Genomic DNA, 56,403 nt, shown 5'->3' with positions numbered 1-56,403 from the left:
TTGCTGCTCATAAAACCCCGCGTCCAGATCATGGTATACAGCCGCGGGAGGCGCAGCATCGGCAGCCACGAGCGCCGCCTGCCAGCCGGCAATCGGCGGGGGGCCCTCAGCCGGGCACCAGACCTGCTCGGCGACTGGCGCGATATCCAGGGTGATGAAACGCGCCATTCCACCACGCAACCAGAGCGCCCCACCCTGCCACTCCAGGGTCTTGCCGCTCTCATCCCCAATCAGGCGCAGGCGCAGGGTTTCCAACGTTTCGCGCCCCGGAAGATCCAAGCCCTGGGCACGGATACCGTGCCGCAGGGCATAGCGCTGACGCGCAGGGCTCAGGGTGCGCAAGCGTGTACGATCGATCTCGCCACGGATGCTTGCACAAGTCTCCCAGTCCGCCGCAGCCACTTCCTCCACCACAGCCTTGGCGTCCGCCAGATTGGCGGCACTGCGCGCCGTGGTCCGCGCGACCTCGGGCCAGCCAAGATCCTGAACAAAGGGAATGAGCTGATGGCGGATGCGATTGCGCCGGAATGCCGCCGAGGCATTGGAGGGATCCTCGATCCAGGGAATCCGGCGCTTTTCAAGAAAGCCCTGCATGCTGGCACGATCGCATTCGAGCAGCGGACGCGCCAGATAGCCCGCGGCAAAGGGCCGCTTTTCGGCCATTCCCGCCAGCCCTTCGATGCCCGCGCCCCGGAGCAACTGCAATAGGAAGGTTTCAGCCTGATCCTGACGATGGTGAGCGGTCAGGAGCCATTCACCAGGACGCATTTGATCAGCGAGGGCCTGGTAGCGGGCATCACGGGCACAGGCTTCCTGACTTTCACCTGGCAGCGCTTGGCAGGATACGTGGAGGATGTCGCAATCGACCTGCCAACCCTGGCAGATTTGCCGGCAATGCCCGGCCCAGGTGTCTGCTTCGGCTTGCAGGCCGTGATGAACGTGCGTGACCCGCAAGGGCGCTACAGGAAACAACTCAAGGAGTCCAGCCAGCAGCGCGGTGGAATCGAGCCCACTGCTGAAGGCCAGCAGCATCGGAGTGGCTGCATCAATGCCCAGCCGCTCACAAGATGCGGCCAGGCAGCGCAGAAAGGGATCGGAAAGGTCAGCCTTTCCCCTTGCCATAAACGCCGTAATCCATGATCTTCATGTAACGCTGATTGAGCAGATCCTCGGTGGACAGGCCCTTGAGCGCCTGGACCTGCTTGAGCAGGGTCGCCTTTATACTGATCATCATGGCGTTCCAGTCCCGGTGCGCCCCGCCCAGGGGCTCGGGGATGATTTCGTCGATGAGCCCCTGGGATTTCAGCCGGTCGGCTGTGATGCCCATGGCCTCGGCTGCATCGGCCGCCTTGTCGCTGGATTTCCAGAGGATGGAGGCGCAGCCCTCCGGGGAAATCACCGAATAGGTACTGTACTGCAGCATCAGCACGCGGTCGCCGACGCCAATGGCCAGAGCGCCGCCCGAACCACCCTCGCCAATGACGGTGCAGATGATGGGTGTGGCGAGATCCGACATGACCGCCAGATTACGGGCAATGGCTTCGCTCTGGCCCCTCTCCTCGGCACCGATGCCAGGATAGGCGCCGGGGGTATCGATGAAGGTCAGTACCGGCAACTTGAAGCGCTCGGCGAGCTTCATCAGGCGCAGGGCCTTGCGATAGCCTTCCGGGCGCGGCATGCCGAAATTGCGACGAATCTTTTCCTTGGTATCCCGGCCTTTCTGATGGCCGATCCAGACCACGGGAATACCCTCCAGACGGCCAATGCCACCGACGATGGCAGGGTCATCCGCAAAGGCCCGGTCGCCGCAGAGCTCATGCCAGTCGGTCAGCAAGTGCTCGACATAATCGAGGGTATAGGGCCGCTGGGGATGGCGCGCCAGTTGGGAGATCTGCCAGGAGCCCAGATCGCCATAGATTTTCTTGGTCAGCCTGCTGGCCTTGAGCTCAAGCTGGCGGATCTCATCATCCAGACTGACCTGCCCATCCTCCCCAAGCTGCCGCAGATCCTCGATCTTTTTTTCGAGTTCGGCTATTGGCTGCTCGAACTCCAGATAACTTCTTTTCATCTCATGAACCTTCGGTTTCGTGAATCCTGCTTCAATACCTGGCTTCGCCACGCGCGAATCCAGCCTTGCGACCAGTTCTTTTTTGCGCTTCGGCATCCACCAGCACGGAAACCGGTGCATAGGCGAGCTCGTAGCCATCGTCACCAAGCAGTTTCCGTAATCCATCCAGCAGCCCGGGATGCGGACTCACCCGCCAGGCATCCCCTAGGCGCAATTCGCCGCGCGCCCCGGCATTTTCATATAGCACATACACGCTGCAATTGCCCGGATGCCCGCCCAGAAGGCTTGAGAGCGTCGCGAACTGGCCATCATCGAACCCCACCGGCAACCGCAGGGTCAGTTTCTGGGCCAGGCTATCGCGCACCACATCAAGCCCGAGCAGGCGCATGGCAGTCATCTTGATGCCGCCGGAATAGGTGTCTTCGCTGACTTCACCCAGAACGAACAAAATATCATCATTTTCCAGGGAAATACCGCTTTTTTGCAAAGTTTCGGCAAACACCACGATTTCCAGGCGCGCGGTCTTGTCGTCCAGGGTCAGGAAGGCCATGCGGTCGCCGCGCTTGGTCCGCACGCTGCGCCGCGCCACCACAAGGCCTGCCACGAGCACGGTGCTCTGGGGTTTGAGCGAGGCCAGGCTCGCGATGCCCATGGCCGCCAGATCCTGACGGATGCTGTCCAGGGGGTGCCCACTGAGATAGAGCCCCAGGGTCTCGCGCTCCAGGGCCAGGCGCTCCTGCTCCGGCCAAGGCTCGATCTCGAGCAGCGCATAGGTGGGCAGGGGCGATTCGACGGCCTCACCAAACAGGCTGTCCTGCCCGGTGTCCTGACTGGCCTGCCACTGGCTGGCGGCATCGATCGCAAGTCCCAGCGAGCCCATCAGCGCCGCACGATGGCCACCCAGGCAGTCCAGCGCGCCGGCCTTGATCAGGGCCTCCAGGGCACGGCGATTGACGCGCCTGGCATCGATACGCCGCAAGAGATCAAAGAGATCGGTAAAGGGCCCCTGGCGGCGGGCCTCGAGAATGGACTCGATCGCCCCCTCCCCCAGGCCCTTGATGGCCCCGAGTCCGAAGCGGATGGTGTCCGCGGTCGGCGTGAAGACGAGATCGCTGGCATTGATGTCCGGTGGCAATATCTCGATGCCCATGCGCTCGCATTCGGCCAGGAAGATGACCACCTTGTCGGTGTTGTCCATATCCGCCGACAGCACCGCTGCCATGAAAGCCGCCGGATGATGGGCCTTCAGGTAGGCGGTGTGATAGGAAACCAGGGCATAGGCGGCGGAATGCGACTTGTTGAAGCCATATTCCGCGAATTTCTCCATCAGATCGAAGATGGCGTTGGCCTGCTCGGGGGGAATCGCGAGTTTCGCCGAACCTTCCAGGAAGATCGCGCGCTGGGCGGCCATTTCCTCGGCCTTCTTCTTGCCCATGGCGCGGCGCAGCAGGTCGGCGCCGCCGAGCGTATAGCCGGCCAGCACCTGCGCGGCTTGCATCACCTGCTCCTGATAGACGATGACGCCGTAGGTTTCCTTGAGGATGGGTTCGAGATTGGGGTGCGGATACTCGACCCTGGCGCGCCCGTGCTTTCTATTGATGAAGTCTTCCACCATGCCCGACTGCAGGGGACCTGGCCGGAACAGGGCCACCAGCGCCACGATGTCCTCGAAGGTGTCGGGTTGCAGGCGGCGGATCAGGTCCTTCATGCCCGAGGATTCGAGCTGGAACACGGCCGTGGTCTCGCAGGCCTTGAGCAGCGTGAAGCTTTTTTTATCATCCGTCGGGATGCGGCTCAGATCCAGTGGCACTTCACCGTTGCGGGCGCGCTCGGCATTGATGAGCTTCAGAGCATTGTCGATGATCGTCAGCGTGCGCAGGCCGAGAAAGTCGAACTTGACCAGACCCACCTTTTCGACGTCGTCCTTGTCAAACTGGGTGACGTTGCCGGAATCACTGCCATCGGAAAAGAGCGGCACATAATCCGTCAGCGGTCCCGGCGCGATCACCACGCCACCGGCATGGGTGGAAGCATGGCGGGCGACGCCTTCCAGGCGCATGGCGATGTCCAGCAACTCGCGCACGTCCTCTTCCTGCTCGTAGCGGTTGCGCAGTTCCTCGGATTCCTCCAGGGCCTTTTTAAGGGTCATGCCCAGGTCCGGCGGCACCAGCTTGGCCAAGCGATCCACCTCGCCATAGGACTTGTCCATGGCGCGCCCGACGTCGCGCACCACCGCGCGCGCCTTCATGGTGCCGTAGGTGATGATCTGCGATACCTGATCGGCGCCATACTTCTGAGCCACATAGTCGATCACCCGATCGCGGCCGACCATGCAGAAATCCACGTCGAAGTCGGGCATGGATACGCGCTCGGGGTTGAGAAAGCGCTCGAACAGCAGCCCGTAGCGGATGGGGTCGATATCAGTGATCAGCAGCGCGAACGCCACCAGCGAGCCGGCACCGGAACCACGCCCCGGCCCCACCGGCACGCCGTTGTTCTTGGCCCACTGGATGAAGTCCGCCACGATCAAAAAATAACCCGGAAAGCCCATCTGCCGGATCACGCCGATCTCGATCTCCAGGCGCTCGCGATAGGCGGGAATCTCCTGCTCTGTCAGGCCAAGCGCTTCGATGCGCCGCTCCAGCCCCTCGCGCGCGGCCCGGGCGAAGTACTCGTCCAACGGCGCGCCATCCGGGGTGGGAAATTCCGGCAGATAATAGGTGCCGAGCTTCAGCGTGACATTGCAGCGCGCCGCGATATGCACGCTGTTTTCGAGGGCCTCGGGAATGTCGGCGAAACGCTCGGCCATGACTTCTGAAGAGCAGAAGTGATGCTCGGGCGTGAAACGCCTGGGGCGGCGGGAATCGCTCAGGGTCTGACTGGCGGAGATGCAGGCGCGGGCATCGAAGGCATTGAAATCACCGGCTTCGAGGAAATGCACGTTGTTGCTGGCCACCACCGGTAGTTCCAGCGCTTCGGCAAGTCGCAGCTGTTCAGCCAGCACGAGTTCCTGATCGGGCTCGCCATTGCGCTGCAATTCCAGATAAAAGCGATCCGGAAAGATCTCCGCGTACCAGCGCGCCGCCGCCTCGGCCTGGGCAAGCTGTCCCCTGATGATGGCATGGCCGATCTCGCCACGCCCGGCCGCCGAGAGTGCGATCAGGCCCTCACTATGGCTGGCCAGCGCAGATTTTGAAATTTCCGGGCGGCCATCGCGCAGGCCCTGCAGATATCCCAGCGACAGAAGCTGCATCAGATGACGATAACCATCGTTGTTCTGACAGAGCAGGATCAGTTGAAAAGGCGGCTGGCCCTCCTCGGGGTTGGCCAGCCAGATCTCGGACCCGGCAATGGGCTTGATGCCAGCGGCGCGGGCGGCGCGATAAAATTTCACGAAGCCAAACAGATTGCCGTGATCGGTCAGCGCCACGGCCGGCATGTTCTCGGCGCGACAGCGCTTGATCAGCTCCGGAATGCGGGTGATCCCGTCTTCCAGGGAATATTCGGAATGCACGTGCAGGTGCACAAAACTTGGATTCATGCGAGTTTTCCCGAGCCGTCGGGCTGGTGATGGTTTGCTGCCTGGCAGGCACGTACCGGTGCAAAACTTTGGCGATGCGCCGGGCAAGGGCCCAGATACTGCAGCGCCGCCTTGTGCGCCGGCGTGGGATAGCCCATGTGCCGCTCGAAGCCGTAACCGGGATAACAGGCCGCCAGTGCCAGCATCTGCCAGTCGCGTGCGGTTTTTGCCAGAATGCTGGCGGCGGCAATGGCGTCCACCCGGTCATCGCCACCTATCACGGTTTCGCAGGCATAGGGCCAGACCGGTGCGCGGTTGCCATCCACCAGCACTCTCATTGGTTGTATCGGCAGGCGCTGCACTGCCCGATGCATGGCCAGCAGCGAGGCCTGCAGGATATTGAGCCGGTCGATCTCCCAGGCGCTGGCATAGCTGATGCACCAGGCACGCGCCTGGCGACGGATCTGCAGGGCCAGCGCCTCGCGACGCGCGGGTTTGAGACATTTTGAATCGCGCAGCCCGGAAATACCATGGTCCGGACCGAGGATGACAGCAGCCGCCACGACCGGGCCCGCGAGCGGCCCACGGCCAACCTCATCCACACCCGCGGTATCCGGGCCAGCCAGTTCAAGCATTTTCACGCGATTTCTCCAGCAGATCGCGCAGGATGGCGATGACCCGCTCGCCACCCTCGCCGGCGAGCAGGCCAGGTAGAGCCGTCAGCGCCCGCTCTTGGGCCTGTCCCGCCCCATCCAGAATCTGCAGCACCGCATCAGCCACCCGCGCCGGAGTAAAGTCCCCCTGCAACAGCTCGGGATACACCTTTTGCTTCAGGATGATATTGGGCAGGGCCACATGGGGCAACTTGACCAGACGTCTGGCAATGGCGAAGGTCAGGGGATGCATGGCGTAAACCACCACTGCCGGGCGCCCCAGCAGGGCCGTCTCAAGCGTCGCCGTGCCGGAGGCCACCACCACGACATCGGCCGCCCGGATGGCCAGGGCCGCCTGTCCTTCCAGCATCATCGGCAGATCCGCATTGCCAGCCTCGCGCCAGAGCCTTTCAAAACCCGCCCGCTGCTCGGGGCGTGCCAGAGGCACCACAAAGCGCAAATCTCGCCGGCGTTTGGCAAGCAGTTTTGCGCTCTGCGCAAGACGCGGGCCGATCCGCTGGACTTCGCTGTTGCGACTACCAGGCAGCATGGCTATCCAGGTGCCGGGCGTCAGATCCAGCAGGCGTCTTGCCTCTTCCCGGCCCGGCGCCTGGGCGGTCTTTTCCAGTAGAGGATGGCTGACGACCGTGGCAGGCAGGCCCGCTTCCTCATAGATAGGCGCTTCGAACGGGAAAAGCACCATCATGTGATCCACCAGCGAGGCGATGCGCTGGACGCGCCGGGCTCGCCAGGCCCAGACCTGGGGACTGACATAGTAGAGCACCGGTATGCCCTGGGCCTTGGCCAGTGCGGCAACCCGCAGGTTGAAGTCCGGGTGGTCGATCAGAACGGCCAGGACCGGCCGCTGCTCGCGAAAGTGGTGCTCGATATCCCGCAGCAGTTGCCGGATTTTCCCGATCCGGCCCAGCACTTCGACCAGGCCCATGACTGCCAGGACCTCGCCATCGAAGCGGCTCCTGACGCCCATGGCCTGTAGATGCGGTCCTACCACGCCCGCGAAGTCGAGATCCAGTCCGGCCGCGCGGCTGGCCGCCACCAATGAGGCCCCCAGCTGCTCGCCGGAGGCCTCGCTGGCCACCATGAATACCTCTCTGGTCACGCCGGGATGCTGGCCCGCAAGACGGCAGCGATACGCGCGACCTGCTCCTCCTGCAGCTCCGGAAAGATCGGCAGGGACAGCACATTTTCCGCCAGTGCATCCGAGACCGGACAATGCCCCTGGGGCTTGTCGCCAAACATGCGCTGGCGATGGCAGGGCACCGGATAATACACCGCACTAGCGATACCCGCCCCGGCCAGTGCCGTGCGTACCTGATCCCGGCCCTTCACCTGGATGGTGAACTGATGATAGACATGCCCATGGCCAGGTGTTTCAAAGGGCAGCACCAGATCCAGCTCGGCAAGATGCTTTTTATAGAGCGCCGCCGCGGCCCGGCGGCCTGCGTTGTAGACATCGATATGCCGGATTCTCGCGTTCAGGATCACGGCCTGAATCTCATCGAGACGGCTGTTGTAGCCTAGTTCGTCATGATAGTACTGGCGGCTGGAACCATGGTTGCGCAACAGGCGCAGCCTCGCGGCAAGATTCTCATCCTGGCTCAGGACCATGCCGCCGTCCCCGGCCCCACCGAGATTCTTGCTCGGGAAGAAGGAAACCGCTGACAGCCGACCGAAAGAGCCGGTCATGCGTCCATTGATATCAGCGCCAAAGGACTGGGCGCAGTCCTCGATAATTTCCAGACCATGCTGCTCCGCCAGGGCCATGATGGCCGGCATGTTGGCCGGCTGGCCGTAGAGATGCACGGGGATGATCACCCGGGTTTTTGGGGTGATCAGGGCCTCGACCGAGGCGGGATCCATGTTGTAGGTCAGAGGATCGACATCGGCAAACACAGGGGTCGCGCCGGTGTAGAGCACGGCCTCGGCGGTTGCGATGAAGGTGAAGCTTGGCACGATCACCTCATCGCCCGGCCCGACCTGCAGGGCGCGCAGGGCCAGCAACAGGGCATCGGTGCCCGAAGCGCAGCTCACTGCGTGCGGCACGCCAAGCCGGCTGGTCACATCACTTTCCAGTTGCCGGCCGCGTGGGCCGAGAATGAACTGGGCGCTGTCCAGCACCTCGGCAATACCAGCGAGTATTTCATCCCGCAAAGGCGAAAAGCCGGCCACGATATCAACCATTGGGATGGGTTTATTGGAATCCATGGTACACCTTGAGAAAGGAATCGTTTAATTATCGGCCACGCATGCCGGCGTGAAAGCGGTCGAGCGTGGTCTTTTGCACCTGAAGCGCCAGCGCAAGGGCAGCGCGGCCGTCCTCGGCATCACAGAAAACCCTGTCACCAGTTTCCACCGCGACGAGAAAGTTGTCCACCTCGCGGGCCAGGACATCCACCCTGGGCAGATCCACCTGTGTCGTGTCCACCCCAGGAATCATGCCACCCGTGGCAGCCGGATGACGTCTGGAAACACTCAGGCTGTTGGCGGCGAAATCGATGCTGGCATAGGCATCCTGCCAGAACAGTCTGAGCTTGCGGGAAGTCTCGCGCACGACGCGTGAGGAGGCAAAGGTGCCAACCGCGCCATTGTCGAAATCCAGCCAGGCATTGGCCATGTCGAGCTTGTCCGTGATCACCGGCACACCAACCGCGCGCAGGTCGGTACAAGCCGATCCGCTGAGATGCAGAGCCAGATCAAGATCATGAATCATCAGGTCCATGATCACATCCACGTCCAGGGAGCGCGGCTTGAAAGGCGCCAGGCGCTCGGCCTCGATGTAGCGGGGAGAGCCCAGATTCAGCGAACGCAGGTGTTCGATGGCAGGATGCAGGCGCTTGAGATGCCCCACGGCCAACACCAGTTGACGCGCCTTCTGCAGTGCAATCAGTTCATCGGCCTGATCCAGGGTGGCCGTAAACGGCTTTTCCACCAGCACATGCACGTTGGCCTCCAGGCATTGCCGGACCACATCATGGTGCGTGAGCGTCGGTGTGACCACCGAGACGGCCTTGACCCGGGCGAGCAGGGCGGCAAGATCGGTACTGGGTGTTGCTCCGACCTCCTCGGCCACCACGCGGGCGCGTTCGGCGTCCAGGTCATAGACTCCCACCAGATCGGCCCGGGGGTGATCCCGGTATTTTTGCGCATGAAAGCGGCCCAGATGGCCAACGCCAATGACTGCAACGGGCAACCTGTCCATCAGCGCGTCACCCCGCGTTGCGAATCCCGGATGAAGTCCATCAGATACCGCACATGCGGCGAATCCAGACCCTGTTCGCGGATCAGCTCGAAGCCGGTCTCGAACTTGCGTCCGCCCCGGAAGAGCAGCTTGTAGGCACGCTTGAGCTGCAGGATGTCTTCATTCGAAAACCCGCGCCTTTCCAGGCCACGCACATTGATGCCGTGCAGTGTGGCATGATTACCTGCCGCCATGACGAAGGGGGGGATGTCCTGAGGCGCCATGGTGCCGCCGCCCAGGATGGCATGCGCCCCGACACGGGCGAACTGATGCACCGCGCTCAGGCCACCGAGGATGGCGTAGTCTTCCACGGTGACGTGCCCGGCGAGGGTCGCGGCATTGGCCATCACCACATGATCGCCGATGCTGCAGTCATGCGCGACATGGGCATAGGCCATCAGCAGGCAGTGACTGCCCAGTCGCGTCACCCCTTCCTGCTTGGTCGTGCCACGATTGATGGTGACGAACTCGCGGATGGTGTTGCCCTCGCCGATCTCCAACCGGGTCGGCTCGCCCGCGTATTTGAGATCCTGGGGCGCCGTGCCCACAGAGGCGAAGGGGAAGATCCGGTTGCCGCGCCCCATCCGGGTCGGGCCCTCGATCACGGCATGCGCGCCGATTTCGCAGTCCGGGCCAATATCGACATCCGGCCCGATCACCGTGAAGGCGCCAACCTTCACGCCTTCGGCGAGCCTGGCGGCGGGATCGATCAGGGCGCTGGGATGAATCAGGAGAGCACTCTTCATTTATCGACCGCTTTCAAGGTGGCCATGAGGGTGGCACTGGCGACAACGTTATCCTCCACCCGCGCTTCGGCACCCATCTGCCAGATGCCGGAACGCCGCCGTTCCACGGTCACGTGCAGATGCAACTGGTCGCCCGGCGTCACCGGCTTGCGAAAACGGGCCTTCTCGATCCCGGCAAAATAGACCAGGGCGTCGTCCTTGTACTTGTCTTCCGACAAAAAGGCCAGGATACCCGCCGCCTGCGCCAGGGACTCGATGATCAGGACCCCCGGCATGACCGGCGTGCCGGGGAAATGCCCCGGGAAAAACGGCTCATTGATGGTGACGTTTTTCAGGGCATGCAGGGACTGGCCCATTTCAAAGCCCAGAACCCGATCGACCAGCAAGAAGGGATAACGGTGGGGCAGGCGTTTCAGGATTTCCGCAATATCCAGTACCATCAGTTTTCTGTTCCTTTATTCTCCAGTTTATCCGCCTCGTCAGCGGTCTTCGGGCCCAGCCCGGCTTCTAGCGCCTCCAGACGCCGGAAGAGATCATCGAGTCGGTGCAGGCGCGCCACCTGGCGGCGCCACTCGGCATTGGGTCGCGCCGCATCCCCCGATGAATAGATTCCCGATTGCCGAATGCCGCGCGTCACCTGGCTCTTGCCCGAGATGATCACGCCATCCGTGATTTCGATGTGCCCCGCGACACCCACCTGCCCGCCCAGCACGCAATGCTGCCCAATGCGCGTGCTGCCGGCAATGCCGGTCTGGCCGGCAATGACGGTATGCGCGCCGATACGCACGTTATGACCGATCTGCACCAGGTTGTCGATCTTGACCCCATCCCCGATTACGGTGTCGTCCAGCGCTCCGCGATCGATGGTGGTATTGGCACCGACTTCGACATCATCCCCCAGCACCAGTTTGCCCAGTTGCGGGATCTTGAGATAGCGGCCGGCATCGGGCGCGAAGCCAAAACCATCCGCCCCGAGCACAGCACCCGCGTGAATGATGCAGCGCGCCCCCACCCGTGTTCCCGGATAGAGCACGACATTGGGATGAATCCGCGTATCCTCGCCGATGCGGCAGCCCTCGCCGATGGACACGCCGCTGCCTATCCAGACCCGCTCCCCAAGGATCACATCGCGCCCGATCACCGCATGGGCATCCACCCGCACCGAGACCGGAATCTGTAGATCCCGATCCAGGATCACTGTGTGGTGAATGCCCGGTGCGGGTGCATGCTGGGGATATAAAAGCTGCGCGGCGCGGGCATAGGCGGCATAGGGATTGCGTGTCAGCAGCGCATTGCCCCTGAAGTCCTCCGGCAGGTCTTCGCGGGAGAGAATGACAGCGCCCGCCTGACTCTCTGCCAGCAAGGAGAGATATTTCCTGTTCGACAGAAAGGCGAGTTCGCGCGGGCCGGCACGCTCCAGCGGGGCGACACCTGACACTGCGTGCTGGCCGTCTCCCTGCAACTCGGCCCCGATCGCGTTCGCCAGTGTTTCGAGCTTCATGCCCGCTACCTTTTATTCCCTTTCAGGGCTTCAGCCCGCAAGGCATCGAGTACCTGCTCGGTAATGTCGATACTTTGGCTGGCATACAGCACTGATTTGTCATGCAGGATCACGGTGTATCCCCCACGTTTGCCAATGGCGCCGACCACTCGCGTGAGCCTGTCCTGCAAATCCTTCAGGACCTGGTTGCGCTTGAGATTCAGGGCCTCCTGGGCGCGACGCTGCATATCCTGCAGCGCGACGACACCCGCCTGGATCTGGCGCTCCCGCTCGAGTCGCTGGGCCTCGCTGAGCTTCGCGGCGTTCTTATCATAGTCGAGCTGCTGCTGTCGCAGCTTCTCGCGACGCAGATCGATTTCCCGCTGCCGCACCATCAGCTCCCGGTTCAGGGTATCCGCGGCCTTTTTCGCCTGCGGCATCTGCTGCAGGGCCCGATCCAGGTCCACGTAAGCGATGCGCAGGTTGTCAGCCCGCAGCGGGCCGCACATGCCCAGCAATGCCGCAGCCCCGAGCAGATAGACAAATCGCATGTGCATCGAGCGCATGTGCATCGTTCAGAAACTGGTTCCGATGGTGAACTGGAAGGGTTCCTTTTCGTCATCGGGTTTCACGCCAATGGGATAGGCCAGGTTGAAACGCAAGGGGCCCAGCGGACTGATCCACTGGAAGCCGACACCGACGGCCTTGCGCAGTTCGCCGAAGCTCGGCAGATACTTGTCGTCATAGACCCAGCCGGCATCGAAGAAAGTCGAGGCCCTGAAGTTCTTGCTGTCGGCCATGCCCGGTATCGGGAACAGCACTTCGGCGTTGAACTGCACCTTGCGGGTAGCACCAATGGGTACGAGATCTTTATCTTTCGGGCCCAGCGAGAAAGTCCTGTAACCACGCACCGAATTCGGGCCGCCGAGATAGAAGTTCTGGAAAAAGGGTACTGGCCTGCCCGAGTAACCATTCACAAAGCCGTATTCGGCATTCAGCATGCCGGTGAAGGTGCTGGTCAGCGGATGGAAATACTGGGTTTTTCCTTCCACCCGATAATAGCGCAGGTCGCCACCCGGCAGGCTGCCGTCGGTGATCAGGCGACTGTTCCAGCCCCTGGTCGGAAAGATGATCGAATCCCGCGTATCAAAGACGAGCGTATTGCCCGCCTTGATGCTTGACACCTGATTGCCGAACTGATCGACGAAGTCCTGGTAACGCTGGGGACTTTCCGCACTCAGTTCGAGTTCGGTCGTTTCATAGCCCAGGCGCATGATGTCATTGATGTCTTCGGTGATCGGCACCCCCAGGCGCACACCGCCCCCGGTGGTCACCTGGCGATACTGGGCGATCACCAGACGCTGGGTATTGGTATCGGTGCGGTACAGATCGCCGCCCAGGCTGATGCCGTCCGGCGTGAAATAGGGTTCGGTGAAGGAGAGATTGAAGCTCTTGGTCAGGTCACTGATGTCGACACCGAGACTGAGCACCTGACCCTTGCCCATGAAGTTGTTCTGGGTCACCGAGCCATTGAAGAGAATGCCCTGGGCATTGGAGTAACCCACGCCCAGCATGAACTGGCCGGTGGAGCGCTCCGTGACCTTGACGTTGATATCGACCTGATCCGGAGCATCCGGTACGGCCGGGGTTTCGAGACTCACATCATCGAAGAAACCCAGCCGGTTCAGGCGTTCACGCGATCGGCGGATCTTGCTGGCATCGTACCAGCCACCCTCCATCTGCCGGAACTCGCGCCGCACCACATTGTCGCGGGTGCGATTGTTGCCGGTGACATTGATGCGGCGCACATAGACGCGCCTTCCCTGATTGATCTGGAAATCGAAACCGATTTCATGCTTGTCAGGATCCACCTTCGGCACCGGATTCACATTGGCGAAGGCATAACCCACTTCGCCCAGACGCTCGGAGATGGCGTTGGCCGACTCCGTCACCTCACGCCGCGAAAAAAGCGCCCCGGGCTTGACCGTGATCAGCTTGCGCAAGGTCTCCTTTGGCAGCTCGCTTTCGCCGCTGAGCGATACGTCACGGACCCGGTAAATTGGCCCCTCCTTGATATTGACGGTCACAAAGACATTGCGCCGGTCAGGAGATATCGTGACCTGGGTGGATTCGATATCAAAATCGAGATAGCCGCGGTCCATATAATAGGAACGCAACTTTTCGAGATCGCCCGCCAGCTTCTGCCGGGAATACTGATCGTTCTTGGAGAACCAGGACAGGGCCCCGGTCGGGCTCAGGGAAAAGAGCCCCAGAATGCGCTTGCGCGGGTAAGCGTCATTGCCGACCACATTCACCTGATGAATCTTGGCAGGCTTGCCCTCATCGACCTGCACATCCACCTGGACGCGGTTGCGCTCCAGCGTCTTGACATCCACCTCAACCTTGGCGGCGTAGTAACCCATGCCATAATATTGCCGCTCCAGTTCGGTCACGACCTGATCGAGTGTCGCGGCATTGAACACACGGCGTTCGACCAGACCGATGTCCTGCAGGCTCTCCTTGAGCTTGTCTTCCGGAAAGGCCTTCACGCCCTTGAGATTGATCCTGGCGATCGTGGGCCTTTCGCGCACCGTGACCACCAGCTTGTCGCCCTCGCGCCCCAGCTGTACATCCTCGAAGAATCCAGTGGCATACAGGGCCCGGATGGCCTCGCGCGCGCCTTCCTCATCCAGCATGGTTCCGGTACGTACCGGCAGATAGTTGTAGACCGTCCCCACCTCGGTCTGCTGCAGCCCTCTCACCTCGATATCCGAGACGGTGAAGGAATCAAAACCCCAGGCCGGCAACGCGGCACAACCCAAGAGAGAGGCAAGGACAAGAGCCCGCAGCGGAGACCCGGCGGGCAGGATCTGACTGGTTTTTCTATTCACTGGTTCAGGAGTCTCGTTATATCGTTATAGAAGGCAAAGCCCATCAGCAGCAGAAGCAGGAAAAGTCCGGCCTGCTGCGCCCTGGCCATGACGGCCTCGGATACCGGGCTGCCCTTGATCATTTCCACCACGTAAAAGAACAGGTGCCCGCCATCGAGCACCGGAATCGGCAACAGGTTCAGCACGCCCAGGCTGATGCTGATCATCGCCAGGAAGGACAGAAAGGTCACCACCCCACCCTGGGCCGACTGGCCGGCAAACTGGGCAATGGCAATCGGGCCGCCGAGATTTTCAGTCGAAACCAGCCCCTTTGCCATCTGCCAGAGCATTTCAAAGGTCATGCTCGTGAGCTTGACCGTCTCACGAAAGCCACGACCCAAGCCCTCGATGGGACCACTCTGATCCAGCACCTGCAGGGAATCTGGCAGGCTGGCCGGGGACATGCCGATCCGCCCCACGGTGCGGTCCTTGACGACCTGCGGCGCGGGCGTGATGGTCACTGGCTGCTCGCGCCCGTCCCGATCAATGATGAAAGTCAGGGGCTTGCCGGGATTTGCCTCCACCTGACTCAGAAAGGTAGACCAGGTATTGATGACCTGCCCATTGACCTTGACGATGCGATCCCCTTTTTGCAGCCCGGCCCGTTCGGCAGGGCTTCCTGGCTGGAGCTGCCCGACGACGATGGGCAGATAGGGTTGCAGGCCCAGGGCTTCCTCGACAAAGCTCGCGTTCAGTTGATCCTTGTCGAGGCCGGCAAATTGCAGGGTATGCACCCGCCGCTCCCCGGATCGCTCGATCAGCAGTTCAGCCGGTTCGCGTGACATGGCCTGGTTCACCAGACTCATGCGCAGGTCCTGCCAGGACTTGATCGGCTCGTCATTGACCGCCAGCACGCGCTCACCGGGGAGCACACCCGCACGGGCCGCCAGCGAATTGGGCGCCACCTCGCCGATGATCGGCGCAAGCCCTGGCACCCCAATCATGAACACCACGGCGTAGGCGAGAATCGCAAACAGGAGATTGAATACCGGACCGGCAGCCACGATGGCGAAACGTCGGCTGACCGGCTTGCGGTCGAAGGCCCGGTGCTGGTCCGCTGGATCGATCGTATCGCCAGCATGCTCACCGAGCATCTTGACATAGCCCCCGAGGGGAATGGCGGACAGGGCATATTCGGTGCCATCGCGCCCATGCCAGCTATAGAGACTGGGGCCGAAACCGATGCTGAACTTTAGCACCTTCACGCCCAGGCGGCGCGCCACCCAGAAATGGCCAAACTCATGCACCGCCACCAGCGTGCCAATGGCAAAGACGAACATGAATATTGTATAGATAAGGTTCATGATTTCCCGTATTCAGCCAGCGTCAGGCCAGCGCCTCCTGCCAGCTACAGTTGTCGGAATGGCAAACAATCGATGTCCGCGGGAGCGGGTGGACTCAGGCCACCGGCACGCCCTGACTGCGCACCCAACCTTCCGCGTATTGCCGGGTCTCGGCATCCAGCGCCAGAATTTGTTCGAGTGTTTCCGCCCCGGCAGAAGCGATTGCCGCCAGGGCAGCTTCGATCAGTGCCGGGATCTGCAAAAAGCCCATCTTCCGATCCAGAAAGGCCTGCACCGCCACTTCGTTGGCTGCATTCAACACCGCAGGCGCGCCGCATCCCTGGCGCAGGGCCTGATAGGCCAGCGACAGGCAGGGAAAGCGGTTCAGGTCGGGCGCCTCGAAGGTCAAGGGTCCTCTGGCGGCCAGATCCAGAAAGCTCACCCCGCTGCTGACCCGTTCCGGGTAGGCCAGCGCATGCGCGATCGGGGTGCGCATATCCGGCGTGCCCATCTGCGCCAGCACCGAACCATCCTGATATTCAACCATGGAGTGCACGATGCTCTGGGGATGAATCAGCACATCAACCGTATCAGTGCACATGCCAAAAAGCCAGAATGCCTCGATGACCTCCAGCCCCTTGTTCATCATGGTCGCGGAATCCACCGAGATCTTCCGGCCCATGCTCCAGTTCGGGTGCGCACAGGCCTGCTCCGGCGTGACGCTGGCAAGTGTTTCCAGCGGCGTGGCGCGGAAGGGTCCGCCCGATGCGGTGAGAATGATGCGGCGAAGGCCGGAGCGATTCGGCAGGCACTGAAAAATGGCATTGTGCTCGCTATCGATCGGCAGCAATGTGACCTGGTGCTCACGTACCGCGTCCATGAACAGGGAGCCGGCCATCACCAGACACTCCTTGTTGGCCAGCAGGACGCGCTTTCCGGCCCGCACGGCAGCCAGGGTGGGCAGCAGGCCGGCGGCTCCGACGATGGCTGCCATCACGTCATCCACCTCGGGCAGGGCCGCGATGCGGGTCAGGGCCTCGGGGCCGGACAGCACCTCGACATCGTGGATGCCGGCCTGCGCCAGCGCGCCTTGCAGGCGTTCAGCGGCACACAGGTCCACCATGGCCACATAGGCAGGCCTGAAACGCTGACAGATGGACAGCATTTCCGCATCACGCCGATTGCCGCTCACCGCCACGAGACGGTATCGCTCCGGATGCCTGCCAATGACATCGAGGGTGCTGTGCCCGATCGAGCCGGTTGCGCCCAGGATACAGAGGCCACGTTGTTGTACCGTCATTGCATCACCATCAGACCCAGCACGAAAATGGGAACAGCCGCGCTCAGGCTGTCGATTCGGTCGAGAATGCCACCATGTCCTGGCAGCAGATCGCCACTGTCCTTCACGCCCACCCGACGCTTGAGCATGCTTTCGTGCAGGTCGCCAATCACGCCAAAGAATCCGGTTATGAAGCCAAGCAGGAAGCCGGTAACAGCCGAGCCCCAGACTGGCTGGAAAAAAACGAGCGCGCCCAGTGTGCCAACAAGTCCACTGGCGAGCAAGCCGCCCCAGAATCCAGCCCAGGTTTTTCCCGGGCTGATCTGGGGGGCCAGTTTCCCCTTGCCTAGGGCGCGTCCAACGAAATATGCCCCGACATCCGCCGCTGACACCAGGAGCAGCGCCCAGATGACCCATCCAGGTCCCTGGTTGAAAAGCGTCAGGCTCAGCGCGGTAAAGGGCAGAAGGGTTGGCAGGGCTGCGAGCAGGGTGCCAGGAAGTCTGCCCGTGCTGGGTGCTTCCTGGTGAAAACGAAGAACCCGGAAACTGACGAACCCCCACCAAGCCAGGGCAAGGCCCCCCCAGAGCCAGGATGGCAGGGGATAGACATAGAGCAGGACATAGCTGATGCCAAGCACAGAGGCCAGCAGCGACAGGCGGGCCAGCCTGTCATGAATGCCGGACAGCAAGGCCCACTCCAGCATAGCCAGACCCAGCACGGTGAAAAGCAACAGATGGAAGACCCAGCCGGGCGCGCCCAGCAATATCCAGAGCACACCCACTGTGAGCGCAAGGGCGGTAAAAAGGCGGTATTTCAACACTCTTCGTTTGCCAGCTGATCACCGGTACGGCCGAATCGGCGCTGGCGCCTGCCATAGGACAGCAGGGCCTGCTCGAAGGCCGGACCATCGAAATCGGGCCAGAGTATATCGGTGAAGTACAGTTCGGTATAAGCCAGCTGCCACAGCAGGAAGTTGCTGACCCGCTGTTCCCCGCCCGTACGGATGAAAAGATCCGGCTCCGGCAGGTCCGCCAGGCTGAGCCTCGATGACATCATCTGCTCATCGATCTGCTCAGGCGAGAGTTCCCCATTTGCCACTTCCTCGGCAATACTGCGGGCAGCCTGGGCGATGTCCCAGCGGCCGCCATAATTGGCAGCGATGGTCAGCATGAGAGAGGTGTTCCGGGCGGTCAGTGACTCTGCCCAGTCGATGAGATCCTGCAGTTCTGGTGAGAATGCCCGCCTGTCGCCAATGATCCGCAGGCGGATGCCATTGCTATGCATGCGCTTGGCTTCCCGTTGCAGCATGTGCTGAAACAGATTCATCAGCAGACTGACCTCACTGGCCGGGCGGCGCCAGTTCTCGCTGCTGAAGGCAAACAGGGTCAGGGCCGAAATCCGGCGGTTGACGCAGTCCTCGACGATATCGCGAACCCGGTCGGCGCCGCGATGATGGCCCATGACCCTGGGCAGGAATCGCTGCCTGGCCCAGCGGCCATTGCCATCCATGATGATCGCAACGTGCCGGGGCAACTGCGAAGCGGGAGCAAGCCCTTCACTCACGCGCTCAGACTTCCATCAGGTCGGATTCCTTGGCGCCCACCACTGCATCCACCTCGTCGATGTAGCGATTGGTGAGCGTCTGAATCTCTTCCTGAACCCGGCGCTCCTCATCCTCGGAGATCAGTTTCTTTTTCTGCAGGTCCTTGAGATGGTTGTTGGCATCGCGGCGCACGTTGCGGATTGCCACCCGTGCGCCCTCGCCCTCTTGACGCACCAGCTTGGTCATCTCGCGCCGGCGCTCCTCGGACAGGGGCGGCAGAGGCACCCGCAACGAATCACTCGAAGACGAAGGATTCAGACCCAGATCCGACTCGCGAATGGCCTTGTCGATCTTGTTCAGCATCGGACGCTCCCAGGGCGTCACCTGCAGGGTCCGGGCATCCGTGACCGAGATGTTGGCGACCTGGGAAATCGGCATCTGACTGCCATAATAATCGACGGTCACATGATCGAGGATGGAAGCACTGGCGCGGCCGGTACGAAGCTTGGTCAGCTCGTTCTTCAGGGCCTCGATGCTTTTTTTCATGCGGGTTTCGGCATCCCGCTTGACTGCACTGACATCTTCTAGCATGACGTTGTTTCTCCGTGGACGAGCGTGCCTTCGTCCTCGCCGCTTACCACCCGCAGCAGGGCGCCTGGCTTGTTGATGGAGAAGACCGTGATCGGCATGTCGTTGTCCCGGCACAGGGTGATGGCGGTCGCATCCATGACCTGCAGATTCCTTTCCAGGACCTCATTATAGCTCAGACGGTTATAACGCATGGCCTGTGGATTGCTTACCGGATCCTCGGTATACACACCATCGACCTTGGTACCCTTGAGCACGATATCCGCCCCGATCTCCATGGCCCGCAGGCTCGCCGCCGTGTCGGTGGTGAAGAAAGGATTGCCGGTACCACCCCCAAAGATGACCAGGCGGCCCTTTTCCAGATGGCGGATGGCCCGCCGGCGGATGTAGGGTTCCGCCACCTCGCTGATATGCAGTGCCGATTGCACGCGCGTGGGCAACCCGAGACTCTCGACGGCGTCCTGCAGGGCCAGGCTGTTCATCACCGTGGCCAGCATGCCCATGTAATCCGCGGTTGCGCGATCCATGCCATCGGCTGCCTTGGCCATGCCGCGGAAGATGTTTCCGCCGCCAATGACCACCGCCACCTGCACGCCGGTATCGGTGACCTCTTTGATTTCGCGGGCGATGCGCTCGATGACGCCCCGGTCGACGCCGTACTGGCCATCGCCCATGAGCGCCTCGCCGCTCAGTTTCAGCAGGATGCGTTGATATCGATGGCGTGACAAGGAATCACCCCCGCACCTGGGCCATGACCTCTTCCGCAAAGCTCACTCCCTCCGCCTTTTCGATACCCTCGCCCACTTCGAAGCGGGTGAAACGCTGAACCTGGGCGTCCCCGAAGCTCTTCTGCAGGTCGGCCACGGTCTGGTCGGGGTTTTTCACGAAGGGCTGGCTCAACAGGGAAATCTCGGCAAGCATCTTGTTCAGGCGGCCGCTGATCATCTTCTCGACGATTTCGGCTGGCTTGCCGCTGTCGGCTGCCTGCGCCACGAGGATTTCCTTTTCCTTGCCGACCCGCTCGGCAGGCACATCCTCGGCGCGCACGAACTCGGGCCGGGAAGCCGCCACATGCATCGCCACATCGCGGGCGAGCTCACCGAGATTCGATGCCGTGCCGGCAACATCCACCAACACGCCGATTCGTCCGCCATGCACATAGGAGGCGATGGCGCCAGCATCCTGCCGGGCGTAACGCACGAAGCGACGGACGTTGATGTTTTCGCCGAGCTTGGAAATCAGCCCGCGGCGGACTTCCTCGACCGTGCCATTCTGTATGCCCAGCCCGAGCAGGGCATCGACACTGTCGGCCTCATGGCTGGCGGCCAGTTTCGCCACATCCTGGGCGAAGCCCTGAAAATCCTCGTTCTTGGCGACGAAATCGGTTTCGCAATTGACCTCCACCATGGCGCCGCTGCGACCATCCTCGACAACATGCACGCTGATGACACCCTCGGCCGCCACGCGCCCGGCCTTCTTGTCGGCCTTGGCGAGACCTTTCTTGCGCAGCAGTTCGATCGCCGTGTCCATGTCACCACCGGCTTCGGTCAAGACGCTCTTGCATTCCATCATGCCGGCGCCGGTGCGTTCCCTGAGTTCCTTAACCTGTGAGGCACTGATGCTCATAGATGCTCCATGTATGCTGGATTCCGGGAGGGGTACCGCCTTTGCGCGACACCCGTGAAATCTGGATTCGGCACCCAGGGGCGCCGAAGTGTTCAGGCCTGTTCCATCTCGGCACTGTTGTCGTCAGTGACCTCGACGAACTCGTCAAGCAGACCCTGGTCGAAGCCCTGACGGCCAGCCAGCACCGCATCGGACACGGCGGCGGTATAGAGGCGGATGGCGCGGATGGCGTCATCATTACCGGGGATCACGTAGTCCACCCCAGAGGCATCGTGATTGGTATCCACGACGGCAATCACGGGGATGCCCAGCTTGTTGGCCTCGGCAACGGCGATCTTTTCATGGCCGACGTCGATCACGAACATGGCATCGGGCAGCCCCTTCATGTCCTTGATGCCACCGATGCCGCGTTCGAGCTTCTCGAGCTCGCGCTGCAGGTTCAGGGCTTCCTTCTTGGTGATCTTGTCGAAGGTGCCGTCATTGGCCATGGTCTGGATCTCTTCCAGACGCTTGATCGACTGCTTGATGGTCTGGAAATTGGTCAGCATGCCGCCCAGCCAGCGATGGTTCACGTAATAGCTGCCGGAACGCAGGGCTTCCTGCTTGATGGCTTCGCGGGCCTGGCGCTTGGTGCCGACGAACAGGATCTTGCCGTTACGGCGCGAAAGATCCTCGATGAAGCGCAGGGCCTCGCGGAACATCGGCAGGGTCTTTTCCAGATTGATGATATGGATCTTGTTGCGCTCGCCAAAGATGTAGGGGGCCATCTTGGGATGCCAGTAACGGGTCTGGTGTCCGAAATGAACGCCCGCTTCCAGCAACTGGCGCATGGTGATATTGCTTGCAACCTGCGTACTCATGACTTCTCCTTGATTGGGTTGAGCCGCCATGCACCTCGCCTCGCCATCCGCAATGCGGACACCCAGCGGGCGGATCTGATGCATGTGAGAATTGACAATCGACCGCGTGAACGGTTGCGCGCTTTATACCATTTTGCGGCTTTCGGGGCAATTCATTTCCCGGCTCCGGACCCATGGCCTATCGTCTCGGCGCCGGGCTTGATAAGATAGGGTATTTTCCGCCCGAAACCGGCCTTGCACTGTCGCCTGGATGAGGTCCAAATCAAGTCTATGTCGATCACCATCAAAACCCCTGAAGAAATCGAGAAAATGCGCATTGCCGGCCGCCTGGCCGCCGACGTGCTGCACATGATCACCCCGTATGTGAAGGCTGGCGTGACCACCGGCGAGCTTGACCGGATCTGCCACGACTACATCGTCAATGAGCAGCAGGCCATCCCCGCTCCCCTGAATTACCGGCCTGGACCCGGCTATCCGCCCTTCCCCAAGTCGATCTGCACCTCGGTCAATCACCAGGTCTGCCATGGCATTCCCGGCGACCGGGTGTTGAAGAACGGCGACATCGTCAATATCGACGTGACCGTCATCAAGGATGGCTACCATGGGGATACCAGCCGGATGTTCTTTATCGGCGAACCTCCCCTCAAGGCGCGGCGCGCCAGTGACGTCGCCTATGAGGCCATGATTCGCGGCATAGCGGTGGTGCGGCCCGGCGCCACGCTCGGCGACATCGGCCACGTCATCCAGACCTATGCCGAGTCCCAGCACTGCTCGGTGGTGCGGGAGTTCTGCGGGCATGGCATCGGCCGCAAATTCCACGAGGAGCCCCAGGTGCTGCATTACGGCAAGCCCGGCACCGGGGTCAGACTGGTACAGGGCATGACCTTTACCATCGAGCCGATGATCAATGCCGGCGGGCGTTCCATCCGTCAGCTCAACGATGGCTGGACCATCGTCACCAAGGACCATAGCCCATCGGCCCAGTGGGAACATACCGTTCTGGTGACCGAGGATGGCGTGGAGATCCTGACGCTCATGCCCGAGGACCGGGGGTAAGTCCATGTCGTTCCGGATCGATCGCGCTCAACTGCTGCAAAAGCAGGCTTTCCAGCGCCAGTTGCGCAGCCTCGGGAAGGCGGGCGATCCAGGCGTAATCCTGCCAGGCTTCGCCCAGCTCTGTCGTGATTATCTCGAACAGGGCCGGCTGCGCTTGCAGACCGCCTATCAGATGGGCGCCAGCGGCACCCAGCTGGTACATGGCCAGCGTTTGTTGATGGATTACCTGCTGGAGCAGATCTGGCGGCTGCTGCCCCGATTTTCCGCACAGGGTCCTGCGCCTGATCTCGCCCTGGTCGCCGTGGGTGGCTATGGACGGGGTGAGCTCCTGCCGCATTCCGACGTGGATCTGCTGTTTCTGGTCGGGAGCGAGGCCGTGGATTCGGCCACCCAGGCGTTCATCGAGGCCTTTGTCACCTTTCTCTGGGATGTGCGCCTTGAAGTGGGTCACAGCGTGCGCACGATCCAGGATTGCCTCGATACCGCCGCCGACGACATCACCATCATCACCAGCCTGCTGGAGGCGCGTTTTCTGAGCGGTAGCCAGCCGGCCTTCTCCGCCCTGCAGCACGCCATCCGCGACAACAATCCCTGGTCCGATGCCGCCTTCTATGAAGCCAAGCTGGCGGAGCAAGCGGTGCGCCATGCCCGTTTCGGCGATACGGCCTACAACCTCGAACCTAACATCAAGGAAGGACCGGGCGCCCTGCGTGATCTACAGGTGGTGGAGTGGGTGGCCCGGCGCCACTTTGCCTGCATAGATCTGCGTTGCGCCATGCACGCCGGCTACATCACCCCGCGTGAATATGCCACCCTCATGAACGCGAGGAACTTTCTCTGGCGCCTGCGGGCAGGCCTGCACTATGCCGCCGGACGCCGCGAGGACCGCCTGCTCTTCGATTACCAGGCACTGCTCGCCAGTGACCTGGGTTATCGGGACACGGCCGAGAGTCTGGGCATCGAAAAGCTGATGAAGCGTTATTTCAGGACCCTCAAGGAGGTTTCCGTTCTGACGGAGATGCTGCTTCAGAGTCTTGGCGAAGACATCCTGCCGCCTCTGCCGGAGAATGCGCGGCAACTGGATGAGCATTTCGAGATCCGCCAGGGACATCTGCGGGTGATCGATCTCGCAACCTTTCAGCGTGAACCACATACCATGCTGACCCTGTTTCAGCATCTGCAGCAGCAGGACAGTCAGGTCAGGATCGGGCCGCGCACCCTGCGCGCCCTGCGGGCCAGCGTGTCGCGCATCAATCATCAATTCCGCGACGACCCGCGCAACCAGGCTACTTTCATGCAGATGCTGCGCCACGGCCAGGGCCTGACGCGCATCCTGCGCCAGATGAACGCCTATGGCATTCTGGGGGCCTACATCCCGGCTTTCGGGCGTATCGTCGGCCAGATGCAGCACGATCTTTTCCATGTCTACACGGTGGATCAGCACACCCTGTTTCTGGTGCGCAACCTGCGGCGCTTCTCGGTGCCGGAGTTCGCGGACGAACTGCCACTGTGTTCGGAAATCTATGCCGGACTGGAAAAACCGGAACTGCTGATCATCGCCGGGCTGTTCCATGACATTGCCAAGGGCCGCGGTGGCGACCACTCCACACTCGGCGCCGAGGATGCCCAGCGTTTCTGCCAGCGCCACGGACTATCGCGCGATGACACCGCGCTGGTCAGCTGGCTGGTGCGCCAGCACCTGATCATGTCCAGCGTCAGCCAGCGACGCGACATCGAGGATCCCGAAGTGATCCGCGAATTCACCCAGCAGGTTGGCAGTCAGCGCTATCTTGATCATCTTTATCTGCTGACCGTGGCCGACATCCGGGCCACCAACCCGGACCTCTGGAACAGCTGGAAGGACCAGCTCCTGCGGGATCTCTATCACGCCAGCAGCGCGGCCTTCCAGCGGCGTGGCAACCTGCCCGCGCAGGGCGAGGAACTGGTCCGGTACAGGCAGTCCCATGCCCTGGGCCTGCTGCCCGAGCAGGCGGAATCGCTGGCGCAGAGGCATTGGGAGCGCCTGGGAGATGCCTATTTCTTTCGCTATGAGCCCCAGGAAATTGCCTGGCATACCGAGGCCATCGTCGGCAGCCACAGCCTGGATCTGCCGCTGGTCAGGACGCGCCTGCACCCGCAGCAGGCAGGCACCGAAATCCTCATCTACATGCCCAATGTTGCCGGCGGCTTCGCCCGCATCACCGGCGCGCTGGACAGCCTGGGCCTGAACGTCATCGATGCGCGGCTGGACATCACGCCCGACGGCTTCTCGCTGGATACCATCCGGGTGCTCGATGGCGATGACGGCTGCATCGATGATCCGGCTGCACTCACGGAAATGGCCGCCATGATCGGCAACGCCTTGCGGGGCAAGCCCTTGAAAAAGGCCCCGGTCTGGCGCATTCGTCGCAGACGCCGTGCCATGCAGTCCTTCCATACCCCGGTCGAGATCCATTTCGACAGCAATGCACTGTCGTCCTACACCCTGATGGAGGTCTTTGCGCCCGATCGTCAGGGTCTGCTCCATGAGATCGCCCAGGTGCTGCAAACCTTCCAGGTGCAGGTGCAGGGTGCCAAGATCGCCACCTTTGGCGAACGCGTCGAGGATACCTTTTTCCTGGTGGACAAGGATGGCTGCAAGTTGCAAGCCGGGATCCTGCCGGCCCTGGAGGCGCAACTGGTCAGCTCGCTGTCTCCAGAGCCTGTGACTCATGCCTGAAAGCCTTACCCGGCCTGCCGCGGATGTGCGCCAGGCCTATGCCTGGTGCCGCCGTCTGGCCGCCGGACATTACGAGAATTTCCCGATTGCATCCCTGCTCCTGCCCCGATCCCTGCGCGATCCCGTGGCGGCCATCTATGCCTTTGCTCGCCTGGCCGACGATCTTGCGGACGAGGGCAGCGCAAGCCCCGACGCGCGACTGAACGCCCTGGCGGCCTGGCGCGCAAAGCTGCATGCTGCCGCCCGGGGCCAAGCGGATGAACCGGTCTTCATTGCCCTGGCCGACGCCATCCCTCGCCATGATCTGCCAGTCGGGCTGCTGGAGGACCTGCTGTCCGCCTTCGAGCAGGATGTCGGCAAAACGCGCTATGCCAGTTTCGGTGAGCTGATGGACTACTGCCGGCGTTCGGCCAACCCGATCGGGCGCCTGCTGCTGCATCTCTATGGTGTCACGGATGCCCGCTCCCTGGGCCAGAGTGACGCGATCTGCAGCGCCCTGCAATTGATCAACTTCTGGCAGGATGTCGGCGTGGACCTCAAAAAGGGCCGGATCTATCTGCCAAAGGAGGACATGCAGCGCTTTCGGGTCAGTGAAGCGGACCTGCTGGCCGGGCGCATGTCTCTGGGTTTGAATCAACTCATGCGCTTTGAAGTGGACCGCACCCGCCGCCTGCTGCAAAGTGGCGCGCCACTGGGCAAGACCCTCAAGGGCCGCCTGGGCTTCAACCTGCGTCTGACGGTGCTGGGGGGTGCCGCCATTCTGGAGGCCATTCACAAAAATGACTATGATGTCCTGCACAAGCGCCCGGTGATCCGCTGGAACACCTGGCCCCGACTCCTGCAACGCGCCATTCTGGCCAGATGACACCGTGAATCCACAAGATTATTGCCAGCAAAAGGCCGCCCGGAGCGGTTCGAGCTTTTACTACAGTTTCCGTCTGCTCGATCCCGAGCGGCGCGAGGCCATCACCGCATTGTATGCCTTCTGCCGGGAGGTCGATGATGTCGCGGATGAATGCGCCGATGCCCAGGTAGCGCGCGTGAAGCTTGCCTGGTGGCGTGGCGAGGTCGAGGCGCTGTATGCAGGCCAGCCCACGCATCCGGTGACCCGCGCCCTGCAACCTGCAGTGCAGCGCTATGAGTTGCCCCGCGAACAGTTGCTGGAAATCATCGACGGCATGGAGATGGATGTCGACATCAACCGCTACGGCACCTTCCGCGAACTGTCGCTCTACTGTTACCGGGTGGCGGGCGTGGTGGGACTGCTGTCGGCACAGATCTTTGGCTACCGGAACCGGGCAACCCAGAAGTATGCCCATGATCTGGGCATGGCCTTCCAGTTGACCAACATCATCCGCGACGTGCGCGAGGACGCCGAACGCAACCGCATCTATCTGCCCCTGGAAGACCTGCGGCGCTTCGATGTCAGCGAGGATGACATCCTCAACGTCAAGGAGAGCGACAGGTTCCGGCAGTTGATGGCCTTCGAGGCAGCAAGGGCGGAAGAGCTTTACCAGAAGGCCCTGGAGGAACTGCCGCCCGAGGACCGCTACGCCCAGTTGCCGGGCCTTGCCATGGCGGCAATCTACCGGGAGCTGTTGCGCGAGATCGCCGCCGAGGGTTATCAGGTATTGCGCCAGCGCACCACCCTCACCCCGCTGCGCAAGCTCTGGCTTGCCTGGCGCACGGCGCGCGAGGAAAAGCGGCTGCATCGCGCGCGGCAGCGTCAGTAGCGTATCCGCGTGAGTGCACCTGTTGCCGTCCTGGGTGCCGGCTGGGCCGGCCTGACTGCTGCATTGGCCCTGCTGCGCGCCGGCGTCGAGGTCGAGATCTTCGAAGCCGCAAGGCGCCCCGGTGGCAGGGCGCGCGCCATCTCCCTGCACGGCCAGCAACTGGACAACGGCCAGCATATCCTCATCGGCGCCTACACCGACACCCTGGAACTGCTGCACTCGCTCGGCACGCGCCAGCACCTGCGGGAGCAGCGCCTCATGCAGTTGCACTACCGCGATGCCCAGGGTAAAGGGTTCAGCCTATCGGCCGCGCCCCTGCCCGCCCCCCTGCATCTCGGCTTTGGCCTGCTGCGCAGCTCACTCCTTGACTGGCGGGAACGCAGGCAGGCCCTGGCCCTGGCCTTGCAATGGCAGCGGCAGGGCTACGCTGTCGCCCAAGACCAGCCGCTGGCGGCCTATCTGCTTGGGCGCCAGAGCGCCAATGCCGTGGCGCGGCTCTGGGAGCCGCTTTGTCTTGCCACGCTCAATACGTCGCTTGAGCAGGCCAGCACCCGCTTGTTTCTGGGTGTGCTCCGGGAGGCCTTCTCGAAAGAGGCGCGTCACAGTCGCCTGATCATCCCCGGCTCCGATCTCTCGGCCCTGTTTGCCGATCCGGCCCTGGCCGAGATCGCCGCGCGCGGCGGCAGGCTGCATCTTGGCGAACGCGTCCGGGCCATTGGGCAAGCCCATGGCGGATATGAGATCCGCAGTTCAGGCGGATGCTATCCGGCCAGCCAGGTCATCTGCGCCCTGCCGCATCGCGCCACGGCGGCACTGCTGGACTTCCACCCGGCCCTCTCAGGGCTGCGGGATGAGCTTGCAAGATTCCAGGACAATGCCATCACCACGGTGTATCTCGATTATCCTGCCGATACCCGTCTGGCGCAGGACTGTTTCGGATTGCTAGGTACCGTCGGGCAGTGGGTCTTTGATCGCGGGCGGCTGCTGGGCGAACATGGGCGGCTGGCGGTGGTGATCAGTGCCGAAGCCATCGACCCGAAACCCTCACCGGCAGCGCTGGGACGCCTGATTGCCGGAGAGCTCTTCCGGGCCTTTCCAGGACAGCTGCCGCCAGATCCACTGGGGGTGCATGCGGTGCGCGAGACCCGCGCCACCTTCCAAGCCAGCCCGGCAATCGAGGTGCTGCGCCCCGGCACGGCAACGCCCCTGCCCGGTTTCTGGCTGGCCGGGGACTATACCGCCACCGGTTTGCCGGGCACCCTGGAAGGTGCGGTGCGCAGTGGCCGAGGGGCCGCGACGGCAGCGATAGCCCGACAGCAGCAACTCGGTGCATAATATGCGGTTTGTAAAATTAACGAGAGGATGTGAGCATGCCTACTTACATAGCGCCATCCGGCCTGCTGAAGGACCGTGTCATTCTGGTGACGGGTGCGGGGGAAGGGATCGGGCGCGCGGCAGCCCTGGCCTATGCTCGCGCTGGCGCGCAGATGATCCTGCTGGGCAAGCGCGTCAGTCTCCTTGAAAATGTCTACGACGAAATCGAGCAGGCGGGCGGCTCGACCCCGGTGATCCATCCGCTTGATCTGGAAGGCGCCAATGCCGATCACTATGGCGAAATGGCGGAGCATATCGAGTCAGAATTTGGCCGGCTCGACGGCATCCTGCACAATGCCGCGGAACTTGGCGTGCTCGCACCCCTGGAACATTACCAGCCGGCACTCTGGGGCAAGGTGATGATGATCAACCTCAATGGCCCCACGCTGCTCACCCAGGCCTGCCTGCCTCTGCTCAAGAAGGGCCCGGACAGCCGATTGATCTTCACCACCGACAAGATGGGCCCGAAGGGACATGCCTACTGGGGGGCTTACGGCGTGAGCAAGGCCGCCATCGAGAACCTGGCGCAGATGCTCGCCGAGGAACTGGAAAACTATCCGGTGCGCGTCAACCTGATCGATCCCGGCCCGGTACGCACCAAGCTGCGGCGCAAGGCCTACCCGGGCGAGGAAGCGGAACAGCATCCGACGCCGGATCAGGTGATGCCGCTCTATCTTTATCTCATGGGCCCGGACAGCCGTGATGTGCATGGCCAACGCCTGAATGCCCGGGACTGGCTGGAAAACACCCGCTGAGGCTCAGCAGCCGACAAGGCCACGCATGTTCCGCATTCAAGGGCTCCTGCACAGCTCGTTTCTGGTCTCCGATCTCGTGACAGCGCGGGACTTCTATGAGTCGGTGCTTGGATTGAGTCCCAGTCCGGCGCGACCGACAATGGATTTCGAAGGTGTCTGGTATGCGCTGGGCGAACAGCAGGTCCATTTGATGGCCCTGCCCAACCCGGACAGTGCAGCAGGACGCCCCGAACATGGGGGACGGGATCGGCACGCGGCCTTCGCCGTGACCGATCTGGCCGATCTCCAGGCCCGGCTGCAAGCGCGTAACATACCCTTTACCCTGAGCCGTTCCGGACGCCAGGCCCTGTTCTGCCGCGACCCGGATGGCAATGCACTGGAATTCGTGCAGATGCGCGAGCATCCCCAAGAAAAAGCGAGCCTGCATGAGTGATTCGACTACTGACCGTACCCTGGCCCTGGCCGGGCTTTTCCAGGCGGCCGCCCAGGTGCAGCATCTTGCGCGCGAAGGCACGTCCGATCCGGACATGCTGGAGACTGCCGTGGCCAGCATCTTCAATACCAAGCCGAGCAGCACCGAAGCGGTATTTGGCGGGCGGGATCGGCTCAAGGCCGGTCTGCACCTGATCGGTGAAATCACCAACCGGCGCAGTGCCCCGCCCCTGCGCGAAATCACGCAATATGTGGTGACGCTGCTCGCCCTGGAGCGCCAGCTTGCCAAGCGTCCGGCCATGCTGGACCAGATCGGGGAAGGCATCGAGCGAGCGCGCAACCAGGCCGAGCATTTCTCGCCATCGCATGCCTACGTCCTGAGCAATCTCTCCGCGGTTTACAGCGAGACCATCAGTACCATGATGCCCAAGATCCTGGTGCACGGTTCCCAGGCCTACCTGACCAACCCCGAGATCGCCACCCGCATCCGGGTTTTCCTGCTCGCCGGCATTCGGGCAGCCGTGCTCTGGCGTCAGCGCGGCGGGTCACACTGGCGGCTGCTCTTTGGCCGCTCGGCCATCGCTCGCACGGCGCAGGACATGCTCAGGCAAATGCAGACCTGAACCCGGACATCCCTAGCGCCCTCTGCGGCTGGTCTCGCTGCTGCGCCACTGCTGCGCCAGCTTGTCGAGCACGCCGTTGACGAAACGGTGGCCCTGGTCCGAACCAAAGCCCTTGGCCAGTTCCAGCGCTTCATTGATCACTACCCGGTAGGGCACATCCGGGCGCGCCATCAATTCATAGGCGGCCATGCGCAGGATGGCGCGTTCGACCTCGCTGAGATCGCTCCACTTTCGGTCGCGCACCTGGGCCTGGATGGCCTCGTCGATGGCCTCCAGGTTCTCGAACACCCCGCGCAGGATCTGCTGGAAATACTGCGGATCCGCTTCCTGGGCGTGCTCGTCTTCCAGGAACTGGGTTTCGATGGCGCGCGGATCGGTCGGATTCATCTGCCATTGATACAGGGCCTGCATCACCGCCTGGCGCGCCTTGACTCGATTTCCGCTCATAGCTGCTTCAACAGGTTGACCATTTCGATGGCTGTCATCGCGGCATCCACACCCTTGTTGCCGGCCTTGGTGCCGGCACGTTCGATTGCCTGCTCGATATTGTCGGTGGTCAGTACACCGAACACGACCGGAATGCCCGACTCCATGCTGGCCTGCCCCACGCCCTTGGCGGCCTCGCCAGCCACGTAATCGAAGTGCGGCGTGCCACCACGGATCACCGCACCGAGGCAGATCACGGCATCATACCGCCCGCTGACCGCCAGACGCCGGGCCACCAGGGGGATCTCGTAGCTGCCCGGCACCTTGATCACTTCCAGGTCCGTCGCTTTCGCGCCGTGGCGTAGCAGGGTGTCGATGGCCCCAGCCTGCAGGTGGTCGGTGATGAAGCTGTTGAAGCGCCCCACCACCAGGGCAAAACGCCCGCCCCTGACCTGCAGATCCCCTTCAATTACCTTGATTTCGGACACTTTCACATCCCTCATGGTTCGCCCCCGAAGGGCTCTTGATCCACGATCTCCAGGCCAAAGCCTTTGAGACCATGCAGTTTTTTTGGATGGTTGCTGAGCAGCACCGCCTTGCGCACGCCAAGATCAGCCAGGATCTGGGCGCCGATGCCATAGCTGCGCAGCGAATCCCCCTCCCCGCCTTCGGGCAGCAAGCCACGCCGCTGCAACTCGAAATCACGCACCTTGTTCACCAGCCCCTGGGCCGATTCCGGATTGCGGATATAGACCAGCACCCCGCGCGGGGCCTGGGTGATGGCTTTCAGGGCCGCCTCGATGCCAGCCTCACAGGCCGCCCCGCCACCAAAGACATCACAGAGGGTGGACTGGGCCTGCACCCGCACCAGCACCGGCTCGTTTCCGGCCTGCTGGACATCGCCCCAGCTCAGGGCCAGGTGGGTTTCCTGCTCCACCTCGCTGAAATAGGCATGCAGGGTGAAGGTGCCATGGGCGGTCGGCCAGGGCGTACTGGCGACGCGCTCCACCAGGGGCTCGCGCCGGCGGCGATAGGCAATGAGATCAGCAATGGTGCCGATCCTGAGCTGATGCTGCTCGGCGTAGGGCAGCAGATCCGGCAGACGCGCCATGCTGCCGTCCTCGTTGAGGATCTCGCAGATCACGCCGAAGGGTTTGCAACCGGCCAGTTGCGCTAGGTCGCAGGCGGCCTCGGTGTGCCCGGCGCGGGCCAGCACGCCACCCGGGCGCGCCATCAGCGGGAAGATGTGGCCCGGCATGACGATATCATCCGGGCCGGCCTGATCGGCAATGGCCGCCAGCACGGTGGTGGCGCGGTCGGCGGCGGAGATGCCGGTGGTCACGCCCTGGGCCGCTTCGATCGAGACGGTGAAATTGGTGGCAAAGGCCGTCTGATTGCTCGACACCATCAGCGGCAGGCGCAATTGCTTGCAGCGCTCCGGCGTGAGCGTCAGGCAGATCAGACCGCGCCCGTGCTTGGCCATGAAGTTGATGTGCTCGGGCGTGACGAACTCGGCGGCCATGACGAGGTCGCCTTCATTCTCGCGATCTTCGTCATCCATGAGCACGACCATGCGCCCGGAGGCAATGTCGGCAAGGATCTCTTCGGGGGGGCTGATATGGGGCATCAGGCGAAGCCGTTATCTTTCAGGAATTCGGGGGTGATGGTTGTATCTTCGCGTTGCATCAGACGCTCCAGATAGCGCGCCAGCAGATCCACTTCCAGGTTGACCCGGGTTCCCGGCCGCCAGGCATCGGCCGTGGTCTCGGCCAGGGTGTGCGGGATGAGATTGAGATCAAAACTGTCGCCGGACACGGCATTGACCGTGAGGCTGATGCCATCCACGGTGATGCTGCCCTTGCCGGCAATGTAACGCGCCAGCTCGCGTGGGGCACGCAGGCGGAAGAACTCCGAGCGGCCTTCGGAGTGGCGTTCGACCACCTCCCCCACGCCATCCACATGCCCCGCCACCAGGTGGCCACCGAGGCGATCGCTCGGGCGCATGGCCTTTTCGAGATTGACGGGTTGATTAGTCTGCAGGTCTCCCATGATGGTCTTGCGCAGGGTCTCCTTGGAGACGTCCACCCAGAAATGCCGGGGGCCCTGCTCGGTGACCGTCAGACAGACTCCGGACACGGCAATGCTGTCGCCGAGGGCGACATCTGCCATGTCCAGCATGCCAGCATCGATCTGGAAACGCATGTCTCCACCCTGGGGCTGTCTGGCAGCGATTCGACCCACGGCCTGAATGATGCCGGTAAACATCGTGATCATCCTTTCAAAGGGCTACAACTAGATTCCGTCCGGCTGGACCTGGTGCCCGGTCGTCATGATCAGGCGCGCGTCATTGCCCAGCATCCGGCAATCCTGCAACCGGAATTGGGGCACCTGACTCAGCTCCTCGAAAACCGGCAACCGAGCCAGGGGCAAGGCGTCCGGGCCCAGCAGCTTGGGCGCCAGATAGAGCACCAGTTCATCCACCCAGCCACCCATGATCAGCGCGCCAGCGAGCGTCGGCCCCGCTTCCACCAGCACCTCGTTCATCTCATGGCTGTTGAGCAGATGCCAGAAGGCGGTCAGGTCCAGCGCGCCCTGCGACTCGGGCAACTGCTCCAAATCGGCGCCGAGCTCCTGCAACACCGCCTTGTGCAGACGGGATGCGCCCGCCGCATGACATATCATCACCGGACCCGGCGTCTGAAACAAGCGCGCCTGCACCGGCGTGCGCAGCTCCCGGTCCAGGATCACCCGCCAGGGCTGGCGCGGTAGCGGCTCATCCAGCCGGGGGTTGAGCTGCGGATCATCGGCGAGCACGGTGCCGATGCCGGTAACGATGGCGCTGGACCGGGCCCGCAGATGGTGCACGTCGGCGCGCGCCTCGGGCCCGGTGATCCACTGGCTGGCGCCGTTGGCCAGCGCGGTGCGGCCATCCACGCTGGCGGCCAGCTTGAGGCGCACCCAGGGCCGACCGCGACGCATGCGGCTGATGAAGCCGGGATTCAGCGCCGCCGCTTTTTCGGCCAGCAGGCCGACTTCCACCTGGATGCCGGCTTGCCGCAGCCGGGCGATGCCCTGGCCCGAGACCAGCGGGTTGGGATCCTCCATGGCCACCACGACGCGCGCAACGCCGGCCTTCACCAGGGCATCGGCACAAGGGGGCGTGCGTCCAAAGTGGCTGCAGGGCTCCAGGGTCACGTAGCAGGTCGCGCCCCGCGCCGCCGCACCGGCCTGCTGCAGGGCATGGACCTCGGCATGCGGGGTGCCGGCCTGTACGTGATAACCCTCGCCGATGATCTGGCCGTCCTTGACGATCACCGCACCCACCCGCGGGTTAGGATCGGTGCTATAGAGCCCTTTTTCTGCCAGGGCCAGGGCGCGGGTCATGTACTCGCGATCCGCGCTCACGACCTGGACTTGTCCGTTGGCAACAGACTGAGCTGATCCGTACCAGGCGTATCGATGCGCTGGCGCAAGCGATCGATCTCGTCCTTGAAGGCCTCGACATCGGCGAAGCGGCGATAGACGCTGGCAAAGCGCACATAGGCGACCGGATCGATCTCGCGCAGCGCCTCCATCACATATTCGCCGATCAGGCGCGCCGGCACTTCGCGCTCGCCAGTCTCGCGCAGACGCTTTTGAATGGCCCGCGCGGCGGCGTGTACCTGGGCGGTATCCACCGGCCGTTTGCTGAGCGCCCGCTGCAAGCCGCGCAGCAATTTTGCCTCATCGAAGGGCTCGCGCCGGCCGTCCTGCTTGACCACCGAGGGCAGGGCCAGCTCCACCCGCTCGAAGGTGGTGAAGCGGCCGCCACAGGCCGGGCACTCGCGCCGGCGACGCACGCTGCTGCCCTCATCCGCCAGCCGCGAATCCACCACCCGCGTGTCTTCGTGATTGCAGAAGGGGCAGCGCACGGCGGCTCAGCCGTAGACCGGGAAGCGGTGGCAGGTCTCGACCACCTCGCCGGCCACGCGCTCGGCCGCGCCACTGTCCTCGGGCGCGTCCAGCACGTCGGCGATCCAGTTGGCCAGCCGGTGCATCTCGGCGTTACCAAAGCCACGCGTGGTCACCGCCGGGGTGCCGATGCGGATGCCGCTGGTCACGAAGGGCGAGCGGGTATCGAATGGCACGCCGTTCTTGTTGACGGTGATGTGCGCGCGACCCAGCGCCGCCTCGGCATCCTTGCCGGTCAGGCGCTCGCCGAGATTCACGAGGAAGAGATGGTTGTCGGTGCCGCCCGAGACGATGCGATAACCGCGTTTGGCCATGCCTTCGGCGAGTGTCTGGGCGTTGTCGATGACCTGCCCTTGATAGTCCTTGAATTCTGGGGTCAGGGCCTCGGCGAAGGCCACGGCCTTGCCGGCGATCACGTGCATCAGTGGCCCGCCCTGGATGCCGGGGAAGATCAGGCTGTTGACCGCCTTGGCGTACTGCTCGCGGCACAGGATGATGCCACCGCGCGGCCCGCGCAGGGTCTTGTGGGTGGTGCTGGTGACGAAATCGGCGTGCGGCACCGGGCTGGGGTGCAGGCCAGCGGCCACGAGCCCCGCGATGTGCGCCATGTCCACCATGAGATAGGCGCCGATCGAGCGGGCGATCTCGCCGATGCGTTCAAAGTCGATGATGCGCGAATAGGCGCTGGCGCCGGCCACGATCATCTTCGGCTTTTCGCGCTCGGCCACTTCGGCCATGGCGTCGTAGTCGATGCGCTCGTCCTCGGCGGATACGCCATAGGCCACGACCTCGAAGAGCTTGCCGGAGAGATTCACCGGCGCACCGTGGGTCAGGTGGCCGCCGTGGGCGAGATTCATGCCCATGATCTTGTCGCCGGGCTTCAGCACGGACAGATAAACCGCCTGATTGGCCTGCGAGCCGGAATGCGGCTGCACATTGGCGTGCTCGGCGCCAAAGAGCTCCTTGGCGCGATCAATGGCGAGCTGCTCAACCACGTCCACGTATTCGCAACCACCATAGTAGCGCTTGCCAGGATAGCCTTCGGCGTATTTGTTGGTCAGCACCGAACCCTGCGCTGCCATCACCCGGGGGCTGGTGAAATTCTCGGAGGCGATCAGCTCGATGTGATCTTCCTGGCGATTGCGTTCGCCTTCCATTGCCGCCCAGAGGGCCGAATCAAAATCCGCTATCTGCATATCCCTGGAAAACATGTGCGACCTCTCCACAGCGGTCTTTGGCGCTGTGCTATGATGGGTGGACCAAAACCGGAAAATCCCTCAAATTACGTGAAACCCTGAAAAACCGCAAGCCTGCCCACGAACCGTGAATATGCCTCCGAAAACCCGACCTGGCCTGGCCCGACTGAACATGGACGCACTGCAATTGCGGGCTGCCAGCCGTTGCCTGCAGGATGCACTTGCCGGCAGCAAGCTCAGCGGCCTCTGGGCCCTACCGGCGGGTCTGGTGCTGGATTTCGGTGGGCGTTTCCTGCGGCTACAGATCCAGAAAGCCCCGCTCGGGCTCTGGCTGGAGAGCGATGCCATGCCCGCCGACAGCCACCCCTTCGCGGGGCTCGCGCGCAGCCAGTTGCAGGGCATGTTTCTGGTCGGCATCGAGGCGCCCTTTGCCGATCGCATCCTGCGCCTGGTCTTCGAGCGCCGGCATCTGACCGGGCGCGCGGAACGGCGGGCATTGGTGGCCGAATGGCTGGGCAGCCGCGGCAATCTGATCCTGTGTGATGAAGCGGATCAGATGCGCTTTGCCTGGCGCTGGGATGACCTCCTGGCGGCCGAGGCGCGCGTCCTGCCGCAGCAGGGCTACCGCCCGCCGGCGCGATTCAGTGAGGACGCGCTCTGGTATCTGGCGCCGCGTCATCGCCAGCATGTCCGGCCTGATGATGAGCAGCAAGTGCGGATGGATGCGGAAGCCGCCCAGCGATGCTGCGCGCCCTGGCGCCGGCTGGAACGCGAGGACCAGCAGATCCTATATCCCATCCTGTTACCCGGCTGGGAACACCAGGGCAACGCAGACTTTACCCGCGCCTGGAGCACCCTGGTCGAACAGGAAGCCGGTACGGGTCTTGAGACCGCCCAGCTCGATAGCCTGCGCCAGCGTCTTGGCAACGCCCTCAAGCGCGAGCGGGAAACCCTGACCCGGGTGCAGGCGGATCTGGCGCGGCTCAGCGATCCGGACCTGTACCGGCGCTGGGGCCAGGCGCTCTACACCCTGCCCGACGCCATTCCCAATACCGCACAAATCGAGGCGCTCGATTATCATGCCGAACCGCCGGAGTCGATGCAGATTCCGGTGCAGGCCGGGCGCGGGCTGCATGAGCAGGCGGAACACTACTTTCAGATGGCGCGTCGCGCCGAGCGCGGGGCGGCACAGGCCCAGGCACGGCTGGAGACCCTTCAGGCGCGGGTGCAGGCACTGGATGGCTTGAATGATGCGCTGACGAAAGGCCAAGCAGGCCCGGATACCCTGACCGCCGAACTTGATGCCCTCTACCCGGCGGTCGCTGGCAAGGCCGCCCGGAACAGGTCCCGGCAGGCCGAAACCGCTGCCGAGCCCCTGCGCCTGCAAATGCAGGGCTATGAGGTCCTGGTCGGGCGCAGTGCGCAACAGAACGATCTGCTCACCTTCAAGCTGGCCCGCCCCTGGGATGTCTGGCTGCACGTGCAGGATCTGGCGGGCGCGCATGTCGTCATCCGCATGCCCAAGCAGGAGAAACGCCCGCCCGATGGCGTGCTGGCCCAGGCCGCCGCGCTGGCGGTGCGCTACAGCCCCCGGGCCGGCCAAGCCGCCGAGGTGGACTGGACCCAGGCGCGCTTTGTCACGCGCAAGCCAGGCGGCGGACCCGGCCAGGTGCTCTATCGCCAGTTCAAGACCTGGCACGTCAAGCTCGACCGCGACTGAATGCTACCCGCCCCTTGCGCTTTGGCGGGATCTATCTAATTATATAGAGGTCCTTTTATCTATGGATCTCTCATGAATCACACCCTGCGCGCCCTGCAAGACATCAAACTCCAGACCGTACGCGAAAGCATCTCGCCTGCATGTTATCAACGATCACATGCCAAGGCTCTACTCTGGTACGGCTTTGATCTCGCCCTTTATCTCGCCGCCATGACTGGCGTGTTCCTCAGCGACTCGCCAGTCTTGAAGCTTTTCTTTGGCCTGCTGGCCGGCTGCGCGGTGGCCTTCATGTTCGTCTGGGCACACGATGCCGCCCATGGCAGCCTGTTTCAGAACAAGCGCGTGGCGGAAGTGCTCGGCACGATATTCATGCTGCCCTCGCTCAACATGTACCGGCTCTGGGCGCTCGGGCACAACAAGGTGCATCACGGCTTCACTTCGTTCAGCCCGGTGGACTGGATCTGGCGCCCCTTGACCCCGGCCGAGTACGCCGCAAAAGGCTGGTGGCAGCGCGCCCTATATCGCCTGGAGCGCACCCCCTATTTCTGCGCCCTGCACTACATCCTGCGCGTCTGGTGGCCGGGCATGGTGCGCTTTCGTCCGGATGAACAGCACAAGGATCGGCACATGTTCACGCTCAACAAGCTGATCACGCTGGCCTTTGCGCTCGGCTTCGGTGCTATCCTCTATGCATTTGGCGGCGGAATCTGGGGCCTGATCGCGGGGCTTTTTCTGCCCTGGCTGGTGTTCAACTATTTCATCGCGCTATTTGTGTTTCTGCACCACACCCACCCCGACATCCCCTTCTTTGATCAGCGCAAGGAGTGGAGCAATACCATCGGGCAGCTTTACTGCAGCACGGTGGTGCGCTGCTCGCGCATCAGCGAACTGCTGATTCACAACATCATGACTCACACGCCGCACCATGTGGACGCCCGCATCCCCTTCTATCACCTGAAGCGCGCCCATGCCGACCTGAAAGCGAGCTATGGCGAGTTCATTCATGAATACCGCTTTCGCTGGTCGACGGTGCGGGGGATCTTCAGGCAGTGCAAGCTGTATGACTTCGAAAATCAGGTCTGGCATGACTTCCGGCAGGCCAGACAACTATTGGCCGTTGCGGGGAGCATGCAGCCGGAAACCCGAAACGCATCATGCACATCCACTCTTGGTGAGGCGCGAATTTCCGGCTGAAACGCTATCATCCGGTGAAATACCGTGCCTGGGCGCGGAATAATCACCGGGAGGATACATGCGAAACGCTATCTGGCTGGTCCTGGCTGCATTGCTGGCGGGCTGTGGCAACAATACCCCTGCCCGCGTCAGCGCACCGCCTGATCCTGCCAAGGGCGAGATCCACTTCGAGTGGGCCGGTCCCAGTGAGACCGTCATGCTGGTGCCGGTCCATATCAATGGCCAAGGGCCATTCAAATTCGTGCTGGATACCGGCGCCACCCTGACCTGCGTGAACGAGGAACTGAGAAACAGGCTATCCCTGCCGAGCCTGCCAGGGCGCATCGGCATGGGCGCCGGCGTGGGCATGGTGGGCCAGATCAGCCTGATCAAGATCGAGTCCTTGAGGGTCGGCAAGGCCAGTGCCGAGGACATGGCGGCCTGTGCACTGGACCTTTCGCATGTGCAGCGCCTGGGGGTGAAGGTGGACGGCCTGCTCGGACTGAATTTCCTGCGCCCCTTCCGGGTCGGGATTGATTTTCAGCGTGAGGTGCTGAGTTTGAGCAGGTCGGAGAGTACGGAATAATCATGCCCAGGACACTCACATTGAAGAATATTCCGGATGAACTCTACTGTCGGCTTAAGATCGCGGCGGAAATGCACCGTCGCAGCCTCAACAGTGAGGCCATTGTCTGCCTTGAGAATGTGCTCACGCCTACCAGGATCGCTGCCAGCGAACGCCTTGCGCGTGCGCGCCAGTTACGAGCCGAACTGAGTGCCGGACAGTTTCAGGCGCAAGATATCGACTCCCTGAAAAGACAAGGGCGTACGTGATAGTGGTTGGCCTTTGAATTCAGTTGCGCACTCCATTGCGTCCGCTGGAATGATTGGACATACCCTCTTTGATGGACTCGCGCATACCGGGCACGGACAGCAAATACAGTGTTTCCTGGATGGACTGCCAATCCTCTGCCGAAAGAAGAACGGCACTGCTGCGTTTCCCTATGATGTAAATCGGCTGGTGTGATTCTGCCACCTGATCAATGAGGCGGTAAAGATTGGCTCTGGCTTCGCTTACGTTGAGCGTCTTCATTGTAGACCTCCGATGAAACCATGGTGGTACGTACTTACGTATATAGCGTCAATCAGCCTTCAGAGTGGCATGATAGATGATGATAGCCGGGAAACGGCGGAGGATAGCGTGAACGAAGCGCAGCCTAGTGGATGTCGGCATGGTGGGCTAATTAAGCGGCATTCAGTGGTTTGATGCGGGCCACATCATCCTTTATTGCCTCCGCAGCGTCCCACAAATCCACAGCCATCTGCCCGTTAAGCCAGAATTCAGGTGTGTTACCAAACAGGCGCCCCAACCGGATTGCCATCTCCGGACTCATACCGCGGCGCTCTCGTAGCAACTCATCTAGGTCATCCAACCGCGTAGCCAAATCCACGTACTCCAGCTTAGGCGTAGCCCGTTTGGCAACATCCGCTGAAAATCGCTTGGCCTCGCCCGTGGCATACAGCTCCTGAGTGCGTCGATCCGCGAACGTCTTGATCATACGTCAAGCGTAGCGGGTTGACACCTGCTGAACAACCAGATAGGCCTATTTTTATCAATCACAACTTTTAGGGAGACTCTGAAAAACTCCCCCAATAGTGGATAATGTCGTCATTGGCCAGTGTGAGGTAGGAGCCCCATGAATCAGCTGAGTTTTGCCGAAGCCGAGTACCAGAGCAAGAGGCGCCGGACCCGCCGCGAGGTGTTTCTGGCGCGGATGGAGCAGCTGATTCCCTGGGCCGCGCTGGAAGCCCAGATCGCACACCACTATCCCCAGGGACGTCAGGGCCGGCCACCGTACCGCTTGTCCGCCATGCTCCGGGTGCACTGTCTGCAGCTCTTTTACAATCTCAGCGATCCGGCCATGGAAGATGCCCTGTACGAGATTGCCTCCATGCGCCACTTCGCCGGGCTGCGCCTGTCGGATCCCTTGCCCGATGAGACCACCATCCTCAACTTCCGGCATTTCCTGGAGCGCCATGGCCTGGGCCAGGCCGTGTTTGCCGCGGTGAACCAGCATCTGGCGCAGCACGGTCTGATCCTGCGCGAGGGCAGCATCCTGGATGCCAGCATCATTGCCGCACCCAGTTCCACCAAGAACCAGTCTGGCCAGCGCGATCCCGAGATGCACCAGACCAGAAAGGGCAATCAGTGGCACTTCGGCATGAAGCTGCACATCGGGGTGGATGACACCCTGGGGCTCGTGCATAGCCTCCACACCACGCCTGCCAACGTCCATGATCTCACGGTGGCGGACAAGCTATTGCATGGCAAAGAGCAGCGCGCCTTCACGGATGCCGGCTACCGGGGAATCGAGCGCCGCCCCGAGCATCGTGACCGCGCCCTGGCCTGGTACATTGCCCGACGCCCTGGCGAGCGCAGCAGGCTCGATGCCGAGCAGCGTCAGGTCGAGCGCATCAAGGCCAGTATCCGCGCCAAGGTGGAGCATCCGTTCAGGTACATCAAGGGGGTATTTGGCTATGACAAGGTCCGCTATCGCGGTCTGGCCAGGAACACCCACCGGCTGTACTGGCTGGCAGCCTTTGCCAACCTGTTGATCGGCAGTAGATACCTGTTACCGCAGGATTAGTGCGTCCAGATTCCGCCAAACAGGCGGAAATCGGGCAACAAACAGACAGATAAACCGGAAAACTCGACTGAATTCCCGGAATTCGGACCAGTACCGGGTCCAACGCCCGAAGTCAGCAATTGTTCAGAGGTTCCTTAGGTGTGGTGCGCGGCTCTTTAAATCCAGACTGCCGCACTATACATGATTTTTATATCAGAGCTATAGCAACTCGGACTAAGCAGAAGCCTAAAAATAGTGGTGCATAAAAAATTGCATATGCTCGCAAAGTGTATAGATTTGCGTGCATACCGTAGTCGATTATCACCTTGCTCGCAATAGATAACGCGTCTACGGTCATTTTTCCTTCACCACTTATTGCAAGGGATATTTGTTTGGAAAATTCATTTGGAGTTAAAAATGCTGGGGCTGATTTGAAGTAATCAGTGTAAAGCGCGACTGCATTGGCAACAAAATCTCTTCTCTCGATACTGTTTTCTGGTGTGTTTTTGCTGAGGCTTAGCAGTGCTTGCAGCTTTGCATCATGTTTTAATAGCCGAACTGCATCAATAATGAGTAGAATTGAAAGAGATCCAACAACTAGCCAAAAAACTGAGAGACCTTGAATTATTGCTTTTCTTCGCGGATCCTTTAGTTCATCCCTGTATTGAACCTTCGGGATTTCCTTTATTCGCCCATTGATAGTTGGGGAGAAAGGAGCGCTAGTTGTAACTTCAAAGGATATTTTATCGCCGGGGTTCAGCAGGTCCCATATGATCATGATACTCTGACCAATGACTTTTGTCTCAGACTGCTTTGAGGTCGTTTGAATAATTCTTGCGCCAGAGTTTGGTGTCAGCGTTATCGGATTGTATATGAAATCCTTTGTTAAGGCTTTCTTGCCACTATTTTCAAGTGTAAACTTACTTCGGTAAATGGCGTCGACCTTCTGGTTGTTGTATAGGATAGTAACCTTATTGGCACCTTCTGACTTACTTACTAGGTTTGACTCGCTTTTCTTTGTGAGGCTTAAGGCAAATTCTTCTTGTGTCGCAAACAACTGAAGAAAAGCAATTGCTCCGCCGATCGTCGCAGTAATGCCGATTATTCTGTAGGTACTTTTGATGATAAGCTTGATCATTAGCGTGCACTAATAAGATGAGAGCAAGAGTCCTAACGCCTGCGCCAGCAGCGATTTGTTAGGTCCCTCCTTTTTTGCCAATTAGGCTGCCTTTCCCGCCCTGCCCTGATGCATGCCTCCGGCTAAAAGCTCAAGGTTAGCGCACGACACAGGTCACAGATCGCTCTTGTCGCGATTACAAGGAATGCAAAGCATTTGGCAGTTTTCCGCTACGGTTTTGCCGCCCTTGGACCAGGGAGTGATGTGGTCACCATTCATTTCCCCGATCTCAAAGACACGATGGCCGTCGTCGTTGCCCGGTGTTTTGCATTTGGTCCCGCTGGCGCATAATCCATTTTGTACCTCGAAGGCAGCACGTTTCATGTTGTCGTCGAACTGCCGGATACTCAGGTGTCGCGCTTCGCCAGTGAGTACGTAAGTGTAGATGCCCTTTTTCTTGGTCACATCTGGATCGCGCATCAACGCGGCGATTCGTTTCTCTAGCGCGGCCGGGTCGTACTGCTCATCCTTGAATTTGTCGTAGAGCGGCCCCCACTCGACACCTTTCATCTCTTTGCGGTAGGTCGTGAATATTAGCTGTGCCCACTCAATGACGTTCCGGAAGTAAGTCCAAAGCTCGTTGGCAGTGGGATCGTGTTGATGGTCGGACATGTAGTGCTCGATCTTGCCACCAGATTTCCACTTGAGTGCCGTCTCCAGAAGCTCCTGACGGATTGGGGAGCCGGGAACATACTTGTTAGCCAGACCGTAGGCTGCCCCGTTGGGCTTGCTGAAAATCGCCTTGGCGTGAGTCAGCCAAGGGCCGGTATAGACGGCATTGCGCAACTCCTGATCAGTAAGCTTCTCTCCAGCTATGTTGATTGTTCGGAACCAGTCGAGTTTCTCAGTATCGTTACCCTCACAGACGTAGACCATCAGGTCGTAGTCGAGGATAGTTTCCTTCTGTGGCTGTGTAAGATTATGGAAAGCCATCGGGTGGCCACCGATCATGATCGAGAAATCGCCAACAACATACTGACAGAACGAGATCGTCCGTTGCTGGCCATCTAAAACCTCGTAGGTGCCGTCCTCGTTAAGGGCCCAGTACATGACGTTGAGCGGAAATCCCCTGCGGATCGTATCCAGGACTGCTCCCCTTTTCTTCTCATCATAGACAAACTCTCGCTGGTACTTGGGCCTGATGTTGAGCTTGCCTTTGTAACCGGAGACGCCCTGTTCGTCGTTGTCAACGAAGCCTGCGGCAACGTCGCGGACGGTCACCTTCTTTAGCGCGATTTTCACGATTTGTCTCCGATATTTTTAATGACAACACGCTGGTAAACGCCTCGGTGCTTCCCACTACCGATAGGGATAAAAAACTTTCCCGTCCCGCCAACAACCCGGCCAGAGGCGCTGGTGTAGTCCTCCTTCGCCGCATACCGCGACATGGGCTCAGCCAGTTCGATACTTTGACCGATTATTTGAAATTGCTCAGGACTGTACTTATCCAGAAACGTGATGGGGACACCCATTTCACCATCGTAGTCCATCGGGATCTCCGAAACTTTCGAAACCTCGATTGCCGGGTAATTCGTATAGGTCGGGTACTCTTGGGGGGAGTAACGCTTATACAAGGTCAATGGCTCGTGGCGCCTGCTGTGATCGAGATTTGTGAACCAGTAGGCTCGCCCAAGGCTGAAGTATTTCACGCCGTTGACAATCTTCTTGCGCGATTCTGTCTTTATCTCGTAGTCATCGGGCACTCGGAACCACTTAATACCGCCATTGTTATAGCCAAACCATAGTTTGTTGGCCTGTATTTCTCGAAAGATCTCGCGATACGTCACGAAATTTTGATCACCAAGCACGAGAAAATGTTTATTGTGCTCGAGGAGCATTGGTATGAAGGACCGAATCAGACTCCATGGTGGGTTCGTTACGACTATGTCAGCCTCATCCAGTAGAGCGACACACTCCGGGCTACGGAAGTCACCATCACCTTCCAGTGCAGTGACCGCGTTTGAGTCGTGGCGCAGGAGGTGCTCGACGTCGAGCAGATCAATTGCGCCATCAGCATTAAGATCTGGGACTTCGGAGATCTCGACCTTATAAACGTCACGCACGGGTCGAATAGCCCGCAGTCCCTCGACATCGAAGAGAGGCAGCTGCTTGCCGGTGATCGGCGAACCTGCATAACTGGTTGAAATGAGCTTCTTCAGACCGAGGTGATCGAAATTAATGGCGAAGTACTTGAAGAAGTTGCTCTCGAACGGGTCGTCGCAGTTGCACAGCACGACCTTGTCTTTGAATTGGGCCCGGTAGTGCCGCAGTTCGTCTTCTATATCAGTAAGCTGAGTATAGAACTCATCTGCCGAGTTCCGATTTCTCGCGCTAAGCGCCTCGTTAAGTGCCATTCGTGATAAGTCCTTCCTCGTCCGCAGTTAAATCAAGACTATGGGTGGGGCCGACAACTCGCGGCCAGAATTGAATTAAGAGAAAGAACTTTACTGCAACTCGATCCCCCTTCCCATTTCGCCTGTGTTTGTATCACGATTCATCGGCCGCTAGGCACACGGAAGCCACAAGGGGCCTAACAGGGCGCAAGTTGTGCGGCACCCGCGAATGCAATGAGCGGCGTAGGCGCGAGCGCAGGGTGACGCTGAGCGTAACCGGCCCACCAAAGCGGGGTGACTGTAGCGCGCCAAAAGCCGCACAGCTTTTGTGGATCCGAGTTGGCGCTTTTGTTAGATGGGTACTTCAAACAGCCTCGGCATCTGGAACATCATAAATATTTTCAGTAACTTCGCTTAAGAGACGGTGGTCAAGAAGAACCTGCATCACGACTCGAGCTGTATTTCCGCATAGAACTATTTTTTCGTTTTGGTCGAAGTTTATACCCCAATTACGCGCATCACTAACGTCCTTAACCTTTTTAGGAAATCCAGGGACTGTGTATAACGCCTTCTGTTGTATCACAGTCATGCGCCTAAGCTGAATAGCGTTTTGTCCCACGTACTTCCTGAGAGGTGCAACATCACTAAATAATTCCAAAAAATGAGGATCAACCGTTAATTCTTCAAAACTCCTACTGTACGCCTTCTTATCGGAAACCGTGCTTTCATAAGCCCGCTTTGAAGCAACAAATATGGTTTCGTTTAAGCAATAAAAATCAAAGTATTCGTCAAATGTGAACGATTCATTGGGAACGGCCGAAAGCTCACCGTTAAGAAATATGGCGTTTATCATCTTGTTTCTGACTGCTGGCTTCCATGTCGGCGCAGTTTTCCTAACTGCATAAACCGTTCGCCCTCTCGACTGAAACTTAACAAGGTAGCCAATAGCCCCCTTCAATTGCTGAAGACTAGCATCCGTGTTTTCTGCTTCTGGAGCATCGACCACTTGCAGCAAAGCAATAAGCCCTTCGCTTTCTTCCAATGAATGCTCCAAGCAACTATTTTCATTATTCTGAGACAGATGGCTATAAGCAATATTTTCGGTGATTCTCGAAACTTCGGAATTAGCGGATTTGCGAAACAAAGACTCAACCTGTGCGTCCGTTCTAACGTGCCAGGCCTGAAACTTTGCGGGTTTTTTGCTTTTTTTGAACACCCATAGTTGAACAGTGGCGTTGTCGTAATCAAATTGGCGCCATTCATTAAAGTTTGTCATTCCTGTCTTTCCCCCATGCTTATGTAACTACCCTGGACCTCTTGGCATAGATATTTACCAGGGACTGGATCTAACCTGCTGAGCAGCTTGATTATCCTCTTGTGCCCATTGATCTGTGCTTCTGCTTCATGCAAATTCCAACCGAGAAGCAAAAGCATCGGATTCATTATGATATAGCCAGATCGATAGGTAATCAGAAAAAGCCATAGCAAGAAAACGACCAACCCCGCTATTTTTCCGGCAGAACCATAGTCCACCCCCATAAACGACACGATGTAGGGAAAGCTATAACTGATCAATTCGCTCTGAATGGGCTTCGATGCTGCTATCGTGACTGGATACTTGTAGCGCAGAGCGCGCAATACATAAATTGTTAATAGAAGGCATGCCAGTGTAAGCGAGATTCCGAGCAAGGAAATATATGGGTGGTTACTACTCGGCAAAACGCAATCACGAAAGCTCCAACAGAAGTCAAACCCCCAATATTCCTGTTTAATGTCTTGCAACGCCAAAATGACGGCAAGCGGAAAGTAGGACCCCAAGAAGACAAGGAATGCCGGTACTAATCGAAACTGCATAAGGTGTCCCCGATTTCGCCCCTAACGGGGCGCGAGTTGTGCGGCATCCGCAAAGGCGATGAGCGGTGTACACTCGAACGCCGGTTAGTCCGCATGAGTGCAGGGCAACCTTGCGCACCGATCCCTTGTTCCAAATCCAGACCCCCGAAGACCACTGTAACTTGGCCTTCTATATAGCCCAACAACTTTGATTCAGCAATCTCCCGACACCCCTACCCCTTGCCCGCCTGCTGGCGCTGGCGCAGGGTTTCAAAGAGCGCGATACCCGTGGCAACGGACACATTGAGGCTGCCACAGCCGGGGTGCATGGGGATGCTGGCAAGGGCGTCGCAGTGCTCGCGCGTAAGCCGTCGCAGGCCCTGGCCCTCGGCCCCAGCGACGATGGCCAGGGGGCCGCGCAGGTCCTGCTGGTAGAGGGAGCCTTCGGCCTCGCCGGCAAGGCCCACGACCCAGATGCCGCGATCGCGGATCTCTTCGAGGGTGCGCGCAAGATTGGTGACGTAGACGATGGGCAGGCGCGAGGCCGCACCACTGGCGACCTTGCGCACCGTGGCGTTGATGGGGCAGGCACGGTCCTTGGGCAGGATCACGCCCTGCACCCCGGCGGCCTCGGCGCTGCGCAGGCAGGCGCCGACATTATGCGGGTCCTGCAGACCGTCGAGCAGCAGGAGAAAGGGCGGCACGGACTGGGCATCGACCCGCTCCCAGAGCTGATCGAGGTTCCATTGCTGCATGGCCTTGAGCTGGCCTGCCACGCCCTGATGGCGGGCGCCGGGGAACTGGCGGTCCAGTTGTTCGCGGCTTTTCTGTTCGACGGGAATGCCGGCCTGATTGGCGAGCGCCAGCAGGGTTTCCAGCTTGCGGTCATCGCGGCCGCTGGATACGCGCAGGAGCCTTATTTCACCGGATTCCAGCGCGGCTTCCACTGCATGGATGCCAAAAATCCATTCTCCGGGGTTGCTCATGCGGGGCTTTCCTTGTTTTCGGCGCAGGTGATTACATCGGGATCGTCGCGCAGTTCCGGATCGATCCAGGGCAGGCCGATGCGCGCGAAGGCGGTCTGTTCGTCGGGCGCTGGCGGTTCATCCCAGCCCGGCCGCTGGCGCAGTTGCTGGACGAAGGCTTTGGGGCCGGTATGGGCGATCTGGGCGTAGCCCAGGCTGTCACGCGGGCTGCGATAGAACTTGAGGATTTCGCCGGAGTTCAGGCGCACCAATCGCTCACTGGGCTGGACTCCAGCGACATCCGGCAGGCTGGATAACAGGATCCGCCAGTCCGGCTCGCGGCCACTGCCAAGATCCAGCAGGAATTCCAGGCGTTCGACCGGATCGATGCCACGGCGCAATGGGCCGGTGCCCAACAAAATCAAGCCGCGGTCCGCAAAATGCTGCAGGACCGCGGCTTGCACGGAAATAGCGCGGGGGCGCCGAATGACCGGCGCCCCCTGTTCGGTGGGATCAATCATCAGGCCGTGGTGGGCTGAATCAGGATTTCCACGCGGCGGTTCAACTGGCGGCCAGCTTCGGTGCTGTTGGTGGCGATCGGGTTGGATTCGCCCATGCCCATGGCGCTCATACGGCTGGTATCCACGCCACGGCTGCCCAGATAGTTCATGACGGCCTGGGCGCGCTGCTGTGAAAGCTGCTGGTTGTAGCTTTCGGTACCGACGCTGTCGGTGTAGCCGGTGATGTTGACGCGGGATTCCGGATACTGGTTGAGCACGTCGGCCACGTCATTGAGTACCCGCTGGCCGTCACCCACGAGCTCGGCGGTGCCGAAGCGGAAGAAGGTGGTGCTGTTCAGGCGGACGTTCAGGGCGCGGCCCTGGTTCACGCGCTGCACGGCCACTTCATTGGCGGCGCGCTCGGAGGCCAGGCGATTTTCCAGTTCACGCTGCTGGTTGTCGAGATAGCGGCCATAGCCGGCACCCGCCAGCGCGCCCACGGCGGCGCCGATGGCGGCACCGGTGCGGGGATTGCCGGACTGGTTGCCGATCACGGCGCCTGCAATGCCGCCACCCAGGGTACCGATTGCGGCGCCACGCTGGGTATTCTCGTAACCGGGCGTGGTAGCGCAGCCAGCCAGACCGATGGTGCCGGCCATGAGAAGTACCAGCGCGGTCTTTCTATAGTTATTCTTTACGGACATTCAACACCTCCTGAAAGGGAACCAGTTTCAAATCTTACTGCAAAGAACGTGCTTTGATTCAATCCGTTTACTCGCGGCGGCCTAGGCTACCTGTTCCGCCAGTTCAAAATCAATCTTGACGTCATCGAGATTCACCTGCACGACGCGCACCTGCACGGTATCTCCGAGCTGGAAACGCCGCGCTGTGCGCTCGCCAACCAGCCGGTAACGCTCCGCCTGGAAGTGGAAGTAGTCGTTGCCCAGCGTGGAGATATGCACCAAGCCTTCTACGAAGACTTCCTGCAACTGCACGAAAAAGCCAAAGCCGGTGACGCCGGTGATGATGCCGGAGAACTCCTGGCCGACCTTGTCGAGCATGTATTCGCACTTGAGCCAGTTGGTGGCGTCGCGGGTGGCCTCATCGGCGCGGCGCTCGGTGCCGGAGCAGTGCATGCCGATTTCCTGCAGGCGCGTCTCGCTGTAGCCGGTATCGGCCTCTTCGCCGCCCTGGAGCAAGCTCTTGATAATGCGATGCACGATCAGATCAGGGTAGCGCCGGATCGGCGAGGTGTAATGGGTGTAGGCTGAATAGGCCAAACCAAAGTGGCCGGCGTTTTCCGGGCTGTAGACCGCCTGGGACAGGCTGCGCAGCACCACGGTCTGGAGCATGTTGAAGTCCTTGCGCCCGCGAATGGTCTCCAGCAGCTTGGCATAGTGCTTGGCGGCCACCTGCCCCTGCACCCGGAAGGGCACGGCCAGTTCGCGCATGAAGTTGCGCAGGTCCTCGAACTTGTCCGGCGGCGGGGCGTGATGCACGCGATACAGGGCCGGCACTTCCTGGATCTGGAAGAAGTTGGCGGCGCAGACATTGGCCGCCAGCATGCATTCTTCGATCACGCGGTGGGCATCATTGCGCTCGTAGGCGACGATGCGCTCGATGCGCTTGTCCTCACCGTAGATGATCTTGGTTTCCTGGGTATCGAAATCAATCGCGCCCCGCTTCTCACGGCCCTTGAGGAAGGTGTGGAAGAGATCATAGAGGGTATCGATCGGCTCCAGCAGGGCCGCATGCTGCTCGCGGGTGGCTGGGTCGCGTTCCTGGACCATGCGCGCCACGGTGGTATAGGTGAAGCGCTGGTGGGAGCGGATGACGGCATCGAAGAAGCGGAAGCGGCGGATCTGGCCGGTCGCGGTGATGAACATCTCGCAGGCCAGCGCCAGCCGATCGACGTGCGGATTCAGTGAGCACAGGCCGTTGGAAAGCGCTTCGGGCAGCATCGGAATGACGCGGTTGGGGAAATACACCGAGTTGCCGCGCTTGTAGGCCTCTTCGTCGAGCGCACTGCCCTCCTCGACATAGGCGACGACGTCGGCAATGGCGACGATCAGGCGGAAACCATTGCCCTGGCGCTCGGCATAGACGGCGTCATCGAAGTCGCGCGCATCCTCGCCATCGATGGTCACCAGCGGCAGCTCGCGCAGGTCCACCCGACCGGCCTTGGCCTCCTCGGGCACGCTCTCGGCATACTTGGCGGCTTCCTGCAGCACGGCCTCCGGCCATTCGTGGGGAAGGTCATACTTGCGGATCGCCACCTCGACCTCCATGCCCGGCGCCATGTGATCACCGAGCACCTCGATGACCCGCCCACGCGGCTGGGCGCCATCCTCGGGCTGCTGGGTGATCTCGATGGTGACGATCTGGCCATGCATGGCGTCGCCACGGTCACGGGACGGAATCAGGAATTCCTGGTTGATCCGCTTTTCCTCGGGAATGACGATGCTGACGTCATCTTCCAGAAAGAAGCGGCCAACCAAATGCTGGGTATTGCGCTCCAGCACGCGCACGATGGCGCCTTCGGAGCGTCCGCGGCGGTCGATGCCGACCACCCGCCCGAGCACCACGTCGCCATGCAGGACCTGGCGCATCTGCTTGGGCGAGAGGAAGAGGTCATCGCCGCCTTCCTCTGGGATCAGGAAGCCAAAGCCGTCATGGTGACCACTGACGCGGCCGCGGATGAGATCCATGCGCTCGGCGACGCCATAGGCCTGACGACGATTGCGCACGACCTGGCCATCGCGCTCCATGGCCCTGAGGCGGCGGCGCAGGGATTCGAGATCATCGCCCTCGATCTTCATGTCCTGGGCGATCTGCTCCAGGGTAGCCGGCGCATCTTGGGATTGCAGGTATTGCAGGATGAATTCACGGCTGGCGATGGGGCGCTCGTATTTTTCGGCTTCGCGGGCCAGCAGCGGATCGACTTCCGGCAGGGGCGCCGGGCGCTTGGCCGGCCGGCGACGGCGCGGCGAGCGGGAGCTGTCTGACCGGTTATTGTTCTGATCTTTTCCTCTGGGCATTGACAAGGGGCTCCTGTGCGGTTTATAAAGTGCTTTCAAAGCCGAGGTGGCGGAATTGGTAGACGCGCTAGCTTCAGGTGCTAGTGGGTTCACACCCGTGCTGGTTCGAGTCCAGTCCTCGGTACCAAATGCGAAAGCGGGTTATGGCATTCAGGCCGTAACCCGCTTTTTCTTGTTGGTGTTCGCATGTGTTTTGCATGCGGGCATTGTGTTCAGATTAGCGGGGCCCGTCAATGGGCAATCGCTGAGTTTGACTCTCCCAGCCCCGAAAATATCCCCTTTTCCCACGCAAAAGCCTTCAGATCAGGCCTCGTTCCCGCTTGCCGGGGAATCGCCCTCCCGTTCCAGGTGATGGATCCAGACCAGCAGTTCGGCAATGACCCGATAGAGCTGGGGCGGGATTTCCCGGTCCAGGTCGACCTGCATCAAGAGTCCCAGCAGCGCGGGCGACTCATGCACGAATACGCCGGCCTCGCGCGCGCGCTGAATGATCTGCTCGGCGGTGACGCCTCGCCCCTTGGCGATCACGCGGGGCGCGCCGTCATTGTCGCCATAGCGCAGGGCCACGGCGCTGGGGAGCTCAGGTGGCGTTTTCATGGGCCTCGATCCTCAGGCTGGTCAGGGACAGGTCGGCCGCTTCCAGGGCACGGCGCAGTTCTGTCTGTTGCGCGAGCAGGCCATGGACTGCTGGATCGGCCTGCACCTGCAGTGCGAGCTGCTGGTTCTGCAGCCGGATCTGGATGCAGATCTCGCCCAGCCGGGGCAGTTGCAGGCGCAGCGTGCTGTACCACATGGGCGCCTCCCCTGCCCCGGCCTGTGCATCCTGGTCTTCATCCTGCTCGCGATAGAGCTCCCATTGCATGTCCTGACCCGGCCAGACCGGGCCGGACCACTGCAGAGGTGCGTGATCGAGCAGGTTCAGTTGCTGCTGCATCAGGTCCGTCAGCAGGCGCCCACCCTTGTCGCTCACCCCCTGTATCGGGGAATGCTCATTGGCGGCGGCCGGCAGGTATGCCTGACGCAATTGTTCGGCCATGCGGGTTTCGGGCAATGCGGGATGTGTTCTGGCGGCTGTGGCAATGCCGGGGCTGGGGGGCAATTCGGCTGTGTCCGCCTGGGGAATCTGGCGCTGCTGATCCGTGGGAGTTGCCGCACCGGACATGGGTGAGGACAGGCCGCCCTGGGGTTCTGCCAACAGCCGTGCCAAAGGCAGGGCCCCAGTCGCCCAACCTGCCAGGTGGCTTTCATAGAAGAGCCCACTGCTGCCGAGGGCCTGTTGCAGGGCATTGGCGAGCTGGGGCGCGGCAGGCCGGCTGTTGTCAGTGAGCAGTGGCAGGCTGGAACGGATCTGCGCCATGACGGAGCCGGTGCTTTCGGGGCCAGGCTGCTGGCGAAGCTGGCTCAGGAAGCGGGCATCGGGGCTGAACTGCACCGGGGCGCTGCTTTCGCTCGGGCGGCTCAACAGCAATACCGGTCGAGGCCCGGCTTCGAGCACGACCAACCGCAAGGCCGTGCCGGGCGCGGGCTTGTCAGGCAGGGACATGGCAAAGGGCCTGCCCGCCAGGTTCACCAGCCAGGTGTCGTTGCGCAGGGCGGCAATGACCCGGCCGGTCAGCACCTCACCACGCTGGAAAGGAAAACTCTCCGGTCCGGCCGGATCAAGGGCCAGCTTTTGCAGGCCACCTGGCAGCGGCCCCTGAGGCAAGAGCCGGCCGAGCCAGACCGGGATCTTCATGCCATCAGGCCTGGCGGCGGTGCAACTTGATCAGGAGTTCGGCCTCGGCGCGGCTCAGGCCGCAGGTATCCACCAGCGCTTCAAGGCCATAGCCCTGCTGGATCAGCTCGATGGCGCGATCATAGGGCTGATCGGGCGAGGCCGCGGGCGGTGCAACCGGCGCTGCGGCAGGCTGGGCGACAAGAGGCTCCGGGGCTGCCAGCGGCGTTCCCAGTCGCTTTTCCATTTCATGCACGTCACGCTGTAGCTGCATGACCAGCTCCTGAGTTTCGAAGAGGGTGCCCTCCAGCCGGTGGAACTCGCGAGACCACACGTCATTGGCGTTTTCCGAACGCGACTGCGCCCGCAGGATGAGCCACTGCGCCACGATGATGACCAGCACCAGCGCGATCAGCAGATAGATGAGAATGGCGGGAACACTCAACAAGACAGAACCTCCTCGGCGCGATCACGCGCTGCAAGCTGCTTTTTTAGATGATTCTGGCAAAAGTGCAATGGCGCGGCTCAGATTTCGGACAGGAACTTGCTGAGATCCAGCAGGATCAGCAGGTCACCCCCGGTGCGCGCGACGCCATGGATGAACTGTACCCATTCGGCCTGGTCCAGGCTCGGCGCCTTTTCGATCTCACCACCTTCCAGGGTGACGACCTCGGCGACGCTGTCCACGACGATGCCGACCAGTTGCCGATCGAGATCCACCAGGATGATGCGGGTTTCCGGCGAGTCATCCACGGTCGGCAGGTTGAAGCGCGAGCGGGTGTTGACGATGGGCACGACGTTGCCGCGCAGGTTGATCACGCCAAGAATGTAATGCGGCGCGCCGGGCACGGGCGTGATGTCGGTCATGCGGATGATTTCCTGCACCTGGAGCACCTTGATGCCATAACGCTCCTGGTCCATCTGGAATGTGACCCACTTGCTCTGGTTTTCTGTCTGTTTCTCGATGGCGGCTTCCATGATTTCCTCCCTGTCGCCGCAGCCGGATCGGCCAACGGCGAATATTAGCTATTTGGAATGATGCGCTTCGCCGGGCTCGGGCACTTCCATGATCGGCGTCTGACCGATGGTGCGATGCCTGCCCGGCGCCAGTACGGCAATGCTGACGCGGCGGTTCCTGGCGCGATTGGCCTCGGTATCATTGGGCGCCACCGGCCGGAATTCCCCATAGCCCGCGGCCACCATGCGTTGCGGCGCGATGCCACGGGTCGCCAGCAGGCGCACCACGCTGCCCGCCCGGGCGCCACTGAGCTCCCAGTTGGACGGATAAAGGGCGTTGTGGATGGGCTGGTCGTCGGTGAAACCCTCCACCTGGATGGCGTATTGCAGAGGCACCAGCACGCTGGCGATGCGTTCGAGCAGTGGCAGGGCCTCGGGATTGATGCTGGCCTGGCCGGAGGGAAAGAGAATGCTGGCGTTGATGTCGACCACCACGCCGCGGGCATTGCTGTGCACCGTAACCTTGCCTTCCTTGATCAGCGGCGCGAGCGCCTTGCGCATGGCCGCGGCCAACCGCGCCATTTCCTCGGTGGGCTGGGTTGGGCTTTCCAGCAACGGGACCGGGCTTTTGACCACCAGATTCTCGCTGGAATTGCTGTGCGCCTGACTGCCGACCTGAATCGGCTGCAGGGAACGGGCGGGTTCCCGGAAGGCGGCAACCAGCGATTCGCTCAGGACCCGGTACTTGCCCTCGTTCACGGAAGACAGGGCGTACATCACCACGAAAAATGCAAACAGCAGGGTGATGAAGTCGGCGTAGGACACCAGCCAACGCTCGTGATTCTCGTGTTCCTCATGTCGTTTTCTGCGCGCCATGCTGATTCCCTAGGTGACATAGCTCTGCAGCTTGCTCTCGATCAGGCGCGGATTCTCGCCCTCGGCAATGGCGCCCAGCCCCTGGATCAGCATCTCCTTCAAGATACTCTGATGGTGCACGATGCCCTTGAGTTTGTTGGCGATGGGCAGAAACAGGAGATTGGCCGAACCCACGCCATAGATGGTGGCCACGAAGGCGACCGCGATGCCGCTGCCCAGCTTGGAGGGGTCGGCGAGGTTTTCCATGACGTGGATGAGCCCGAGCACAGCGCCGAGAATGCCGATGGTGGGGGCGTAACCGCCGGCGGATTCATAGACCTTGGCGGCCTGCAGGTCGTGATGCTCGCGGGCCTCCAGCTCCACTTCCAGGACATTGCGCAGCTTGTCTGGCTCGGCGCCGTCCACCAGCATCTGCAGACCTTTTCGGGTGAAGGGGTCGTCGATGTGTTCCAGCGCCGGCTCCAGGGCCAGCAGGCCGCCCTTGCGCGCGGTATTGCTCCAGTCGATGACCTGCCCGATCAGCTCGGACGGGGCATGATAAGGCGGCTTGAAGATCCAGGACAGCATCTTCAGGGAACGCATGAATACCGGCAACGGAAACTGCAGCATGCAGGCACCCAGCGTGCCGCCGATGACGATGATGAATGCCGTCAGTTGCAGGATGGAGCCGACATGCCCGCCTTCCAGCGCCTGTCCGCCGAGGATGGCAAGCAGGGCGATGAGGATGCCGGCGATGCTGAGGATATCCATCCTCAGATCTCCTCGCGGAGCCGCTCGGGCAGCTCGGCCAGCGCTACCACGCGCTGGCTGAGCCCGGCATCGACGATGGCCTTGGGCATGCCGTAGATCACGCAGCTTTCCTCATCCTGGGTCCAGATGCTGGCGCCGGCGGCAGACAGCCGGCGCGCGCCCTCGCGGCCATCGGCGCCCATGCCGGTCAGTACCACGGCGAGCACGCCGGCGCCATAGATCTCGGCAGCACTGGTGAAGGTAATGTCCACGCTCGGCTTGTAGATCTGGACGGGCGTGGCCTCCTGCAGGCGGATTTTCACTTCGCTGCCCTGGCGTTCGAGCAGCATCTGCCTGCCACCCGGCGCGAGATAGACGCGTCCCGGCTCAAGCCGGTCGCCGCTGGCGGCCTCGCAGACCGAGAGCTTTGAGCTCTGGTCGAGGCGCTGGGCAAAGGTGCCGGTGAAGGCCGCTGGCATGTGCTGGATCAGCAGCACCGGGACCGGCAGATTGCCGGGCAGGCGGGTAATGACCTCCTGCAGGGCCTTGGGCCCGCCGGTGGAGGTGCCGATGGCCAGCAGACGGTAGGGCTGCACCCGATTGCGGCGTGGGGCAAGCGGCGTCTGCGGAGCGGCTGGCGCCGGGGAGGGCTTCTGGATA

The 56,403-nt window shown here is 61.3% G+C and carries 57 protein-coding genes and 1 tRNA gene (1 of these 58 only partly in view); 14 read left to right on the top strand and 44 right to left on the bottom strand.

Features of this window, described 5'->3' with window-relative positions; all coding sequences use genetic code 11:
- The 20 genes from tilS to rpsB form a co-directional block, all read right to left on the bottom strand.
- Positions 1-1,122 carry the 5' portion of a tRNA lysidine(34) synthetase TilS gene (tilS, locus tag WOB96_RS00290; RefSeq protein WP_341369259.1) on the bottom strand. Its footprint begins 252 nt before the window's first position, so the window shows 1,122 of its 1,374 coding nt (coding positions 1-1,122); its start codon is at positions 1,120-1,122; its stop codon lies beyond the left edge, outside the window.
- Positions 1,103-2,068: an acetyl-CoA carboxylase carboxyltransferase subunit alpha gene (locus WOB96_RS00285; protein ID WP_341369258.1), complete on the bottom strand. Its 966-nt coding sequence runs from the start codon at positions 2,066-2,068 to the stop codon at positions 1,103-1,105. Before WOB96_RS00285 ends, tilS begins: the two co-directional genes overlap by 20 nt.
- A gap of 31 nt (positions 2,069-2,099) precedes the next feature.
- The gene (gene dnaE, locus WOB96_RS00280; protein WP_341369257.1) at positions 2,100-5,609 is read right to left on the bottom strand and encodes a DNA polymerase III subunit alpha; all 3,510 of its coding nucleotides are present in this window, start codon (positions 5,607-5,609) and stop codon (positions 2,100-2,102) included.
- Positions 5,606-6,223: a ribonuclease HII gene (rnhB, locus tag WOB96_RS00275; protein WP_341369581.1), complete on the bottom strand. Its 618-nt coding sequence runs from the start codon at positions 6,221-6,223 to the stop codon at positions 5,606-5,608. Before rnhB ends, dnaE begins: the two co-directional genes overlap by 4 nt.
- On the bottom strand, positions 6,216-7,361 hold the full coding sequence (lpxB, locus tag WOB96_RS00270; RefSeq protein ID WP_341369256.1) for a lipid-A-disaccharide synthase: 1,146 nt from the start codon (positions 7,359-7,361) through the stop codon (positions 6,216-6,218). The genes rnhB and lpxB overlap by 8 nt, the downstream gene beginning before the upstream one ends.
- Positions 7,358-8,443 carry a DegT/DnrJ/EryC1/StrS family aminotransferase gene (locus tag WOB96_RS00265; protein WP_341369255.1) on the bottom strand — a complete coding sequence of 362 codons (1,086 nt, stop codon included), beginning with the start codon at positions 8,441-8,443 and terminating at the stop codon, positions 7,358-7,360. The genes lpxB and WOB96_RS00265 overlap by 4 nt, the downstream gene beginning before the upstream one ends.
- A 52-nt stretch (positions 8,444-8,495) precedes the next feature.
- The gene (locus tag WOB96_RS00260; protein ID WP_341369254.1) at positions 8,496-9,461 is read right to left on the bottom strand and encodes a Gfo/Idh/MocA family protein; all 966 of its coding nucleotides are present in this window, start codon (positions 9,459-9,461) and stop codon (positions 8,496-8,498) included.
- Positions 9,461-10,246, bottom strand: coding sequence for an acyl-ACP--UDP-N-acetylglucosamine O-acyltransferase (lpxA, locus tag WOB96_RS00255; RefSeq protein ID WP_341369253.1), 786 nt, complete (start codon positions 10,244-10,246; stop codon positions 9,461-9,463). The genes WOB96_RS00260 and lpxA overlap by 1 nt, the downstream gene beginning before the upstream one ends.
- The gene (fabZ, locus tag WOB96_RS00250) at positions 10,243-10,686 is read right to left on the bottom strand and encodes a 3-hydroxyacyl-ACP dehydratase FabZ (RefSeq protein WP_341369252.1); all 444 of its coding nucleotides are present in this window, start codon (positions 10,684-10,686) and stop codon (positions 10,243-10,245) included. Before fabZ ends, lpxA begins: the two co-directional genes overlap by 4 nt.
- Positions 10,686-11,747, bottom strand: a complete 1,062-nt coding sequence (lpxD, locus tag WOB96_RS00245) for a UDP-3-O-(3-hydroxymyristoyl)glucosamine N-acyltransferase (RefSeq protein WP_341369251.1) — start codon at positions 11,745-11,747, stop codon at positions 10,686-10,688. Before lpxD ends, fabZ begins: the two co-directional genes overlap by 1 nt.
- Before the next feature lie 5 nt (positions 11,748-11,752).
- Positions 11,753-12,277 (bottom strand): OmpH/Skp family outer membrane protein, encoded by a 525-nt coding sequence (locus WOB96_RS00240; protein ID WP_341369250.1) that lies wholly within the window; start codon positions 12,275-12,277, stop codon positions 11,753-11,755.
- Positions 12,278-12,301: 24 nt separating this feature from the next.
- Positions 12,302-14,617: an outer membrane protein assembly factor BamA gene (bamA, locus tag WOB96_RS00235; protein WP_341369249.1), complete on the bottom strand. Its 2,316-nt coding sequence runs from the start codon at positions 14,615-14,617 to the stop codon at positions 12,302-12,304.
- Positions 14,614-15,960 (bottom strand): RIP metalloprotease RseP, encoded by a 1,347-nt coding sequence (rseP, locus tag WOB96_RS00230; protein ID WP_341369248.1) that lies wholly within the window; start codon positions 15,958-15,960, stop codon positions 14,614-14,616. Before rseP ends, bamA begins: the two co-directional genes overlap by 4 nt.
- A gap of 94 nt (positions 15,961-16,054) precedes the next feature.
- The gene (ispC, locus tag WOB96_RS00225) at positions 16,055-17,239 is read right to left on the bottom strand and encodes a 1-deoxy-D-xylulose-5-phosphate reductoisomerase (protein WP_341369247.1); all 1,185 of its coding nucleotides are present in this window, start codon (positions 17,237-17,239) and stop codon (positions 16,055-16,057) included.
- A complete protein-coding gene (locus tag WOB96_RS00220; RefSeq protein WP_341369246.1) occupies positions 17,236-18,036 on the bottom strand; it encodes a phosphatidate cytidylyltransferase in 801 nt (266 codons plus the stop codon). Before WOB96_RS00220 ends, ispC begins: the two co-directional genes overlap by 4 nt.
- Positions 18,033-18,782: an isoprenyl transferase gene (locus WOB96_RS00215; RefSeq protein WP_341369245.1), complete on the bottom strand. Its 750-nt coding sequence runs from the start codon at positions 18,780-18,782 to the stop codon at positions 18,033-18,035. The genes WOB96_RS00220 and WOB96_RS00215 overlap by 4 nt, the downstream gene beginning before the upstream one ends.
- A gap of 4 nt (positions 18,783-18,786) precedes the next feature.
- A complete protein-coding gene (gene frr / locus WOB96_RS00210; RefSeq protein ID WP_341369244.1) occupies positions 18,787-19,353 on the bottom strand; it encodes a ribosome recycling factor in 567 nt (188 codons plus the stop codon).
- Entirely contained in the window at positions 19,347-20,078 is a 732-nt protein-coding gene (pyrH, locus tag WOB96_RS00205; RefSeq protein WP_341369243.1) for a UMP kinase, read from the bottom strand. Before pyrH ends, frr begins: the two co-directional genes overlap by 7 nt.
- A 4-nt stretch (positions 20,079-20,082) precedes the next feature.
- On the bottom strand, positions 20,083-20,976 hold the full coding sequence (gene tsf, locus WOB96_RS00200) for a translation elongation factor Ts (protein WP_341369242.1): 894 nt from the start codon (positions 20,974-20,976) through the stop codon (positions 20,083-20,085).
- A gap of 92 nt (positions 20,977-21,068) precedes the next feature.
- The gene (gene rpsB, locus WOB96_RS00195; protein WP_341369241.1) at positions 21,069-21,836 is read right to left on the bottom strand and encodes a 30S ribosomal protein S2; all 768 of its coding nucleotides are present in this window, start codon (positions 21,834-21,836) and stop codon (positions 21,069-21,071) included.
- Between the two features lie 270 nt (positions 21,837-22,106).
- Between rpsB and map the strand changes: the two genes are divergently transcribed.
- The 8 genes from map to hflD are packed head-to-tail and all read left to right on the top strand — an operon-like array spanning position 22,107 to position 30,528.
- On the top strand, positions 22,107-22,892 hold the full coding sequence (gene map, locus WOB96_RS00190; protein ID WP_341369240.1) for a type I methionyl aminopeptidase: 786 nt from the start codon (positions 22,107-22,109) through the stop codon (positions 22,890-22,892).
- Between the two features lie 4 nt (positions 22,893-22,896).
- A complete protein-coding gene (glnD, locus tag WOB96_RS00185) occupies positions 22,897-25,611 on the top strand; it encodes a [protein-PII] uridylyltransferase (protein WP_341369239.1) in 2,715 nt (904 codons plus the stop codon).
- On the top strand, positions 25,604-26,476 hold the full coding sequence (hpnC, locus tag WOB96_RS00180; RefSeq protein WP_341369238.1) for a squalene synthase HpnC: 873 nt from the start codon (positions 25,604-25,606) through the stop codon (positions 26,474-26,476). Before glnD ends, hpnC begins: the two co-directional genes overlap by 8 nt.
- Positions 26,477-26,480: 4 nt before the next feature.
- Positions 26,481-27,344, top strand: coding sequence for a presqualene diphosphate synthase HpnD (gene hpnD, locus WOB96_RS00175; RefSeq protein WP_341369237.1), 864 nt, complete (start codon positions 26,481-26,483; stop codon positions 27,342-27,344).
- A gap of 9 nt (positions 27,345-27,353) precedes the next feature.
- Positions 27,354-28,679, top strand: a complete 1,326-nt coding sequence (gene hpnE, locus WOB96_RS00170) for a hydroxysqualene dehydroxylase HpnE (protein WP_341369236.1) — start codon at positions 27,354-27,356, stop codon at positions 28,677-28,679.
- A gap of 35 nt (positions 28,680-28,714) precedes the next feature.
- Positions 28,715-29,473, top strand: a complete 759-nt coding sequence (locus tag WOB96_RS00165) for a YciK family oxidoreductase (protein ID WP_341369235.1) — start codon at positions 28,715-28,717, stop codon at positions 29,471-29,473.
- Positions 29,474-29,498: 25 nt separating this feature from the next.
- Positions 29,499-29,906, top strand: coding sequence for a VOC family protein (locus WOB96_RS00160; RefSeq protein WP_341369234.1), 408 nt, complete (start codon positions 29,499-29,501; stop codon positions 29,904-29,906).
- Positions 29,899-30,528 (top strand): high frequency lysogenization protein HflD, encoded by a 630-nt coding sequence (gene hflD, locus WOB96_RS00155; RefSeq protein ID WP_341369233.1) that lies wholly within the window; start codon positions 29,899-29,901, stop codon positions 30,526-30,528. Before WOB96_RS00160 ends, hflD begins: the two co-directional genes overlap by 8 nt.
- Positions 30,529-30,540: 12 nt before the next feature.
- On the opposite strand, the gene nusB is transcribed toward hflD, so the two are convergent.
- The 7 genes from nusB to glyA are packed head-to-tail and all read right to left on the bottom strand — an operon-like array spanning position 30,541 to position 36,116.
- Positions 30,541-30,975 carry a transcription antitermination factor NusB gene (gene nusB / locus WOB96_RS00150; protein WP_341369232.1) on the bottom strand — a complete coding sequence of 145 codons (435 nt, stop codon included), beginning with the start codon at positions 30,973-30,975 and terminating at the stop codon, positions 30,541-30,543.
- Positions 30,972-31,457 (bottom strand): 6,7-dimethyl-8-ribityllumazine synthase, encoded by a 486-nt coding sequence (ribH, locus tag WOB96_RS00145; protein ID WP_341369231.1) that lies wholly within the window; start codon positions 31,455-31,457, stop codon positions 30,972-30,974. Before ribH ends, nusB begins: the two co-directional genes overlap by 4 nt.
- Positions 31,454-32,581, bottom strand: coding sequence for a 3,4-dihydroxy-2-butanone-4-phosphate synthase (gene ribB, locus WOB96_RS00140; protein ID WP_341369230.1), 1,128 nt, complete (start codon positions 32,579-32,581; stop codon positions 31,454-31,456). Before ribB ends, ribH begins: the two co-directional genes overlap by 4 nt.
- Positions 32,581-33,219 (bottom strand): riboflavin synthase, encoded by a 639-nt coding sequence (locus WOB96_RS00135; RefSeq protein ID WP_341369229.1) that lies wholly within the window; start codon positions 33,217-33,219, stop codon positions 32,581-32,583. Before WOB96_RS00135 ends, ribB begins: the two co-directional genes overlap by 1 nt.
- Before the next feature lie 27 nt (positions 33,220-33,246).
- Positions 33,247-34,359 carry a bifunctional diaminohydroxyphosphoribosylaminopyrimidine deaminase/5-amino-6-(5-phosphoribosylamino)uracil reductase RibD gene (gene ribD, locus WOB96_RS00130; protein WP_341369228.1) on the bottom strand — a complete coding sequence of 371 codons (1,113 nt, stop codon included), beginning with the start codon at positions 34,357-34,359 and terminating at the stop codon, positions 33,247-33,249.
- Positions 34,356-34,865: a transcriptional regulator NrdR gene (gene nrdR, locus WOB96_RS00125; RefSeq protein WP_341369227.1), complete on the bottom strand. Its 510-nt coding sequence runs from the start codon at positions 34,863-34,865 to the stop codon at positions 34,356-34,358. The genes ribD and nrdR overlap by 4 nt, the downstream gene beginning before the upstream one ends.
- A gap of 6 nt (positions 34,866-34,871) precedes the next feature.
- Complete coding sequence (gene glyA, locus WOB96_RS00120; RefSeq protein WP_341369226.1) at positions 34,872-36,116, bottom strand: serine hydroxymethyltransferase; 1,245 nt, start codon at positions 36,114-36,116, stop codon at positions 34,872-34,874.
- Between the two features lie 118 nt (positions 36,117-36,234).
- On the opposite strand from glyA, the gene WOB96_RS00115 reads away from it, so the two are divergent.
- The 4 genes from WOB96_RS00115 (at position 36,235) to WOB96_RS00100 (ending at position 39,828) form a co-directional block, all read left to right on the top strand.
- Positions 36,235-37,821: an NFACT RNA binding domain-containing protein gene (locus WOB96_RS00115; protein ID WP_341369225.1), complete on the top strand. Its 1,587-nt coding sequence runs from the start codon at positions 36,235-36,237 to the stop codon at positions 37,819-37,821.
- Positions 37,822-37,893: 72 nt separating this feature from the next.
- Positions 37,894-39,015, top strand: coding sequence for a fatty acid desaturase (locus WOB96_RS00110; protein ID WP_341369224.1), 1,122 nt, complete (start codon positions 37,894-37,896; stop codon positions 39,013-39,015).
- A gap of 58 nt (positions 39,016-39,073) precedes the next feature.
- A complete protein-coding gene (locus tag WOB96_RS00105) occupies positions 39,074-39,580 on the top strand; it encodes a retropepsin-like aspartic protease (RefSeq protein WP_341369223.1) in 507 nt (168 codons plus the stop codon).
- Between the two features lie 2 nt (positions 39,581-39,582).
- Positions 39,583-39,828 (top strand): FitA-like ribbon-helix-helix domain-containing protein, encoded by a 246-nt coding sequence (locus WOB96_RS00100; protein ID WP_341369222.1) that lies wholly within the window; start codon positions 39,583-39,585, stop codon positions 39,826-39,828.
- A 19-nt stretch (positions 39,829-39,847) separates the two neighbouring features.
- Here WOB96_RS00100 and WOB96_RS00095 read toward each other — a convergent pair whose 3' ends face one another.
- Together WOB96_RS00095 and WOB96_RS00090 are read right to left on the bottom strand one after the other, a co-directional pair.
- Entirely contained in the window at positions 39,848-40,087 is a 240-nt protein-coding gene (locus tag WOB96_RS00095) for a type II toxin-antitoxin system Phd/YefM family antitoxin (protein WP_341369221.1), read from the bottom strand.
- A 151-nt stretch (positions 40,088-40,238) separates the two neighbouring features.
- The gene (locus WOB96_RS00090; RefSeq protein ID WP_341369220.1) at positions 40,239-40,553 is read right to left on the bottom strand and encodes a HigA family addiction module antitoxin; all 315 of its coding nucleotides are present in this window, start codon (positions 40,551-40,553) and stop codon (positions 40,239-40,241) included.
- A 138-nt stretch (positions 40,554-40,691) separates the two neighbouring features.
- Here WOB96_RS00090 and WOB96_RS00085 point away from each other — a divergent pair, with 138 nt between their 5' ends.
- A complete protein-coding gene (locus tag WOB96_RS00085) occupies positions 40,692-41,642 on the top strand; it encodes an IS5 family transposase (protein ID WP_341369219.1) in 951 nt (316 codons plus the stop codon).
- Between the two features lie 187 nt (positions 41,643-41,829).
- On the opposite strand, the gene WOB96_RS00080 is transcribed toward WOB96_RS00085, so the two are convergent.
- From WOB96_RS00080 to rnr, 8 genes are all read right to left on the bottom strand, one after another.
- On the bottom strand, positions 41,830-42,759 hold the full coding sequence (locus WOB96_RS00080) for a hypothetical protein (RefSeq protein WP_341369218.1): 930 nt from the start codon (positions 42,757-42,759) through the stop codon (positions 41,830-41,832).
- A gap of 153 nt (positions 42,760-42,912) precedes the next feature.
- Entirely contained in the window at positions 42,913-44,040 is a 1,128-nt protein-coding gene (locus tag WOB96_RS00075) for an HNH endonuclease family protein (protein WP_341369217.1), read from the bottom strand.
- A complete protein-coding gene (locus tag WOB96_RS00070; protein WP_341369216.1) occupies positions 44,037-45,152 on the bottom strand; it encodes an adenine-specific methyltransferase EcoRI family protein in 1,116 nt (371 codons plus the stop codon). The genes WOB96_RS00075 and WOB96_RS00070 overlap by 4 nt, the downstream gene beginning before the upstream one ends.
- Before the next feature lie 343 nt (positions 45,153-45,495).
- On the bottom strand, positions 45,496-46,407 hold the full coding sequence (locus tag WOB96_RS00065) for a Kiwa anti-phage protein KwaB-like domain-containing protein (RefSeq protein WP_341369215.1): 912 nt from the start codon (positions 46,405-46,407) through the stop codon (positions 45,496-45,498).
- A gap of 790 nt (positions 46,408-47,197) precedes the next feature.
- The gene (gene rlmB, locus WOB96_RS00060) at positions 47,198-47,950 is read right to left on the bottom strand and encodes a 23S rRNA (guanosine(2251)-2'-O)-methyltransferase RlmB (RefSeq protein WP_341369214.1); all 753 of its coding nucleotides are present in this window, start codon (positions 47,948-47,950) and stop codon (positions 47,198-47,200) included.
- Positions 47,947-48,450, bottom strand: coding sequence for a hypothetical protein (locus tag WOB96_RS00055; protein ID WP_341369213.1), 504 nt, complete (start codon positions 48,448-48,450; stop codon positions 47,947-47,949). Before WOB96_RS00055 ends, rlmB begins: the two co-directional genes overlap by 4 nt.
- Complete coding sequence (locus tag WOB96_RS00050) at positions 48,450-49,133, bottom strand: YiaD family glycine zipper/OmpA-like lipoprotein (protein ID WP_341369212.1); 684 nt, start codon at positions 49,131-49,133, stop codon at positions 48,450-48,452. The genes WOB96_RS00055 and WOB96_RS00050 overlap by 1 nt, the downstream gene beginning before the upstream one ends.
- An 81-nt stretch (positions 49,134-49,214) precedes the next feature.
- Positions 49,215-51,467, bottom strand: coding sequence for a ribonuclease R (gene rnr / locus WOB96_RS00045; RefSeq protein WP_341369211.1), 2,253 nt, complete (start codon positions 51,465-51,467; stop codon positions 49,215-49,217).
- Positions 51,468-51,507: 40 nt separating this feature from the next.
- Here rnr and WOB96_RS00040 point away from each other — a divergent pair.
- A tRNA-Leu gene (locus WOB96_RS00040) sits at positions 51,508-51,594 on the top strand.
- A gap of 176 nt (positions 51,595-51,770) precedes the next feature.
- Here WOB96_RS00040 and WOB96_RS00035 read toward each other — a convergent pair.
- From WOB96_RS00035 to WOB96_RS00005, 7 genes are all read right to left on the bottom strand, one after another.
- Complete coding sequence (locus tag WOB96_RS00035; RefSeq protein ID WP_341369210.1) at positions 51,771-52,064, bottom strand: EscU/YscU/HrcU family type III secretion system export apparatus switch protein; 294 nt, start codon at positions 52,062-52,064, stop codon at positions 51,771-51,773.
- The gene (gene fliK, locus WOB96_RS00030; protein WP_341369209.1) at positions 52,048-53,202 is read right to left on the bottom strand and encodes a flagellar hook-length control protein FliK; all 1,155 of its coding nucleotides are present in this window, start codon (positions 53,200-53,202) and stop codon (positions 52,048-52,050) included. The genes WOB96_RS00035 and fliK overlap by 17 nt, the downstream gene beginning before the upstream one ends.
- A gap of 4 nt (positions 53,203-53,206) precedes the next feature.
- Positions 53,207-53,629, bottom strand: a complete 423-nt coding sequence (locus WOB96_RS00025; protein WP_341369208.1) for a DUF2802 domain-containing protein — start codon at positions 53,627-53,629, stop codon at positions 53,207-53,209.
- A gap of 77 nt (positions 53,630-53,706) precedes the next feature.
- Positions 53,707-54,159 (bottom strand): chemotaxis protein CheW, encoded by a 453-nt coding sequence (locus WOB96_RS00020; RefSeq protein WP_341369207.1) that lies wholly within the window; start codon positions 54,157-54,159, stop codon positions 53,707-53,709.
- A gap of 48 nt (positions 54,160-54,207) precedes the next feature.
- Positions 54,208-55,014 carry a flagellar motor protein MotD gene (gene motD / locus WOB96_RS00015; RefSeq protein ID WP_341369206.1) on the bottom strand — a complete coding sequence of 269 codons (807 nt, stop codon included), beginning with the start codon at positions 55,012-55,014 and terminating at the stop codon, positions 54,208-54,210.
- Between the two features lie 9 nt (positions 55,015-55,023).
- On the bottom strand, positions 55,024-55,764 hold the full coding sequence (locus WOB96_RS00010) for a flagellar motor protein (RefSeq protein WP_341369205.1): 741 nt from the start codon (positions 55,762-55,764) through the stop codon (positions 55,024-55,026).
- A 2-nt stretch (positions 55,765-55,766) separates the two neighbouring features.
- A partial coding sequence (locus WOB96_RS00005; RefSeq protein WP_341369204.1) for a chemotaxis protein CheB occupies positions 55,767-56,403 on the bottom strand: 637 nt, incomplete at its 5' end.

The sequence above is a fragment of the Thermithiobacillus plumbiphilus genome, from assembly GCF_038070005.1.
In the GTDB taxonomy this organism is placed as follows: Bacteria; Pseudomonadota; Gammaproteobacteria; order Acidithiobacillales; family Thermithiobacillaceae; genus JBBPCO01.
The sequence above is the reverse complement of the archived record's forward strand: the minus strand, read 5'-3'. Positions and strand labels throughout refer to the sequence as shown.

Bases quoted from the DNA above. Each gene is read 5' to 3' on its own strand.
- fliK (WP_341369209.1), bottom strand. From the start codon at position 53,202: ATGAAGATCCCGGTCTGGCTCGGCCGGCTCTTGCCTCAGGGGCCGCTG.
- ribB (WP_341369230.1), bottom strand. From the start codon at position 32,581: ATGCCCCATATCAGCCCCCCCGAAGAGATCCTTGCCGACATTGCCTCC.
- WOB96_RS00105 (WP_341369223.1), top strand. From the start codon at position 39,074: ATGCGAAACGCTATCTGGCTGGTCCTGGCTGCATTGCTGGCGGGCTGT.
- hpnC (WP_341369238.1), top strand. From the start codon at position 25,604: ATGCCTGAAAGCCTTACCCGGCCTGCCGCGGATGTGCGCCAGGCCTAT.
- map (WP_341369240.1), top strand. From the start codon at position 22,107: ATGTCGATCACCATCAAAACCCCTGAAGAAATCGAGAAAATGCGCATT.
- rseP (WP_341369248.1), bottom strand. From the start codon at position 15,960: ATGAACCTTATCTATACAATATTCATGTTCGTCTTTGCCATTGGCACG.
- dnaE (WP_341369257.1), bottom strand. From the start codon at position 5,609: ATGAATCCAAGTTTTGTGCACCTGCACGTGCATTCCGAATATTCCCTG.
- frr (WP_341369244.1), bottom strand. From the start codon at position 19,353: ATGCTAGAAGATGTCAGTGCAGTCAAGCGGGATGCCGAAACCCGCATG.
- rnhB (WP_341369581.1), bottom strand. From the start codon at position 6,223: ATGCTTGAACTGGCTGGCCCGGATACCGCGGGTGTGGATGAGGTTGGC.
- WOB96_RS00160 (WP_341369234.1), top strand. From the start codon at position 29,499: ATGTTCCGCATTCAAGGGCTCCTGCACAGCTCGTTTCTGGTCTCCGAT.
- glnD (WP_341369239.1), top strand. From the start codon at position 22,897: ATGTCGTTCCGGATCGATCGCGCTCAACTGCTGCAAAAGCAGGCTTTC.
- glyA (WP_341369226.1), bottom strand. From the start codon at position 36,116: ATGTTTTCCAGGGATATGCAGATAGCGGATTTTGATTCGGCCCTCTGG.
- WOB96_RS00260 (WP_341369254.1), bottom strand. From the start codon at position 9,461: ATGGACAGGTTGCCCGTTGCAGTCATTGGCGTTGGCCATCTGGGCCGC.
- WOB96_RS00065 (WP_341369215.1), bottom strand. From the start codon at position 46,407: ATGACAAACTTTAATGAATGGCGCCAATTTGATTACGACAACGCCACT.
- WOB96_RS00095 (WP_341369221.1), bottom strand. From the start codon at position 40,087: ATGAAGACGCTCAACGTAAGCGAAGCCAGAGCCAATCTTTACCGCCTC.
- WOB96_RS00080 (WP_341369218.1), bottom strand. From the start codon at position 42,759: ATGATCAAGCTTATCATCAAAAGTACCTACAGAATAATCGGCATTACT.
- motD (WP_341369206.1), bottom strand. From the start codon at position 55,014: ATGGCGCGCAGAAAACGACATGAGGAACACGAGAATCACGAGCGTTGG.
- rpsB (WP_341369241.1), bottom strand. From the start codon at position 21,836: ATGAGTACGCAGGTTGCAAGCAATATCACCATGCGCCAGTTGCTGGAA.
- WOB96_RS00070 (WP_341369216.1), bottom strand. From the start codon at position 45,152: ATGGCACTTAACGAGGCGCTTAGCGCGAGAAATCGGAACTCGGCAGAT.
- WOB96_RS00240 (WP_341369250.1), bottom strand. From the start codon at position 12,277: ATGCGATTTGTCTATCTGCTCGGGGCTGCGGCATTGCTGGGCATGTGC.
- tsf (WP_341369242.1), bottom strand. From the start codon at position 20,976: ATGAGCATCAGTGCCTCACAGGTTAAGGAACTCAGGGAACGCACCGGC.
- WOB96_RS00085 (WP_341369219.1), top strand. From the start codon at position 40,692: ATGAATCAGCTGAGTTTTGCCGAAGCCGAGTACCAGAGCAAGAGGCGC.
- ispC (WP_341369247.1), bottom strand. From the start codon at position 17,239: ATGACGGTACAACAACGTGGCCTCTGTATCCTGGGCGCAACCGGCTCG.
- WOB96_RS00115 (WP_341369225.1), top strand. From the start codon at position 36,235: ATGCCTCCGAAAACCCGACCTGGCCTGGCCCGACTGAACATGGACGCA.
- WOB96_RS00055 (WP_341369213.1), bottom strand. From the start codon at position 48,450: ATGATTGATCCCACCGAACAGGGGGCGCCGGTCATTCGGCGCCCCCGC.
- lpxA (WP_341369253.1), bottom strand. From the start codon at position 10,246: ATGAAGAGTGCTCTCCTGATTCATCCCAGCGCCCTGATCGATCCCGCC.
- WOB96_RS00110 (WP_341369224.1), top strand. From the start codon at position 37,894: ATGAATCACACCCTGCGCGCCCTGCAAGACATCAAACTCCAGACCGTA.
- ribH (WP_341369231.1), bottom strand. From the start codon at position 31,457: ATGAGGGATGTGAAAGTGTCCGAAATCAAGGTAATTGAAGGGGATCTG.
- WOB96_RS00135 (WP_341369229.1), bottom strand. From the start codon at position 33,219: ATGTTTACCGGCATCATTCAGGCCGTGGGTCGAATCGCTGCCAGACAG.
- nusB (WP_341369232.1), bottom strand. From the start codon at position 30,975: ATGAGCGGAAATCGAGTCAAGGCGCGCCAGGCGGTGATGCAGGCCCTG.
- lpxD (WP_341369251.1), bottom strand. From the start codon at position 11,747: ATGAAGCTCGAAACACTGGCGAACGCGATCGGGGCCGAGTTGCAGGGA.
- WOB96_RS00165 (WP_341369235.1), top strand. From the start codon at position 28,715: ATGCCTACTTACATAGCGCCATCCGGCCTGCTGAAGGACCGTGTCATT.
- WOB96_RS00090 (WP_341369220.1), bottom strand. From the start codon at position 40,553: ATGATCAAGACGTTCGCGGATCGACGCACTCAGGAGCTGTATGCCACG.
- rlmB (WP_341369214.1), bottom strand. From the start codon at position 47,950: ATGAGCAACCCCGGAGAATGGATTTTTGGCATCCATGCAGTGGAAGCC.
- WOB96_RS00035 (WP_341369210.1), bottom strand. From the start codon at position 52,064: ATGAAAACGCCACCTGAGCTCCCCAGCGCCGTGGCCCTGCGCTATGGC.
- WOB96_RS00050 (WP_341369212.1), bottom strand. From the start codon at position 49,133: ATGTCCGTAAAGAATAACTATAGAAAGACCGCGCTGGTACTTCTCATG.
- hflD (WP_341369233.1), top strand. From the start codon at position 29,899: ATGAGTGATTCGACTACTGACCGTACCCTGGCCCTGGCCGGGCTTTTC.
- WOB96_RS00285 (WP_341369258.1), bottom strand. From the start codon at position 2,068: ATGAAAAGAAGTTATCTGGAGTTCGAGCAGCCAATAGCCGAACTCGAA.
- rnr (WP_341369211.1), bottom strand. From the start codon at position 51,467: ATGCCCAGAGGAAAAGATCAGAACAATAACCGGTCAGACAGCTCCCGC.
- WOB96_RS00010 (WP_341369205.1), bottom strand. From the start codon at position 55,764: ATGGATATCCTCAGCATCGCCGGCATCCTCATCGCCCTGCTTGCCATC.
- fabZ (WP_341369252.1), bottom strand. From the start codon at position 10,686: ATGGTACTGGATATTGCGGAAATCCTGAAACGCCTGCCCCACCGTTAT.
- WOB96_RS00020 (WP_341369207.1), bottom strand. From the start codon at position 54,159: ATGGAAGCCGCCATCGAGAAACAGACAGAAAACCAGAGCAAGTGGGTC.
- WOB96_RS00265 (WP_341369255.1), bottom strand. From the start codon at position 8,443: ATGGTTGATATCGTGGCCGGCTTTTCGCCTTTGCGGGATGAAATACTC.
- WOB96_RS00100 (WP_341369222.1), top strand. From the start codon at position 39,583: ATGCCCAGGACACTCACATTGAAGAATATTCCGGATGAACTCTACTGT.